This window comes from Mesorhizobium sp. M3A.F.Ca.ET.175.01.1.1 (genome assembly GCF_004791945.1).
GTDB lineage: Bacteria > Pseudomonadota > Alphaproteobacteria > Rhizobiales > Rhizobiaceae > Mesorhizobium.
Genome location: NZ_SRTP01000013.1, coordinates 1 through 55,213, shown reverse-complemented (window position 1 = coordinate 55,213; position 55,213 = coordinate 1). Strand labels below are relative to the sequence as shown.

The 55,213-nt window shown below is 63.8% G+C and carries 54 protein-coding genes, 1 tRNA gene and 1 pseudogene (1 of these 56 cut by a window edge); 31 read left to right on the top strand and 25 right to left on the bottom strand.

Annotation, left to right across the window (positions count from 1 at the left end):
* The 6 genes from EN818_RS24480 to EN818_RS24455 form a co-directional block, all read left to right on the top strand.
* On the top strand, window positions 1–79 hold the 3' portion of the coding sequence (locus tag EN818_RS24480) for a transglycosylase SLT domain-containing protein (RefSeq protein WP_095806916.1). Its footprint begins 899 nt before the window's first position; 79 of the gene's 978 nt are visible here — the last part of the coding sequence; its start codon lies off the left edge, out of view; the stop codon is at window positions 77–79.
* 57 nt (window positions 80–136) lie between these two features.
* Window positions 137–625, top strand: coding sequence for an N-acetyltransferase (locus EN818_RS24475; protein WP_095806915.1), 489 nt, complete (start codon window positions 137–139; stop codon window positions 623–625).
* A gap of 406 nt (window positions 626–1,031) precedes the next feature.
* The gene (locus EN818_RS24470; RefSeq protein WP_095806914.1) at window positions 1,032–2,300 is read left to right on the top strand and encodes an ABC transporter substrate-binding protein; all 1,269 of its coding nucleotides are present in this window, start codon (window positions 1,032–1,034) and stop codon (window positions 2,298–2,300) included.
* 122 nt (window positions 2,301–2,422) lie between these two features.
* The gene (locus tag EN818_RS24465; protein ID WP_095806913.1) at window positions 2,423–3,337 is read left to right on the top strand and encodes a sugar ABC transporter permease; all 915 of its coding nucleotides are present in this window, start codon (window positions 2,423–2,425) and stop codon (window positions 3,335–3,337) included.
* Between the two features lies 1 nt (window position 3,338).
* On the top strand, window positions 3,339–4,163 hold the full coding sequence (locus EN818_RS24460) for a carbohydrate ABC transporter permease (protein ID WP_095807036.1): 825 nt from the start codon (window positions 3,339–3,341) through the stop codon (window positions 4,161–4,163).
* 59 nt (window positions 4,164–4,222) lie between these two features.
* Window positions 4,223–4,780 carry a DUF4142 domain-containing protein gene (locus tag EN818_RS24455; RefSeq protein WP_095806912.1) on the top strand — a complete coding sequence of 186 codons (558 nt, stop codon included), beginning with the start codon at window positions 4,223–4,225 and terminating at the stop codon, window positions 4,778–4,780.
* A gap of 28 nt (window positions 4,781–4,808) precedes the next feature.
* On the opposite strand, the gene EN818_RS24450 is transcribed toward EN818_RS24455, so the two are convergent.
* Window positions 4,809–5,129, bottom strand: a complete 321-nt coding sequence (locus EN818_RS24450) for a DUF1476 domain-containing protein (RefSeq protein ID WP_095806911.1) — start codon at window positions 5,127–5,129, stop codon at window positions 4,809–4,811.
* Window positions 5,130–5,356: 227 nt separating this feature from the next.
* Here EN818_RS24450 and EN818_RS24445 point away from each other — a divergent pair, with 227 nt between their 5' ends.
* From EN818_RS24445 to EN818_RS24430, 3 genes are all read left to right on the top strand, one after another.
* Entirely contained in the window at window positions 5,357–5,743 is a 387-nt protein-coding gene (locus EN818_RS24445) for a DUF6152 family protein (RefSeq protein WP_095806910.1), read from the top strand.
* Entirely contained in the window at window positions 5,743–6,210 is a 468-nt protein-coding gene (locus EN818_RS24440; RefSeq protein WP_095806909.1) for a hypothetical protein, read from the top strand. Before EN818_RS24445 ends, EN818_RS24440 begins: the two co-directional genes overlap by 1 nt.
* A 500-nt stretch (window positions 6,211–6,710) precedes the next feature.
* On the top strand, window positions 6,711–7,175 hold the full coding sequence (locus tag EN818_RS24430; RefSeq protein WP_095806908.1) for a cupin domain-containing protein: 465 nt from the start codon (window positions 6,711–6,713) through the stop codon (window positions 7,173–7,175).
* Window positions 7,176–7,230: 55 nt separating this feature from the next.
* Here the strand turns inward: EN818_RS24430 and carB are convergent, their stop codons facing one another.
* From carB to EN818_RS24415, 3 genes are all read right to left on the bottom strand, one after another.
* Window positions 7,231–10,734, bottom strand: coding sequence for a carbamoyl-phosphate synthase large subunit (gene carB / locus EN818_RS24425; protein ID WP_095806907.1), 3,504 nt, complete (start codon window positions 10,732–10,734; stop codon window positions 7,231–7,233).
* Between the two features lie 265 nt (window positions 10,735–10,999).
* On the bottom strand, window positions 11,000–11,806 hold the full coding sequence (locus EN818_RS24420; protein ID WP_095806906.1) for an SH3 domain-containing protein: 807 nt from the start codon (window positions 11,804–11,806) through the stop codon (window positions 11,000–11,002).
* A 133-nt stretch (window positions 11,807–11,939) separates the two neighbouring features.
* Window positions 11,940–12,296: a helix-turn-helix transcriptional regulator gene (locus tag EN818_RS24415; protein ID WP_095806905.1), complete on the bottom strand. Its 357-nt coding sequence runs from the start codon at window positions 12,294–12,296 to the stop codon at window positions 11,940–11,942.
* Window positions 12,297–12,489: 193 nt separating this feature from the next.
* On the opposite strand from EN818_RS24415, the gene EN818_RS24410 reads away from it, so the two are divergent.
* A complete protein-coding gene (locus EN818_RS24410; RefSeq protein ID WP_095806904.1) occupies window positions 12,490–13,668 on the top strand; it encodes an MFS transporter in 1,179 nt (392 codons plus the stop codon).
* 48 nt (window positions 13,669–13,716) lie between these two features.
* Here the strand turns inward: EN818_RS24410 and EN818_RS24405 are convergent, their stop codons facing one another.
* On the bottom strand, window positions 13,717–14,316 hold the full coding sequence (locus tag EN818_RS24405; RefSeq protein WP_095806903.1) for a LysE family translocator: 600 nt from the start codon (window positions 14,314–14,316) through the stop codon (window positions 13,717–13,719).
* Between the two features lie 100 nt (window positions 14,317–14,416).
* On the opposite strand from EN818_RS24405, the gene EN818_RS24400 reads away from it, so the two are divergent.
* A complete protein-coding gene (locus EN818_RS24400; RefSeq protein WP_095806902.1) occupies window positions 14,417–15,283 on the top strand; it encodes a LysR substrate-binding domain-containing protein in 867 nt (288 codons plus the stop codon).
* Between the two features lie 56 nt (window positions 15,284–15,339).
* Here the strand turns inward: EN818_RS24400 and EN818_RS24395 are convergent, their stop codons facing one another.
* The 3 genes from EN818_RS24395 to EN818_RS24385 all read right to left on the bottom strand — a co-directional run bounded on the left by EN818_RS24395 (window position 15,340) and on the right by EN818_RS24385 (window position 18,342).
* Window positions 15,340–15,990, bottom strand: a complete 651-nt coding sequence (locus EN818_RS24395; RefSeq protein ID WP_095806901.1) for a dihydrofolate reductase family protein — start codon at window positions 15,988–15,990, stop codon at window positions 15,340–15,342.
* Window positions 15,991–16,078: 88 nt separating this feature from the next.
* Window positions 16,079–16,930, bottom strand: a complete 852-nt coding sequence (locus EN818_RS24390; protein WP_095806900.1) for a protein-L-isoaspartate O-methyltransferase — start codon at window positions 16,928–16,930, stop codon at window positions 16,079–16,081.
* Window positions 16,931–16,977: 47 nt separating this feature from the next.
* Complete coding sequence (locus EN818_RS24385) at window positions 16,978–18,342, bottom strand: Nramp family divalent metal transporter (RefSeq protein WP_129553844.1); 1,365 nt, start codon at window positions 18,340–18,342, stop codon at window positions 16,978–16,980.
* A gap of 230 nt (window positions 18,343–18,572) precedes the next feature.
* On the opposite strand from EN818_RS24385, the gene mntR reads away from it, so the two are divergent.
* The 4 genes from mntR (at window position 18,573) to EN818_RS24365 (ending at window position 21,770) form a co-directional block, all read left to right on the top strand.
* Window positions 18,573–19,025: a manganese-binding transcriptional regulator MntR gene (gene mntR, locus EN818_RS24380; RefSeq protein ID WP_165350005.1), complete on the top strand. Its 453-nt coding sequence runs from the start codon at window positions 18,573–18,575 to the stop codon at window positions 19,023–19,025.
* 88 nt (window positions 19,026–19,113) lie between these two features.
* On the top strand, window positions 19,114–19,296 hold the full coding sequence (locus EN818_RS24375; protein WP_095806897.1) for a hypothetical protein: 183 nt from the start codon (window positions 19,114–19,116) through the stop codon (window positions 19,294–19,296).
* Between the two features lie 134 nt (window positions 19,297–19,430).
* Window positions 19,431–20,348, top strand: coding sequence for a neutral zinc metallopeptidase (locus EN818_RS24370; protein WP_095806896.1), 918 nt, complete (start codon window positions 19,431–19,433; stop codon window positions 20,346–20,348).
* A 153-nt stretch (window positions 20,349–20,501) separates the two neighbouring features.
* Window positions 20,502–21,770 (top strand): TCR/Tet family MFS transporter, encoded by a 1,269-nt coding sequence (locus tag EN818_RS24365; RefSeq protein ID WP_095806895.1) that lies wholly within the window; start codon window positions 20,502–20,504, stop codon window positions 21,768–21,770.
* A gap of 162 nt (window positions 21,771–21,932) precedes the next feature.
* On the opposite strand, the gene carA is transcribed toward EN818_RS24365, so the two are convergent.
* Window positions 21,933–23,138: a glutamine-hydrolyzing carbamoyl-phosphate synthase small subunit gene (gene carA / locus EN818_RS24360; protein WP_135904605.1), complete on the bottom strand. Its 1,206-nt coding sequence runs from the start codon at window positions 23,136–23,138 to the stop codon at window positions 21,933–21,935.
* 270 nt (window positions 23,139–23,408) lie between these two features.
* Here carA and EN818_RS24355 point away from each other — a divergent pair, with 270 nt between their 5' ends.
* A complete protein-coding gene (locus EN818_RS24355; protein WP_095806893.1) occupies window positions 23,409–23,858 on the top strand; it encodes a GatB/YqeY domain-containing protein in 450 nt (149 codons plus the stop codon).
* A 54-nt stretch (window positions 23,859–23,912) separates the two neighbouring features.
* Here the strand turns inward: EN818_RS24355 and EN818_RS24350 are convergent, their stop codons facing one another.
* Window positions 23,913–24,917, bottom strand: coding sequence for a hypothetical protein (locus tag EN818_RS24350; RefSeq protein WP_095806892.1), 1,005 nt, complete (start codon window positions 24,915–24,917; stop codon window positions 23,913–23,915).
* Window positions 24,918–25,043: 126 nt separating this feature from the next.
* On the opposite strand from EN818_RS24350, the gene EN818_RS24345 reads away from it, so the two are divergent.
* Window positions 25,044–25,601, top strand: coding sequence for a GNAT family N-acetyltransferase (locus tag EN818_RS24345; protein ID WP_095806891.1), 558 nt, complete (start codon window positions 25,044–25,046; stop codon window positions 25,599–25,601).
* A 12-nt stretch (window positions 25,602–25,613) separates the two neighbouring features.
* Here EN818_RS24345 and EN818_RS24340 read toward each other — a convergent pair.
* From EN818_RS24340 to EN818_RS24330, 3 genes and pseudogenes are all read right to left on the bottom strand, one after another.
* Window positions 25,614–26,430 (bottom strand): annotated as a pseudogene (locus tag EN818_RS24340) (MFS transporter).
* Between the two features lie 128 nt (window positions 26,431–26,558).
* Window positions 26,559–26,768 carry a DUF2061 domain-containing protein gene (locus EN818_RS24335; RefSeq protein ID WP_095807034.1) on the bottom strand — a complete coding sequence of 70 codons (210 nt, stop codon included), beginning with the start codon at window positions 26,766–26,768 and terminating at the stop codon, window positions 26,559–26,561.
* Between the two features lie 113 nt (window positions 26,769–26,881).
* On the bottom strand, window positions 26,882–28,546 hold the full coding sequence (locus tag EN818_RS24330) for a Na/Pi cotransporter family protein (protein ID WP_135904603.1): 1,665 nt from the start codon (window positions 28,544–28,546) through the stop codon (window positions 26,882–26,884).
* A 362-nt stretch (window positions 28,547–28,908) separates the two neighbouring features.
* On the opposite strand from EN818_RS24330, the gene EN818_RS24325 reads away from it, so the two are divergent.
* The 7 genes from EN818_RS24325 (at window position 28,909) to EN818_RS24295 (ending at window position 35,943) form a co-directional block, all read left to right on the top strand.
* On the top strand, window positions 28,909–29,271 hold the full coding sequence (locus tag EN818_RS24325; RefSeq protein ID WP_095806889.1) for an RcnB family protein: 363 nt from the start codon (window positions 28,909–28,911) through the stop codon (window positions 29,269–29,271).
* Window positions 29,272–29,408: 137 nt separating this feature from the next.
* Window positions 29,409–31,352, top strand: coding sequence for a DNA primase (gene dnaG, locus EN818_RS24320; RefSeq protein WP_095806888.1), 1,944 nt, complete (start codon window positions 29,409–29,411; stop codon window positions 31,350–31,352).
* A 366-nt stretch (window positions 31,353–31,718) separates the two neighbouring features.
* Complete coding sequence (rpoD, locus tag EN818_RS24315) at window positions 31,719–33,746, top strand: RNA polymerase sigma factor RpoD (RefSeq protein ID WP_095806887.1); 2,028 nt, start codon at window positions 31,719–31,721, stop codon at window positions 33,744–33,746.
* 198 nt (window positions 33,747–33,944) lie between these two features.
* On the top strand, window positions 33,945–34,238 hold the full coding sequence (locus EN818_RS24310) for a GYD domain-containing protein (RefSeq protein WP_095807033.1): 294 nt from the start codon (window positions 33,945–33,947) through the stop codon (window positions 34,236–34,238).
* Window positions 34,239–34,304: 66 nt separating this feature from the next.
* A complete protein-coding gene (locus tag EN818_RS24305; RefSeq protein WP_176478390.1) occupies window positions 34,305–34,685 on the top strand; it encodes a DCC1-like thiol-disulfide oxidoreductase family protein in 381 nt (126 codons plus the stop codon).
* A gap of 131 nt (window positions 34,686–34,816) precedes the next feature.
* Window positions 34,817–35,494 carry a PadR family transcriptional regulator gene (locus tag EN818_RS24300; RefSeq protein WP_095806886.1) on the top strand — a complete coding sequence of 226 codons (678 nt, stop codon included), beginning with the start codon at window positions 34,817–34,819 and terminating at the stop codon, window positions 35,492–35,494.
* Between the two features lie 155 nt (window positions 35,495–35,649).
* Entirely contained in the window at window positions 35,650–35,943 is a 294-nt protein-coding gene (locus EN818_RS24295; RefSeq protein WP_095806885.1) for an HlyU family transcriptional regulator, read from the top strand.
* Window positions 35,944–35,949: 6 nt separating this feature from the next.
* On the opposite strand, the gene EN818_RS24290 is transcribed toward EN818_RS24295, so the two are convergent.
* The 3 genes from EN818_RS24290 to EN818_RS24280 form a co-directional block, all read right to left on the bottom strand.
* Complete coding sequence (locus tag EN818_RS24290; protein ID WP_095806884.1) at window positions 35,950–38,523, bottom strand: polynucleotide kinase-phosphatase; 2,574 nt, start codon at window positions 38,521–38,523, stop codon at window positions 35,950–35,952.
* Complete coding sequence (locus tag EN818_RS24285) at window positions 38,520–39,902, bottom strand: 3' terminal RNA ribose 2'-O-methyltransferase Hen1 (RefSeq protein WP_095806883.1); 1,383 nt, start codon at window positions 39,900–39,902, stop codon at window positions 38,520–38,522. The genes EN818_RS24290 and EN818_RS24285 overlap by 4 nt, the downstream gene beginning before the upstream one ends.
* A gap of 159 nt (window positions 39,903–40,061) precedes the next feature.
* A complete protein-coding gene (locus EN818_RS24280; protein ID WP_095806882.1) occupies window positions 40,062–40,703 on the bottom strand; it encodes an FMN-dependent NADH-azoreductase in 642 nt (213 codons plus the stop codon).
* A gap of 111 nt (window positions 40,704–40,814) precedes the next feature.
* Between EN818_RS24280 and EN818_RS24275 the strand changes: the two genes are divergently transcribed.
* The gene (locus tag EN818_RS24275; RefSeq protein WP_095806881.1) at window positions 40,815–41,768 is read left to right on the top strand and encodes a LysR family transcriptional regulator; all 954 of its coding nucleotides are present in this window, start codon (window positions 40,815–40,817) and stop codon (window positions 41,766–41,768) included.
* Between the two features lie 5 nt (window positions 41,769–41,773).
* Here the strand turns inward: EN818_RS24275 and EN818_RS24270 are convergent, their stop codons facing one another.
* Window positions 41,774–42,724, bottom strand: coding sequence for a trypsin-like peptidase domain-containing protein (locus EN818_RS24270; RefSeq protein ID WP_095806880.1), 951 nt, complete (start codon window positions 42,722–42,724; stop codon window positions 41,774–41,776).
* Between the two features lie 210 nt (window positions 42,725–42,934).
* On the opposite strand from EN818_RS24270, the gene EN818_RS24265 reads away from it, so the two are divergent.
* From EN818_RS24265 to EN818_RS24255, 3 genes are all read left to right on the top strand, one after another.
* Window positions 42,935–43,810 carry a S1C family serine protease gene (locus EN818_RS24265; protein ID WP_095806879.1) on the top strand — a complete coding sequence of 292 codons (876 nt, stop codon included), beginning with the start codon at window positions 42,935–42,937 and terminating at the stop codon, window positions 43,808–43,810.
* A 7-nt stretch (window positions 43,811–43,817) separates the two neighbouring features.
* Window positions 43,818–44,465 (top strand): LuxR C-terminal-related transcriptional regulator, encoded by a 648-nt coding sequence (locus tag EN818_RS24260; protein ID WP_095806878.1) that lies wholly within the window; start codon window positions 43,818–43,820, stop codon window positions 44,463–44,465.
* A gap of 110 nt (window positions 44,466–44,575) precedes the next feature.
* A complete protein-coding gene (locus EN818_RS24255; RefSeq protein ID WP_095806877.1) occupies window positions 44,576–45,442 on the top strand; it encodes an NAD(P)-dependent oxidoreductase in 867 nt (288 codons plus the stop codon).
* Here EN818_RS24255 and EN818_RS24250 read toward each other — a convergent pair.
* The 3 genes from EN818_RS24250 to EN818_RS24240 all read right to left on the bottom strand — a co-directional run bounded on the left by EN818_RS24250 (window position 45,439) and on the right by EN818_RS24240 (window position 48,641).
* On the bottom strand, window positions 45,439–45,732 hold the full coding sequence (locus EN818_RS24250) for a type II toxin-antitoxin system RelE/ParE family toxin (protein ID WP_095806876.1): 294 nt from the start codon (window positions 45,730–45,732) through the stop codon (window positions 45,439–45,441). The two genes, EN818_RS24255 and EN818_RS24250, sit on opposite strands and share 4 nt — an antisense overlap.
* Entirely contained in the window at window positions 45,729–45,965 is a 237-nt protein-coding gene (locus tag EN818_RS24245) for a type II toxin-antitoxin system ParD family antitoxin (protein ID WP_095806875.1), read from the bottom strand. The genes EN818_RS24250 and EN818_RS24245 overlap by 4 nt, the downstream gene beginning before the upstream one ends.
* Before the next feature lie 489 nt (window positions 45,966–46,454).
* Window positions 46,455–48,641 (bottom strand): OmpA family protein, encoded by a 2,187-nt coding sequence (locus tag EN818_RS24240; protein WP_095806874.1) that lies wholly within the window; start codon window positions 48,639–48,641, stop codon window positions 46,455–46,457.
* Between the two features lie 195 nt (window positions 48,642–48,836).
* Between EN818_RS24240 and EN818_RS24235 the strand changes: the two genes are divergently transcribed.
* Together EN818_RS24235 and EN818_RS24230 are read left to right on the top strand one after the other, a co-directional pair.
* Window positions 48,837–49,283, top strand: coding sequence for a YcgN family cysteine cluster protein (locus EN818_RS24235; protein WP_095807031.1), 447 nt, complete (start codon window positions 48,837–48,839; stop codon window positions 49,281–49,283).
* Between the two features lie 455 nt (window positions 49,284–49,738).
* Complete coding sequence (locus EN818_RS24230) at window positions 49,739–50,086, top strand: hypothetical protein (protein ID WP_095806873.1); 348 nt, start codon at window positions 49,739–49,741, stop codon at window positions 50,084–50,086.
* A gap of 230 nt (window positions 50,087–50,316) precedes the next feature.
* On the opposite strand, the gene EN818_RS24225 is transcribed toward EN818_RS24230, so the two are convergent.
* Complete coding sequence (locus EN818_RS24225; protein WP_095806872.1) at window positions 50,317–51,027, bottom strand: SIMPL domain-containing protein; 711 nt, start codon at window positions 51,025–51,027, stop codon at window positions 50,317–50,319.
* Between the two features lie 217 nt (window positions 51,028–51,244).
* Here EN818_RS24225 and EN818_RS24220 point away from each other — a divergent pair.
* A tRNA-Ile gene (locus EN818_RS24220) sits at window positions 51,245–51,320 on the top strand.
* A gap of 446 nt (window positions 51,321–51,766) precedes the next feature.
* Here the strand turns inward: EN818_RS24220 and EN818_RS24215 are convergent.
* From EN818_RS24215 to EN818_RS24200, 4 genes are all read right to left on the bottom strand, one after another.
* Window positions 51,767–53,455 carry a recombinase family protein gene (locus EN818_RS24215; protein ID WP_135904601.1) on the bottom strand — a complete coding sequence of 563 codons (1,689 nt, stop codon included), beginning with the start codon at window positions 53,453–53,455 and terminating at the stop codon, window positions 51,767–51,769.
* The gene (locus tag EN818_RS24210) at window positions 53,452–53,958 is read right to left on the bottom strand and encodes a DUF2924 domain-containing protein (RefSeq protein ID WP_135904599.1); all 507 of its coding nucleotides are present in this window, start codon (window positions 53,956–53,958) and stop codon (window positions 53,452–53,454) included. The genes EN818_RS24215 and EN818_RS24210 overlap by 4 nt, the downstream gene beginning before the upstream one ends.
* A gap of 19 nt (window positions 53,959–53,977) precedes the next feature.
* Complete coding sequence (locus tag EN818_RS24205; RefSeq protein ID WP_135904597.1) at window positions 53,978–54,334, bottom strand: hypothetical protein; 357 nt, start codon at window positions 54,332–54,334, stop codon at window positions 53,978–53,980.
* A gap of 292 nt (window positions 54,335–54,626) precedes the next feature.
* Entirely contained in the window at window positions 54,627–55,127 is a 501-nt protein-coding gene (locus tag EN818_RS24200; protein WP_245518823.1) for a peptidoglycan-binding protein, read from the bottom strand.
* Window positions 55,128–55,213 lie beyond the last annotated feature (86 nt).

Here is a 55,213-nt window from a genome sequence, read left to right as displayed (position 1 = left end):
CGCCAAGCGCAAGGGTCTGCTCGAAGCCACCGGCCTCGGCGTCGATCGCACGCGCCGCCGGCTGCCGCCCGACGCCTGAGCGCCGTGCCTTCGGCGGCTGACGCCCAAAAGCTGGAACGGCGCCTAGGCAACCGGTATGAAAAGTCCTAGCCCGCCAGCCCCGAACGACATCCGCATTCGCAAGATTCTCGACGATGCGCTGACCCCGCCGCATTGGCCGGACGGCTTCGTGATGCGTCCGTTCGAGCACAGGGACGCGCAGGCGCTGCACGCGCTGCTGGAAGAGGTGTTCGACGACGGCCCCGACGGACCGTTCGAGGACTGGTGGGGGCGTATTGCTGGCGATGCCGAGTTCGATCCACAACTCTGCTTTCTCGTCATCGACGCCAAGGGCCTGCTGGCGGGCGCCGCGCTTTGCTGGACATCCGGCTTCGTCAAGAATCTCGCCGTTCATCCCGAGGCCAGGGGACGCGGCATCGGCGAGGCGCTGATGCGGCAGGTCTTCCTGACCTTTCGCGACAAGGGCGCGGCTCATGTCGATCTCAAGAGCAATACGGTCAAGAACGCCGCCGCCTTCAGGCTCTATGAGCGGCTCGGCATGATCCCGGTCACCTGGGAAGGCTAGCCAATTTCCGGCACCTGCCGAGAGCTCCACGCCAAATCCACGGCGGCATTGTGAACCGCTTCACACAGCCTGACGTTAGAACATGCTAATTCGTCATGGCGCCGGGCGGCCGATCGGTGGATCGACGCAGGCAAGGCGTCGGAGGGGGCTGTGCCGGCATGTACAAGCCTCTCCAAGGCGGGCTCCGGGGCGGTGGGTTTCGGAGTCCGCCCGCTTTAGCGGATGGCGTAGGTCGCGTCGCACTTAGCCAACAGGAGCCGTTCGGCGGGGCACCGGTCCTGTCGCGTGTGTGGCGGCGCCGGGGAACCGAAAGGCACGTTCCGCATTCCGATGCGGGGTGGAGGGCCCGATGAGCTGGCGGCGTGTGGAGCTCCGCGCCACCGGTTCCACAGGGAGATCCACCGTCATGAAGCTCTTCCACGCATTTGTGGCGTTTGCGGCCGGCGCCCTGCTGTTGGCCGCTCCGGCGTGGGCCGTCGACCTGTCGATCGTCTCCGGCGACACCGGCAACGGCATCAAGGTGCTTCGCGAGATCCTCGACCGCTACGAGAAGCAGAGCGGCAACAAGGTGAACATCGTGGTCATGCCGTCGTCGACGACCGACCAGTTCGGCCAGTACAGGCTATGGCTCGCCGCCGGCAACACCGACATCGACGTCTACCAGACCGACGTCATCTGGGCGCCGCAACTGGCCAGCCAGCTGGTCGACCTGACTGCAGCGACAAAAGATGTCGTCGGCGCCCATTTCCCGTCGATCATCCAGTCGCAGACCGTCAACGGCAAGCTGGTGGCGCTGCCGATCTTCACCGATGCGCCGGCGCTCTATTACCGCAAGGATCTCCTCGACAAGTACGGCGCCAAGGTTCCGACCACCTGGAAGGAACTGGCAGACAGCGCCAGGCTCGTCATGGACAAGGAGCGGGCCGCCGGCAACAAGGACATCTGGGGCTTCGTCTTCCAGGGCAACGCCTATGAGGGGCTGACCTGCGACGCGCTCGAATGGGTGACGTCGAACGGCGGCGGCCAGATCATCGAGCCGGACGGTACCGTCTCAATCAACAATCCAAAGGCCGTGGCTGTGCTCGACATGGCCAAGGGGTGGATCGGCAGCATTTCGCCGCCGGGCGTGCTCGCCTACCAGGAAGAAGAATCGCGCGGCGTCTGGCAGACCGGCAATGCCGTCTTCATGCGCAATTGGCCCTATGCCTATGCGCTCGGCAATGGCGCGGACTCGCCGATCAAGGGCAAGTTCGACGTGGTGCCGCTGCCGGCAGGCACGGGCGAGGGCGCGCGGCCCGCGGCGACGCTCGGCGGCTGGAACCTTGCCGTCTCCAAATATTCGCAGCACCCGGATGCGGCGATCGACATGGTGAAGTTCATCGCCTCGCCCGAAATGCAGAAATACCGGACGCTGAAGACATCCAATCTGCCGACGATCGAGGCGCTCTATGAGGATGCCGACATCGCCAGGGAGCAGCCGATCATCCCACGCTGGAAGCAGGTGTTCCTCAATGCCGTGCCGCGCCCGTCGGCCGCGGTGAAGATCAAGTACAACGAGGCCTCGAGCCAGTTCTGGACAGCCGTGCACAAGACCTTGTCGGGTGAGGGAAATGCCGCCGACAACCTCGCCGATCTCGAAGCAAGGCTGACCAAGCTGAAGGGCAAAGGCTGGTGACCACAGAGCCGGCACGGTCCGGCCCAATTGTTCGCACCAGTGGAAACTGGGCCGGCGAAACGGCGATAGCGCGAGTGCCGCCAACGCCTGCGGTCGCCGCGCGGCCGCCGCCCTCGCGGCTGATGCGCCAGCGCGTGCGCTCGGCATGGCTGTTCCTTGCGCCAATGCTGCTGGTGCTTGCCGCCGTCGCCGGCTGGCCGCTGATCCGCACCATCTATTTCAGCTTCACCGATGCTTCGCTCGCCGATCTCGAGGCTCGGCAATGGGTCGGCTTCGACAACTATTTCTCGGTGCTCAGCATGCCAAGCGGCCGGGTGATCTATGACGGCCTGCTGGTCGACCCGGTCTGGTGGCGCGCCGTGTGGAACACCGTGCGCTTCACGGCCGTCTCGGTGACCTGCGAGACGATCCTCGGCATGATCGTCGCGCTGGTGCTGAACGCGGAATTCCGCGGCCGGGGCGTCGTCAGGGCGGCGATCCTCATCCCCTGGGCCATCCCGACGATCGTCTCGGCCAAGATGTGGCAGTGGATGCTCAACGACCAGTTCGGCATCATCAATGTCGTGCTGCTCAGTCTCGGCCTGATCCAGACCAAGATCGCCTGGACCGCGAGCGCCGACACGGCGATGGTCGCGGTGCTGATCGTCGACATCTGGAAGACGACGCCGTTCATGGCCCTCCTGATCCTGGCGGCGTTGCAGATGTTGCCGCGCGAGATCATCGACGTGGCAAGGCTCGACGGCGCCAGTCCCTGGCAGATCTTCTGGCGGGTGACCTTGCCGCTGATCCGCCCGGCGGTGATGGTGGCGGTGATCTTCCGCGGGCTCGACGCGCTGCGCATCTTCGACCTGATCTATGTGCTGACGCCCAACAATGTGCAGACCAAGTCGATGTCTGTGTTCGCGCGCGAGAACCTGTTCGAGTTCGACAAGTTCGCCTATGGCTCGGCAGCCTCGACGCTTCTGTTCCTGATCCTGGCGCTGCTCACCATCGCCTATATCCGCGTCGCCCGCATCAGCCTGGATGGAGGCCGCTGAGATGGCGATGCTGAAGCGCGCGGCCTTCTACCTGCTGGTGGCGGTGATCGTCTTCGTCGCGGTGTTTCCGTTCTACTATGCCATCGTCACCAGCCTAAAATCGGGTAGCGAGTTGTTCGAGGCGAATCTCTGGCCGAAGTCGCCCAGCCTCGCCAACTACGCCAATGTGCTCACCGAAGGCGCCTTCCTGCGCAACCTCGTCAACTCGCTGGTCGTGTCGGGCGCCGTGGTGCTGATCTCGCTGCTGCTCGGCGTCACCGCGGCCTATGCGCTGGCGCGTGTTCGCTTCCGCGGCCGCTCGGCGCTGATGCTCGCCATCCTGTCGGTGTCGATGTTTCCGCAAGTGGCGGTGCTGGCCGGCCTGTTCGAGATGGTCCGCTGGGCCGGTCTCTACAATTCGCTGGTGGCGCTGATCTTCTCCTACATGATCTTCACCCTGCCGTTCACGGTCTGGGTGCTCACCACCTTCGTGCGCGACCTGCCGGTCGAGGTCGAGGAAGCGGCGATCCTCGACGGCGCGACGCCATGGATCATCATCACCCGCATCTTCCTGCCGCTGATGTGGCCGGCGCTGGTCACCACCGGCCTGCTCGCCTTCATCGGCGCCTGGAACGAGTTCCTGTTCGCGCTCACCTTCACCTCCAACAACGCGCAGCGCACGGTGCCGGTGGCGATCGCGCTGCTGTCCGGCAACTCGCAATTCGAGATCCCCTGGGGCAACATCATGGCCGCTTCGGTCATCGTCACCGTGCCCCTGGTGGTGCTGGTGCTGATCTTCCAGCGCAAGATTGTGTCGGGGCTCACTGCCGGCGGGGTGAAGGGATAGGACGCAACCGGCAGCGCCATTTCGCGTTGGAAGTGGAAGGGGCTGATCGGAGATTCCAGATGAAAACGCTTCTGACCGCGACCGCCATCGCGCTCCTTGCCGGCACGCCGGCCGCCTTTGCCCAGTCGAACGACGGCAACGACGTCGCGCCAATGGCGGCAGACAACAAGGTCGACACGCAGACTTTCGTCACCACCGTGCCCAACGCCAACGAGTTCGAGATTCAGTCGAGCAGGCTGGCCGAGGAGAAGTCACCGTCGGACGACGTCAAGGCCTTTGCCGATGAGATGATCAAGGACCACACCAAGGCCGCCGAGGATTTCAAGGCGGCGATGAGCCAGGGCCAGACGACGGCCTCGATCAAGCCCGCAGGCCCCGCGCTGCAGCCGAAGGAGCAGCAGATGCTCGACGAGTTGAAGAGCGCGAGCGGCAAGGATTTCGACGCCAAATACATCAAGATGCAGACGGATGCGCACAGGGATGCTGTGGCGCTGTTCAGCACCTACGCCAATTCGGGCGACGACCCGGCGATGAAGGAATTCGCCAAGAAGACGCTGCCGGTGCTGAAGATGCACGAGAAGCATGTCAAGGAACTGGCGGTGGCGCACCAGGGGTGAGGGTGGTTCTGCCCGCCGCAACGGGTCCTCAGCTCGCCTTGATCTGCTCGATCGCCGTTGCCAGCAACTCGTCCATGGCCTGGCGAATCTGAGCATCCGACTGGGCGACGCCTGCCGCGTCGAAATCGGCACGGACCTTGCGTAACACGTCGTTGTCGCCCGCTTCCTCGAAATCCGCGCGCACCACCTCTTTCGCATAGGCGTCGGCATCCGCGCCGGATTTGCCGAGCTTTTCTGCGGCCCACAGGCCGAGCAGCTTGTTCCGGCGCGCCACGGCCTTGAACTTCGTCTCCTCGTCCATTGCGAATTTCTTTTCGAAACCTTCCTGACGGTCCCTCATGCTGCTCATGGTTTGCCTCGCTCACACGTGAGTTCGACCGCCTCCGATGCATGAGAAAGAGCGGCCAGGAGAAACGAAAGTGGGGAGCATGAAGGCCTGTAGCAAGGCCTGATCGTGCCGTGGACGCCGCGGAACCGAAATTCGTGCCATGCCGGGCTGAAGCTCCGATGTGATTTGACCTGGCCCTGCCGTGGCCTACTTTCGACCACTGGCAGGAGGAGTGGAGGAGACTGGCGATGCAGTCATCTTTCAACCGGATACGCGGCGTCGCGCTGGCGGCATCGCTGATGCTTGTCGCCGGGACGGCGTATGCCCATCACGGCTGGTCGTGGACGCAGGACGACTTCTTTCAGCTCAAGGGCAAGATCGCGGCGATCTATATCGGCAATCCGCATGCGACGCTGGACGTCGATGCGGAGGGCGAGGTCTGGCGGGTGGAGATGGCGCCGCCCGCCCGCACCATCGCCGCCGGCTTCACGGAGGAGGTCGCCAAGGTCGGCGACGAGGTGACCGCGATCGGCCACCGCTCCCGCGACGAGTCGGAAAAGCGCATGAAGGCGGTGCGCATCAGCGTCGGCGGCAAGAACTATGACGTCTATCCCGACCGTGTGCCGCCGGCCTGATGGCGGAGTTTCTGGCCGGCATCGAGCAGCTTGCCTTGGTGCGAGGGCTGAAAGCCTCCTTTGTCGCCTATCCGATCGTCAACGCGCTGCACATCCTGGCGGTCGGCGCGCTGCTGACCAGCGTCGCCCTGATGGATCTCAGGGTCTGCGGGATGTTCCGCGCGCTGCCCTACGCGGCGTTTACCGGCCTGCTGCGCCGCACGGCATTCGTCGCTTTCGCCGGCGCGCTTGTCACCGGCTCGCTGCTGTTTTCGGTGCGGGCCAGCGCCTATGCGGCGATGCCGATCTTCCTCGCCAAGATGACGCTGATCCTACTCGCCGGGATCAATTTTCTCGGCTTCCTGTGGCTCGGCCGCGGACGCGGCGGAGACGAGCCGGCGGGCGGTCTGGCGGCCATGCTGGCGGCGCTTTCGCTGGCGCTGTGGATAGGCGTGCTGCTGGCCGGACGGTTCATCGGGTTTCTGTAGCGAGCGGCGCGCAGAAGGCCGGTGCTGAGGTCTGAATCCGCCCTGAGGAGAAGTTGCAGTCGGACGACGTCAAGGCGACGACGTGCGGGCAGCGCAGGTCGATCTCGTCTTCGGGCATCTCGTCCATCGCAAGGTTTTAGCCCACGGGCAGAATGCCGGGAAGCGGGTGCGGTTCCAGCGTCGCTGTCCGGTGGTGCGCTGAGAAGACGGGGTCGGAAATCACTCTACGGCGCCCCCCTCTGTCCTGCCGGACATCTCCCCCACTTGTGGGGAGATTGGCGGCTTCGGCGCCTCGCCAATCCTGCAACGTCGACGATTGGCGAAAGCCGCGATGACGGCTGATCTCCCTCCTTGTGGGGGAGATGTCCGGCAGGACAGAGGGGGGCGCCGTAGAGCGCAGTCGCGGGCGGCATCGCTCCAATATCCTGGCAAATTCCGCAAGCTGGCTCTGTGGCTGCGCTCGCCGCGAACTAAATTGCGACATCATTCGGGAGTGTTCCGTGCCCAAGATCGACCTATCCGCTGTGCCCGTCCGCAAAGGCTCCGGCTATCCGCCACCCTTCGACCAGCCCTGCGCCGAGCGCACCCGCCGCCGCCTCGGCGATGCGGGCGGCCTGAAGGATTTCGGCGTCAACCTGATGACGCTGCCGCCCGGCGGCTGGTCGAGCCAGCGCCACTGGCACAGCCATGAGGACGAGCTCGTCTACGTGCTGGAGGGCGAACTGACGCTGGTCGAGGATGGCGGCGAAACGCTGCTCAAGGCCGGCGATAGTGCTGCCTTCGCCAAGAACAGCGGCAACGGCCACCACATGATCAACCGGTCATCGGTCACGGCGCGCTACCTGGAAGTCGGCTCGCGCAACCCGGACGATGTCATCACCTGCTCGGATATCGACATGATGAGCCCGAGTTCGGATGGACGGTTTCTGCACAAGGATGGGAGGGCGTATGAGGGGCAGGGGTGAGGTTCCGCTTTCTCCCTTGTGGGCTCCACAAGGGAGAAGGGAGGGGCTGGCAGCCTCACCCAAAATATTCTTGCAGCGGCCGCACTTCGAGGTTCCCAGCCCGCAGCGCCGCAATCGCCTCTGCCACGGCCGCCGCACCCGACAGCGTCGTGTAATAAGGCACCTTCTGCATCAGCGTTGCCCTGCGCAGCGACTTGGAGTCCGACACCGCCTTCTGGCCGTCGGTGGTGTTGAAGACGATCTGGACCTGGCGGTTGCGGATGGCGTCCTCGATGTGGGGTCGGCCTTCGAGCACCTTGTTGATCTTTTCCGCCACCACCCCGTTCTCGGCGAGGAAACGGGCGGTGCCGGAGGTGGCGAGCACCTTGAAGCCCTGGCCGGAGAGGCGCTTCACCGCCGGCAATATGCCCTTCTTGTCCTCGTCGCGCACCGAGACGAACAGGGTGCCGGAGCGCGGCAGGTCGACATTGGCGCCGAGCTGGCTCTTGGCGAAGGCAAGGGCGAAGTCGCGGTCGAGGCCCATCACCTCGCCGGTCGAACGCATTTCCGGCCCCAACAAGATGTCGACGCCGGGGAAGCGGGCGAAGGGGAAGACGGCTTCCTTGACCGCGATGTGGCCAGGATTGCGCGGGTCGGGCATGGCGCCGTAGTGGGCGAAGGCGTTTTCCAGCGTCTCGCCAGCCATGATGCGGGCGGCAATTTTCGCAATGGGACGGCCGATGGTCTTGGCGACGAAGGGCACGGTGCGCGAGGCGCGCGGGTTGACCTCCAGCACATAGACCGTGCCGTCCTTGATCGCGTACTGCACGTTCATCAGGCCGCCGACATTGAGCGCGCGAGCGAGTGCGGCGGTCTGGCGCTCCAACTCGTCGACGAGGTCGGACGGCAAAGCGTGGACCGGCAGCGAGCAGGCGCTGTCGCCGGAATGGATGCCGGCCTCCTCGATATGCTCCAGGATGCCGGAGACGAAGGTATCCTTGCCGTCGCAGAGGCAGTCGACATCGACTTCGATGGCGCCGGTCAGATAGGTGTCGAAGAGCAGCGGGTTCTTGCCGAGCAGCGTGTTGATCTGGCCGGTCTTGTCGTTGGGGTATTTCTGCTTGATGTCCTCCGGCACCAGGCCGGGCACGGTGTCGAGCAGGTAGGTCTGCAGCATGCCCTCGTCATGGATGATCTGCATGGCGCGGCCGCCGAGCACGTAGGACGGGCGCACCACCAGCGGGAAGCCGAGCTCGGCGGCGACGAGGCGGGCCTGCTCGACCGAATAGGCGATGCCGTTCTTCGGCTGGGTGAGGCCGAGCTTGTGCAGGAGCTTCTGGAAGCGGTCGCGGTCCTCCGCCAGATCGATCATGTCGGGCGAGGTGCCGAGGATCGGGATGCCGGCCTTCTCCAGCGCGTCGGCCAGCTTCAGCGGCGTCTGGCCGCCGAACTGGACGATGACGCCGACGAGCTCGCCGGAGGCCTGCTCGGCGCGCAGGATCTCCAGCACGTCCTCCGCCGTGAGCGGATCGAAATAGAGGCGGTCGGAGGTGTCGTAGTCGGTCGACACGGTCTCCGGGTTGCAGTTGACCATAATCGCTTCGTAGCCGGCATCGCGCAGCGCGAAGGCCGCATGGCAGCAGCAATAGTCGAACTCGATGCCTTGGCCGATGCGGTTGGGGCCGCCGCCGAGGATGACGACCTTCTTGCGCGACGAGACGCGCGCCTCGTTGGCGAGTTCGCCGGCGAAGGGCACCTCATAGGTCGAGTACATGTAGGCGGTCGGCGAGGCGAACTCGGCCGCGCAGGTGTCGATGCGCTTATAAACCGGATGAACGTCGAGCTTTTGTCGAGTCTTCTGAATCACTTCCAGGTCGGTCTTGGTCAGCGACGCGAGGCGGGCGTCGGAGAAGCCCATGGCTTTCAGCATGCGCAGATTGGTCGAGTCCTGCGGCAGGCCATGCTCGCGGATGCGCTCCTCCATGGCGATGATGCCGGCGATCTGCTCCAGGAACCACGGGTCGATCTTGCACATGGCGTGCACGTCTTCGAGCGACGTGCCCATGCGGATCGCCTGCGCCACCATGCGCAGCCGGTCGGGGGTCGGCGTGCCGAGCGCGGCGCGGATGGCGTTGCGGTCGTCGACGTGGCTGGCTGGCGCAGTCCCGTGGCCGATGCCGGGAATCTCGATCTCGTCGAGGCCCGTCAGTCCGGTCTCTAGACCACGCAGCGCCTTCTGCAGCGATTCCTGGAAGGTGCGGCCGATGGCCATCACTTCGCCGACAGACTTCATGGCGGTGGTCAGCACCGGCTCGGCGCCGGGGAATTTCTCGAAGGCGAAGCGCGGGATCTTCGTCACCACATAGTCGATCGACGGCTCGAAGGAAGCCGGCGTGGCGCCGCCGGTGATGTCGTTCTCCAACTCGTCCAGCGTGTAGCCGACGGCGAGCTTGGCGGCGACCTTGGCGATCGGGAAGCCGGTCGCCTTGGAGGCCAGCGCAGAGGAGCGCGAGACTCGCGGGTTCATCTCGATCACCACCAGGCGGCCGTCGGCCGGGTTGACGGCGAACTGCACGTTGGAGCCGCCGGTCTCGACGCCGATCTCGCGCAGCACCGCGATCGAGGCGTTGCGCATCATCTGGTATTCCTTGTCCGTCAGCGTCAGCGCCGGCGCGACGGTGATGGAATCGCCGGTGTGCACGCCCATCGGATCAAGGTTCTCGATCGAGCAGATGATGATGCAGTTGTCAGCCTTGTCGCGGACAACCTCCATCTCATACTCCTTCCAGCCGAGCACGCTCTCCTCGATCAGCACCTCGGTGGTCGGGGACGCGTCGAGGCCGGACTGGACGATGTCGTAGAATTCGGCGCGGTTATAGGCGATGCCGCCGCCGGTGCCGCCCATGGTGAAGGAAGGGCGGATGATGGCCGGCAGGCCGACATGGTCGAGCGCCTGGGCGGCGACCCCCATGGCATGGCCGATGTAGCGCTGCTTGCGGTCGCCTTCGCCGAGGTTCCAGCGCGTTTCGAGCGCGTCGAGCGCGGCATCGAGGTTTTCCGGGTTTTCGGCCTTGAGCGCGGCGCGCTCGGCCTCATGGATCTTGCGGTCGGCGTCCTTGACCTCGGTGGCGTTGGCCAGCATCGAGCGTGGCGTCTCCAGGCCGATCTTGCTCATCGCCTGGCGGAACAGGGCGCGGTCCTCGGCCTTGTCGATGGCATGCGCGTCGGCGCCGATCATCTCGACACTGTAGCGGTCGAGCACGCCCATGCGGCGCAGCGACAAGGCCGTGTTCAGCGCCGTCTGCCCGCCCATGGTCGGCAACAGCGCATCGGGGCGTTCCTTGGCGATGATCTTGGCCACCACTTCCGGCGTGATCGGCTCGATATAGGTGGCATCGGCCAGCTCCGGATCGGTCATGATGGTGGCCGGATTGGAGTTGACCAGGATGACGCGGAAGCCCTCTTCCTTCAGCGCCTTGCACGCCTGGGTGCCGGAATAGTCGAACTCGCATGCCTGGCCGATGACGATGGGGCCGGCCCCGATGATCAGGATCGACTTGATGTCGGTACGTCTTGGCATGTCTACAGGTTCCGTTCGGCGAGCGGCTTGCACGAAAAACCGGGCGGGGGGAGGACCCGGCCGGTTGTGCTTGCGATTCTGGTATCAGGCTAGGAGGGCCTTATAGGGAAGAGTTTTGGCGGATGTAACCCCGAAAATGAGGGAGTAGGGGAGTAAGGGAGTAGGGGAGTAGGGGAGTAGGGGAGTAGGGGAGTAGGGGAGTAGGGGAGTAGGGGAGTAGGGGAGGAGACAGGTTCAAGCGGGCTGCGAAACATACTTCCCTATTTCATTCCCCCAGCGCCAACGCATCCGTAATCTCAAACCGCTCGGAAACGCCGACGCGGATCATGTTGAGCGTGCCCTCGCGAGTGAAACGGAACTTGTCCGGCGAGTCCGAGCCGGACGGCTGGCCGTCGCGGAAGAGGATGAGCCGCGTGCCGCCGTCCGGCCAGGCCACGGTCACGTCGCTGTCGCCGCCTGCACGCGCGACCGAGACTTGGCAGCGCGTCATCGGCTGGCCGATGCGGCGCGCGCAGGGAATGCCGCCGGCGGCATCCGGGGCAGGAGCTTCGGAGCCCGAGGTTGCCGCTGACGCCGCGAAGGCGAGGCCATAGGCGTCCTGCATGGCGGTCCTGCCGATATCGGCAGCGGAGGGCGGCTCGGCCGGGTCGGCGCTGCCCAGGCGCGCGCTGATATCGGGCGGCGGCGCTTCGGCGGGCGAAGCGCTGACTTCGGTGACCGGGGCGGCGCTGTCGTCGGGCGCGGGTGCCGGATTGCCGGGGCTGAGATAGCGCGCCGGCGCCCAGCCGACGATCTTCGCGCCCTGGGTGTCCTCGATCTTGCACCATGGATAGCCGTTGACGACATTGCAGCCGAGATTCTTGACAGCCACTCCGTTTGGCAGCCGCGCCGTCACCTTTCCGCCCGCTGAAGCGGTGGCGCGAATGTTGAGGAGGTCGTCCGGCGCCAGGCCGCCGATGATGGAGATGACCGTCTCTGGCGCGTCCTGGGCGAAAGCCGGCAGGACGGCCACCAGCAGCTGAGCGGCGAACAGTATCTGCAGCGTCGATCGGAGCGTGACTGTGCGCCTCATCCTTCGGCCATGGGCAATGCACTGCAATTCACACGGCGCGACTCAAGGAGCGCCATCGCAAGCCGAGGCGTTTATAGGAGACGTTGCTGCGCGATGTCATCGGAAAAATCCGGGCCGAAGGGTCATGACCAATTCAGGCGTCGATCTCGGTCTCCGCTGTGCCAATCACCGGCAGCGCCTTGTCCTCACCGGCCGCCGTTATCACGCTGTCGAGCAGGCCGGGGAAGCGGGCATCGAGATCAGCACGGCGCAGCGTGATCAGACGGCTGGTGCCGACCACCTCGGCGCGGGTCACGCCAGCTTCGCGCAGCTTGGCGAGGTGGTAGCTGAGGTTGGTCTTGGAGGCGAGATCGAGGAACTTGCTGCAGCTCAGCGGCACGCCTTCCTTGCTGGCGAGATAGCGCACGATGGCAAGCCTGGTCGGGTCGCCGAGCACGGCGAGCACGATCGGCAGGCTGATCTGGTCAGCGTTGGGGTGGGGCAAGGTCATGGACCAGAATTAAGCACAAACACGGCCGAGTTCAACGCGTCTCCTCCTTCGGCGGACCCGGACGATCCGTTCATCCCGGCCTCGTGCTGACATAGAGCTGTCAGCAGGGTTCAGCTATTTTTCCCAGGGTCCGTTGACATAACGTGCTGCCATGTCCAATTGTTCAATGACTTTTGAACTAAGGACAGATCCCATGGATAAGCGGCTCTACTGGCTAGCGCTCGGATCGTTCACGATCTCGACCGAAGGCTTCGTCATTTCCAGCCTCCTGCCCGACATCGCCGCCGATGCCGGCATCTCCGTTCCGCTCGCCGGCTCCCTGATCACAGCCTTCGCGCTTGCCTATGCGATCGGCGCGCCGGTCCTGGCGACGCTGACCGGCGAGTGGGACCGGCGGCGCGTGATCCTGTGGACGCTGGTGTTCTTCGTCGTTGGCAATGTTGCTGCCGCGCTCAGCTCGTCCTTCGAGCTGCTGCTGATTGCCCGCATCGTCATGGCGCTTTCGTCAGGCCTGTTCGCCGCGACCGCCCAAGGGACAGCGGTAGCCCTGGTCGATGATCACCATCGCGCACGCGCCATCGCCGTCGTCGTCGGCGGCACCACGGTGGCGGTTGCGGTCGGCGCGCCGCTCGGCGCGCTGGTCGCGGCCATCGCCGGCTGGCGCGGCACCTTCTTCGCAGTCGCCGGCCTCGGCGCGCTTGCCGGCGCGATCCTGTGGTGGCGCTTGCCGCGCGGCATCATCGGCACCAGGCTGCCGCTCAAGGCGCGGGTGGCGGCGGCGCTCCGTCCCGGCATCATGCCGATCCTGGCGACGACGGTGCTGGCGCTGACCGGCGCCTTCACGGTGTTCGCCTTCATCGCGCCGTTGGCCATCGACGGTGTGGGCTTGAGCCCGCTGGCGCTGCCCGGAATGCTGCTCGCCTTCGGCATCGGCGCCGTCATCGGCAACATCGCCGGCGGCCAGGCGGCCGACCGCTTCGGCGCGACCCGCACCGTCGGCTGGTCGCTGGCGCTGAGTGCAGCGATGCTCGTCACCTTCTCGCTGATTCCGACCTTCCTGCCGCACACGATCGCCGGCCCGGCACTCTTGGTCATGATGGTGCCGTGGGGCATCGTCGGCTGGGCCTTCGCGCCGGCGCAGGCGAGCCGCATCATCAGGATCGCGCCTGATGCGGCGCCAATCGTGCTGTCGCTCAATGCTTCGGCGCTCTATTTCGGCGTCGCGCTCGGCGCGATCGTCGGCGCTGCCGTGCTGCGCCTCGGCGCGCCGGCGGATCTCGGCCTGATCGCGGCGCTGTTCCCTATCGCTGGATTGGGCGTCGTGCTTGCCGGTCGGGTGCTTGCCCGGCCAGTCGCCATGCCGGCGGAATAAGATCGGAACTGGTTGCCTTGCGCGACGCTACGTCGTGCGACGCCGCTCTCAAGCTGGCCGCCACATCTGCAGGATCGAGGCGGCCAGCAGCAGGCCAAGGACGATGTTGAGCGCGCGCCACTGCCGCTCGGTCTTGAGCAGCCGGGCGAGCAGCGTGCCCGCTACGCACCAGAGCGACAAAGAAAAGGCCGCGGCAAGGCCGAACACCGAACCGAGCAGTAGCGCAAGCTGGACGGGACTGTCGGCCAGTGCCGCGAAGGAGGCGGCAGCACCCAATCCCATCGCCCAGCCCTTCGGGTTCATCCACTGAATGCCGGCGCCGCCGAAAAAACTGTTCGGCCTGGCCATGCTGACATCGAGATTGGGCGGGCCACTGCGGCCGATCTTGAGCGCCAGCCAGATCAGGTAGATCGAGCCGGCGATCTTCATCGCGAGTTGCAGCGAAGGGACGGCGGTGAGCAGTCCGGCGAGGCCTGCCGCGCCGGCAGCCGCCACCGATGCCAATCCCGCCGCGCTGCCGGCCATCAGCGGCACCGACCGGCGAAAGCCGAACTGCGCGCCGGACGCCGTCGAAAGGGTTGTCGCGATCCCAGGCGTCGAGGTCGAGACCAGCGCGAACAGGACAAGAGGGATAACGGTCTCGGACATCTGGCTTCCCCGGTGGAAGGAGCGTCGGAATCTAGCCGTCCTGCATCATCAGTAAATGCAATGTTTGATATGGATTGAATTACAAAATATAATGCCATTTATGATCCGCGATCTCGACACGACCCTCATTCGCACCTTCGTGACCACAGCCGAGAAGGCGAGCATGACGGCCGCCGCCAACGCGCTTCATCTGACCCAAGGCGCGGTCAGCCAACACGTCAAGCGGCTGGAGGAGGTGCTTGGCCAGACATTGTTCGAGCGCGACCGGCGAGGCCTGAGGCTGACGCGCGCCGGCGAGCGGCTGCTCGACAACGGCAGGCGGCTGTTGCAGTTGAATGACGAGATCCTGGCAGAGATCCGGGGCAAGGTGGTTGCCGGACAGGTGCGGCTCGGCGTGCCATACGATCTTGTCGGCACGCTGCTCCAGCCGGTGCTGAAGGCCTATGCCGAAGCCTTTCCGCAGGTGGAGATCTCGCTGGTCTGCGCCTCCTCGCCCGAACTCGCGGCGGCACTTGCGGCAGGGACAATCGATCTTGCCATCATCGAGGAGCGGGCCGGGCGATCAAGCGGCGAATGCCTGCTCGTCGACCGGCTGGTCTGGGTCGGCGCGAGAGGCGGAACGGCACGGCTGAAACGACCGCTGCCGGTCTCGATCGTCGCCGACACCTGCGCGTTCCGACCGGCGGTGCTGGCCGCGCTCGGTGAGCATGGGCTCGACTGGCGCACCGTGTTCGAAAACGGCAATATCGACGCCACGACGGCGACGGTGCGTTCGGACCTTGCGGTGACCACGTGGCTTGCCTCGACGGTGCCTGTCGATCTCGACATCCTGTCCGATGCCGGCCTTCCGCCTCTGCCGGAGTTTTCCGTGAACCTGCATCTGCCGAAACACGCCGTCACACCGCCCGCGCAAGCCTTCGCGGATCATATCCGCAAAGGCTTGGCGCGCTACCGTCAGGCAGCGTGAGCGCGAGTTCCCCTCGCCCCTCCGCATTCGTGGAGGCGAGGAACGGATCGCCGGTTCTACTTCCAGGTGCGGCGCCGCTCGAGCTCAGCCTCGGAAGGCTCCTCCTGGGCGAACGAGCCGGTGCGGATCTCGCCGCTGCGTTCATAGTTCGCCATGATCACGCCGGTGCTCGAGGCCTGCGACCTGGTGAGCCTGAAGGCAGCCGGCATCGCGCCGTCGCCGAACAGTCGCTTGCCCTTGCCGAGCAACAACGGGAAGATCATCAGCCGGATCTCGTCGATCAGCCCGTTGGCGAGCAGAGTCTGGATCAAATTGCCTGATCCCTGAATGAGCAGGTCAGGTCCGTCTTCCTCTGTGAGCTGCCGGAGCCTTGCCACGACATCTGGCCCAAGCGAGTGGGTGTTCTCCCAAGTCAGGGAATCCGGGCGGTGCGTCGCCACATATTTGGTCGCGGGGTTGAAGGCATCTGCGATCTTATCTTTCTGATACGGCCAGTATGCGGCGAAGATGTCGTAGGTTCTGCGGCCGAGCAGCAGGGCAAAGGGTTTGGAGAATAATTCATCCAAAGCGGCGCCTGCCACCTCATCAAAGTAATGAAACGTCCAGCCGCCGAATTTGAAGCCGCCGACCGGATCCTCTTCCGGTCCGCCCGGCGCCTGCATGACGCCGTCGAGGCTGACGAATGTGGCGGCGATGATCTTTCGCATTTGTCTCTCCCTTATCGTTATCCGCGCCGTCATGGCAGGGCTGTCAGCCTAAGGACGAGCCGCAAGGCTCCGTTCCGACACGGGTCTGTCAATTTCTTTGGCGCTTGCTGTCGGCGCGAACGGCGCGTGACGAGAACCAGACATCCTCGAAGATGGCGGTGGCGGTGCGGTCCGGTGTCCTGTCGGCGGAAAGCCAGATCGAGCGGCTTCGCGCCGCCTTGTCCCGGTCGGGGATTTTCGCGGACGGACCAACGGCGGAAGCGCCGACGCAAGGGATGAACCAGGAGCCCATGAACGGCTCGCAGGAAAAGCCCGCCTGCGTTCTGGTGACGACAACCGCAAGGCCGATGCGTTCGGCCGGGCGCCATGGAAAGACCAGCCGGCCGCCAGGGTTCAGGGCCTTGAGCCAATTGAGGGGAGGGGCCGCGACCCCGGCATTGACATAGATGATGTCGGAGGGCGGCAGCGCGCTGGCGACCGCATCGCCATGGATGACCTGTACATTCGGATACGACGCGAGGTTCTGCCTGGCGCGCTCGGCAAGGTCAGCCTCCAGCTCGAAGGCGGCAACGGCCCCTCCGGGCTCGACGAGCTTTGCCAGCAGCGCGCTGTAGTAGCCGGTGCCGGCACCGATATGGACTACGGCTTCGCCGGGCTTTGGCGCGATCTTGCCCATCCACATGGCGTGCAGGATCGGCTCGCCATTGTTGATGCCCTTGTCGGCATCGAGCACAACCAGCACGTTCTGGTAGATGAAGCTTGGATCGTCACTCGGGGTTTCGATCCGGCCGTCGCCGGCGATGATCGTCCACGGCCCAGGGCCGAGAAATGCCTCGCGCGGCACCGAGGCGAATGCTTCTTCAAGGCGGGGGCCGGCGGATCGCGCCTGGGCGGCCATCAGTCTGGCATAGAATTTTCGAGCTTCGGCGGAACGCGTCATGTCCTACGAACATAGCGCAGCCAGCCGGTTTGTCGCCGGTCGTGATCTCAGCCGAAACCGGTGACCGTGTCGTAGAGCAGCTTGAAATTGAGCACCAGGATGATGGCGGCGACCACCCAGGCCAGCAACGCGACGGCACGCGGAATGGCGAACTTGCCCATCTTCTTCTTGTCCGACACGAACTGCACCAGAGGCACGACGGCAAAGGGCAGTTGCATCGACAGGATCACCTGACTGAAGACCAGCAACTGGGCGGTGCCTTTTTCGCCGTAAAGCGCAGTGACGATCACCACGGGGACGATGGCGATGCCGCGCGTCAGCAGGCGGCGCGCCCATTGCGGGATGCGCAGCCTAAGAAAGCCCTCCATCACGATCTGGCCGGCCAGCGTTGCCGTGACCGTCGAATTGAGGCCCGAAGCAAGCAGCGCCACCGCGAACAGCGTTGAGGCGATGCCCAGGCCGAGCAGCGGCGAGAGCAGTTCGAAGGCCTGGCCGATCTCGGCGACATCCTGATGGCCGGTGTTGTGGAAGGCCACGGCCGAGACGATGAGGATGGATGCGTTGACGAACAGCGCCAGGATCAGCGCAATGGTCGAATCCGTCGTGGCCCACTTGATCGCGTCGCGCCTGCCGGCGTCGTTGCGCTCATAGGCGCGGGTCTGCACGATCGAGGAATGCAGGTACAGATTATGCGGCATCACGGTCGCGCCGATGATGCCGATGGCGATGTAGAGCATTTCCGGGTTGGTGACGATCTGCGACGACGGCACGAACATGGAATGCAGTATCGAGCCGACCGGAGGGGCGGCGGCCACGATCTGCACGGCAAAGCAGCCGAAAATGATGATCAGAAGCGCGATGATGAAGGCTTCGAGGAAGCGGAAGCCCTTGTTCATCAGGAAGAGCAGCAGGAAAGCGTCGAGCGCTGTGATGATGGCGCCGCCGATCAGCGGAATGCCGAACAGCAGCTGCAGCGCGATCGCCGTGCCGATGACCTCGGCCAGGTCGCAGGCGATGATCGCCAGTTCGCAGGCGATCCAGAGCAGGAAGTTGACCGGGCGAGGATAGTAGGCGCGGCAGGCCTGGGCCAGGTCGCGGCCGGTGGCGATGCCGAGCCGCGCGGCCAGCGCCTGCAGCAGGATCGCCATCAGGTTGGACAGCATGATGATGAAGAGCAGCGTGTAGCCGAACTGGGCGCCACCGGCGAGGTCGGTCGCCCAGTTGCCGGGGTCCATGTAGCCGACCGAAACCATGTAGCCGGGTCCGATGAAGGCGAACAGGCGACGGAACCAGACCCCTGTCTGCGGCACCCTGATCGAGGCGTTGACCTCGCGCAGGCTCGGTGGCTCGTCGTCGACCCTGTCAAACCGCCAGGCGGATCGGGCTACGGCTGCTGCATCGGCGTCGGACATGAGGCATTCCGGTGAAGAGGGTAGGATTACCGCCTCTATTTACGCCATGGCTCAACATTATGCAATAGGCTATATTTCATTGATCGTGCTTTCGTGATATGCGCAAACAGCGCTTGGCCACCCGCCGCGAAGGCCGGTTGCGTCGGCGTGGGAATGCAAATAAACGGCCAGACTACGCCGGGTCCGTGCTATGAATGCGGAGCCGATTCAATCCCAAGGAGGGGCGCGTATTGGCGCTGAGGAACAGACCGGTTCGACGCGAAAACGCGCTCCCCGATGCCGAAATCCACTCGGAGGGCTTTCGGCAGACGCGGGAAGCGCGCCGCGGCGCGCTTGTCGAAGACTATGTCGAACTGATCGCCGATCTCATCGAAGACGGCAATGAGGCGCGTCAGGTCGATATCGCGGCAAGGCTCGGCGTCGCGCAGCCGACCGTGGCGAAGATGCTGACCAGGCTGTGCGCCGACGGGCTGGTCTCGAGAAAGCCCTATCGCGGCGTGTTCCTGACCGAGACAGGCCGCAAAGTCGCCGAAGAAAGCCGCATCCGACACCAGACGGTCGAGGCCTTCCTGCGCTCGCTGGGTGTCAGCGCCGAGACGGCGCGGATCGATGCCGAGGGCATCGAGCACCATGTCAGTGCCGAGACGCTGGAAGCTTTCCGCAGAGCGATGACCGCGCGCTGACCCCCTCGGTTTCCAGTCAAGCTGGAACCGCCAAGCATCCAGCGCGTTCGTCTCCAGTCCGCGATCATGGCGGCCAGGGAGGAATGCGATGGGCGTCGAACACGCACCGACCGAAAAAGGCAAGGAGGCGGCAAAGGGATTACGGCAGGCGGCAGCCTTGGACAAGCGCAAGACCGAGGCCGAAACCGGCCGCCCGCTGAAGAAAGGCGCAGCGCGGTCCGAGGAGCGCTCAAAAAGCTCCGACGGCAAAAGCGCCGGCACAAAGCAGTGAGGCTGAAAACGACGGGCTCCGGATCTCACCCTCCGCACAACCCAAAAAAGCTGTGCCTTGAAGTGACATTGGGCTAATTGTTACGAGGGGGCGGTCGCGGACCGGACCTGACATACGCATCGCGAGGAGTTGCCATGCTTTGGAGAGGCCGTCGTCAGAGCGACAATATTGAGGATCAGCGCGGTGACAGCGGTGGTTTCGGCGGCAGCCCTGGCCAGTTCCGCATCCCGATCGGTGGTGGTGCCGGCGGCGGACGGATGTCCATGTCGACCATTATCATCCTGGTGGTGCTCTATTTCGGCCTGAAGGCACTCGGAATCGATCCGCTGCAAGTGTTGAGCGACGGCGGCTCGCTGCCGGGTGGCGGCGGTCAGATCACCGAAGACAACAGTTCCCAGGGCGGCGCGCCGGCTTCCGACGAGATGAAGCAGTTCGTTGCCACGGTGCTGGCAGAAACCGAGGACACCTGGACGGGCATCTTCAAAGCGAACGGCTTAACCTATGAAGATCCGAAGCTGGTGCTGTTCAGCAGCCAGATCCGCTCGGCCTGCGGGTTCGCCTCGTCGGCGGCGGGGCCGTTCTACTGCCCGAACGACCACAAGGTCTATCTCGACATGACGTTCTTCCAGCAGTTGGATCAGCAGTTCGGAGCTTCCGGCGAGTTTGCCAGGGCCTATGTGATCGCGCATGAGGTCGGCCACCACGTGCAGAACCTCACCGGAATCCTGCCGAAGTTCAACCAGATGCGGCAAGGGATGAGCGAAGCCGAGGCCAACCAATGGTCGGTGAAGGTCGAACTGCAGGCCGACTGCTTCGCCGGGGTGTGGGCGCACTACACCGGACAAAAGGGGATTTTGGAGCAGGGCGACATCGAAAGCGCGCTAAACGCGGCCAAGCAGATCGGCGACGACACCTTGCAGAAGAAGATGCAGGGCTATGTCGTTCCGGAAAGCTTCAACCATGGCACCTCGGCACAGCGGCAGACCTGGCTGGCCCGCGGCTACAAGAGCGGGAAGCTTTCGGACTGCGATACTTTCAACAACCCGGTCTGAGCGACACATTATCGTCAGGCGTTTGGCAGCGCTGCCGGCAACTCACTGCCAGAATGAGTATTTGCTATTGCTCGCTTGTTGTTCCAGGCAACAAGCTCGCCTATAAGGTGCTCCCGTCTTGGTCCGAGGGCGGCCGAGGAGCTTGACCCCATCATGATCGATCCCAAGACGGCCAAGCGGGGACTTGCCCTCGTTTTCACCACGCTGCTGCTCGACATCATCGGCTTCGGAATCATCATGCCGGTGCTGCCCGCCTATCTGCGGGAACTGACCGGAGTCGGCATCAGCGAGGCGGCGATCGAAGGCGGCTGGCTGTTCTTCGTCTACGCAGCCATGCAGTTCGTGTTTGCCCCTATCATCGGCGGCTTGAGCGATCGCTTCGGCCGACGGCCCGTCCTGCTTGCCTCGGTGCTCACCTTTTCCATCGACAATCTGATCTGCGCCGTCGCCTGGTCCTATCCGATGCTGTTCATCGGACGAGTGCTGGCCGGCATCTCCGGCGCCAGCCATTCGACGACCTCCGCCTTCATTGCCGACATCTCCACCGACGACAACCGGGCTAAGAACTTCGGCCTGCTCGGCATCGCCTTCGGCGTCGGCTTCATCATCGGCCCGGTGCTGGGCGGGCTGCTCGGCACCTTCGGGCCGCGCGTGCCGTTCTACTTCGCCGCGGGGCTCGCCTTCGTGAATTTCCTCATCGGGTTGTTCTTTCTGCCGGAGACGCTCGACGACAAGCACCGCCGCCGCTTCGAATGGAAGCGGGCCAACCCGGTCGGCACGCTCGTCCAGATGCGCAACTATCCGGGCATCGGCTGGATCGGCCTTGCCTTCTTCCTGATGACGCTCGGGCACATGATGTATCCGGCTGTATGGTCCTTCGTCTCCAATTACCGCTACGGCTGGAACGAGCAGCAGATCGGCCTTTCGCTCGGAGTCTTCGGCCTGTGCGGGGCGATCGTCATGGCGACGGTGCTGCCCAGGATCGTCCCGAAGCTCGGCGAATGGAAGACAGCGGCGATCGGCCTCACCTTCACCGCGCTCAGCGCCTTCGGCTATGCGTTGTCGACGCAAGGCTGGATGATCTATGCGGTGATCGTCGCCGGTTGCCTGGAGTCGCTCGCCGACCCGCCGCTCAGAAGCCTTGCCGCGGCCAAGGTGCCACCTTCGGCGCAGGGCGAACTGCAGGGCGCGATGACATCGATCTTCTCGATCACCTCGATCATCACGCCGCTGCTCTATACGGGGATATTTTCCTGGTTCACCGGTCCAAGCGCGCTAGTGGTGTTCGGCGGTGCGCCTTACGTGCTCGGCGCGATCTTCATGACGTTGGCGGCAATCGTCTTCGTGACGAAGGTGGCCAAGCCGACGCCAAAGGAAGTCGAGCGCATGCACGCCCAGGAAGCGGTGACCGACGCGGTTTGAGGGGTGTTGATATTCAGGTGATGCCGGCCTGCAAATGGCGGCTTCCTGCGCTTCCGGTGCTCACGTGTCTCAAGTACGCTCCGCTCCGATCTCGGAACCCGCCATTTTGGTCGCTTCGCGTCTTCGATTCGGCCTGACCTGAATCTCAACACCCTTAGGCCGCTAGGCCCGTTCGGCCAGCGCTTCTTCGCCGCGGCGCTGGCGGATAAGATTGACGAAGCGGCGGAAGAGGTAGTGCGAATCCTGCGGTCCCGGTGAAGCCTCGGGGTGATGCTGCACCGAGAACACCGGCCGGCCGGTCAGCGCGATGCCGCAGTTCGAGCCGTCGAACAGCGAGACATGGGTCTCCTCGACGCCGTCGGGCAGCGAGTCGGCATCCACGGCGAACCCATGGTTCATCGAGACGATCTCGACCTTGCCGGTGGTGTGGTCCTTGACCGGGTGGTTGGCGCCATGGTGGCCCTGGTGCATCTTCTCGGTCTTGCCGCCGAGCGCCAACGCCAGCATCTGATGGCCGAGGCAGATGCCGAACACCGGGATGTCGGTCTTGAGCAGGTCCTTGATGATCGGAACGGCATAGCCGCCGGTGGCTTCCGGGTCGCCGGGGCCGTTGGACAGGAAGATGCCGTCCGGCTGCATGGCAAGGATCTCTTCCGCATCGGTCTTGGCCGGCACGACGGTGACCTTGGCGCCGAGGCCGGCAAGCAGGCGCAGAATGTTGCGCTTGACGCCATAGTCGATGGCAACGACATGCATCGAGGGCTCGTCCTGCTCGCCGAAGCCTTCGTTCCAGATCCAAGGTGTCTCGCGCCAGACGGAGGACTGGCCAGAGGTGACTTCCTTGGCAAGATCGAGCCCGACCAGGCCCGACCAGGCAGCGGCGCGGCGCTTGAGATCGTCGATGTCGAAGTTGCCGTCGGGCGCATGCGCGACGACGGCATTCGGCGAGCCCTTCTCGCGGATCAGCACGGTGAGCGCACGTGTGTCGATGCCCGCAAGGGCAATGATGCCGCGCCGCTTCAGCCACTGGTCGAGATGTCCGGCTGCCCGGTAATTGGAGGGGTCGGTGACATTGGCCTTGAAGATTGCGCCGTCAGCGCCGGCGCGCGCCGCCGGATTGAGGTCCTCGATGTCCTCGTCGTTGGTGCCGATATTGCCGATATGCGGGAATGTGAAGGTGACGATCTGGCCGGCATAGGACGGGTCGGTGAGGATTTCCTCGTAGCCGGTGAGCGCGGTGTTGAAGCACACTTCCGCAACCGCCGATCCGGTGGCGCCGAGGCCGCGACCTTCGATCACCGTGCCGTCGGCAAGGACCAGAAGGGCGGTCGGCTTCTCCGTGACCCAGGGGGCAGTCGTGGCGGCCATGGCGGCACTCCTAAAGACTGCTTCCGGACCATCCCGTCCACGGGACGATCCGCGCAGCAAATAGCGCGCAGCGGCGAATTCGCGGGCCTGCGCGCAACCAAAGTTTCAGTTCATGCGAGGCTCAGTACATAGGGGAAGGCACCGAGGCGGTCAATGAGGCTGCCTCCGAACGGCATCGATTTATTTCGGCAAGCAAAATCAGATACTTGCCGGGATTTGCCTTGTCCGTTCGGCAAAGCTATTGTCCGCCGCGTTCGAAGGAGAAGCACGATGCGCGAGAAAATCGCCGAATCCATGAAGAGCGCGATGAAGGCGCAGGACAAGCACCGGTTGCCGACGCTGCGGCTGATCCAGGCCGCCATCCATGACCGCGACATCGCCAATCGCGGCGCCGGCAAGCCGGCGGCGAGCGAAGAAGAAATCCTGCAGATCATGGCCAAGATGGTGAAGCAGCGCGAGGAGTCGGCCAAGGCGTTCGAGGACGGCAAGCGGCCGGAACTGGCTGCCCAGGAGCGCGGCGAGATGGAGATCATCCGCGAGTTCCTGCCGCAACAGCTCGACGACGCGGCGATCACGGCGGCGGCGCGCGAAGCGATCGCTGCAATGGGTGCTGCCAGCCAGAAGGACATGGGCAAGGTGATCGGCGCGCTGAAACAGAAATATGCCGGACAGATGGACTTCGCCAAGGCAAGCGCCATCGTCAAAGGGCTGCTGCAGTAACGAAAGGCTGTTGCGTTGCTACGTGGCCGCCGCCGCTGGCGAGCGGCGACAGTCTCAAGGTCCCTTGCAGATCGGCACCGGCTGCGGCGGTGGTGCCGGATGGTCCTTCTTGTACTGCGCGATAATCGGCTCGAGCGTCTTCTTCGGCCAGAATTTCGGCGAGCCGATCTCGTTCAGGCAGGACGCGTTCCAATAGAGGCCAGCGCCTGACAGCGACTGGCCGGCGGCCTTGGCGCGGGCGATCGCCGCGATGTCGCGCGATTCAGGATAGATGTAGAGCGTCGTCGGGTTGTTCTTGACCAGCGGGATGATCTGCTCGGCATCGGCGGGCGACCAGCTGGTGCAGCCATTGCTGCGCCCGCCGGCGTAGTTCACCAATTTCCCAAACGGGACAAAACCGTCGTGGTCGGCGTAAGAGCTTTGCGGATTTTTGCGCATGCACATTCCCCGCAGCAGTGCCGCCGGATGGCCACCGATGACGCGCTGCCTAGCGTTTGCGGTCTCGCCTTCACCATCGAATTGGATGAAGGTGCGCATGAACACCGCATCCTGCTTTGCGCCGACGCGGTAGTAGCCCTTGAACGAAGTTTTCGCTTCGGCGGTCATGTAGGCGCCGCCGGCCGTCAGCTCCGAGTCCATCGCATTGCCGAAGTTTTTCGCGCAACGCCTGCCGTTGGAGAAATTGGCAACGCCTTTGAGGTTGCGGCCGCTGCCATGGCCGGACGAGACCGCGCGAAAGAGCTGCTTGGTTTCACAGATGATGTAGTAACGCTGGCCAAGCACACTGTTGCCCAGATCGCCTGGACGCGTCGCGTCCATGGCAAAGTAGCAGGGATTCGCGACCGAACCTTCGCTGACCTTCTTCTGGTAAAGCGCGCGCGCCCGCTCCAACACTATTTGCGAGATCTGCCCTTCGCCATCGCCGACATGGCGCTGCAGCCAGTCGGGAATGTCCGAGGCCCGCGACGCTGCGAAGGAGCGAGGTGTCATCGCCAGCGCGAAGGCGATGAGGACGCTGCAGATAGTGGCGACACCCAGCGGAACAAATTTCAACCGCACCAGCTCAATTCCCCCGTTCACAATTAACTTGCGGTGAATCACCCGAGAACGATCATAAGAGGTATCGCGCCAATCGGCGAAACACTTCTAGTTTAGGTGCAGCTTGCTGGAAATCCGCGATCGGTCATGATCGAAATCGTCAAACCTGCGCTCCAACATCTGCCGTCCTACAAGGCGGCGCTGGAGCGCGGCTGGTCGCCGGACAATGTGCGGCTGCTGGAAGCCACGCGCGAGCAGCTGGCGGCCATCGCGCAAGATCCTGTCGCCTTTCTCGCCAGTCTCGACGATCCCGAGGCGAAGGGGCCGCCGATCGCCTTGCCCGACGGCACCAAGGTGCCGCGCCTGCCGGGTTTTCGCCGCTGGATCTGGGATGGCGAAGCGGCCGGCTCGATTGGCCTTCGCTGGCAGAATGGCACATCCGAGCTGCCGCCGCATGTGCTTGGCCATATCGGCTATGCCGTGGTGCCGTGGAAGCGAGGCCGGGGCTATGCCACTCAGGCGCTGCGGCTGATGCTGGCGGAGGCGAGGGCGGTCGGTCTTGAGTATGTCGAGATCACCGCCAAGCCGGGCAACCCCGCCTCGCAGAAGGTGATAAGCGCGAATGGCGGCAGGCTGGTGGGGCGCTTCCTCGAGGATGCCGCCTATGGCGGTGCCGAGAGCTTGAGGTTCCGGATCGATCTTTGATCGGGCCCGGCTCTACTCAGCCGCTGCCGGCAGCGGCGGCGTCGCGCGGCTGCGCCATTCCCACGCCTGCGAGGCGACGGCCACAGTCACGGCCACCAGCATGGCGAGCACGCCTGCCAGGGGCAGGCTGCGATAGCCGTAGCCGGCATTAAGGATCGCCGCGCCGAGCGAGGCGGCGAGCGCGATGCCGACGTTGAAGCCGGACGGGATGAGCGAGGAGGCAAGGTTGGAGGCGTCGGCGGTCCAGGCGAGAATGCGGGTCTGGATCGGTGCGCCGATGGCGAAGTTGAGGCCGCCCCAGATGACGATCGCCACAACCATCGGCACCGGATAGGGGCTGACGGCATAGATCACCGCCAGCATCACGGCCTGCAGGCAAAGCATGGTGATCAAGGACGGCATCAGCTTCCAATCGGAGAGCTTGCCGCCGATGAAGACCCCGATCGTGGCGCCGACCCCGTTGAGCAGCAGCACCCAGGGGATCAAGTTCTCGTCGAGGCCGGTGACCTCGACCAGGGTCGGGGTGATGTAGGTGAAGAGGCCGAACTGGCCGATCATCAGCATCAGCATCAGGATAAGCGACGTCCAGACCTGCTGGCGTCCCAGCACACGCACTTCCCGCGCCAGGCCAGCCGGCCGGTTCGCGGCCCCGGCCGTGCGCGGCAGCAGGGCGAGCATGGCCAGGATCGCGACGAGGCCCAGCGCTCCCATGACCCAGAAGGTCGAGCGCCAACCCCCGCGCGACCTCCGGCAGCACGCCGGCAATGACGAATTCGGTGGTGCCGAAGGCGAAGGCGGCGATGAACAGGGCAATCAGCGCAAGCATGATTCAAAAACGCGTCGGACGGAATGCACCGCCTCAGATCATGCCGGAGCGCAGCCGGCAATGCAGAAATTGTCGACGCCGCTTTAGCTTTTCTTCAGCGGATCCCAAAACGGGTCTGCTCGGTTCAGGAACTAGGCGACCTTTCGGCGGCCGTAAGGGATCTTCAGCCAGGCCCGTTCGTGCAGATAATAGAGCAGCGATTTGGTGATGACTTCGGTCACGCCAATCGTGGCCGCGAGCTTTACGCTTCCGGTGACGACCAGTGAGATGATCATCGTGTCGATCGTGCCGGTGGCGCGCCAGGAAAGCGCTTTGGCGAAGCTGCGCGAATGGGTGTCTATCAACGCGGTCATCCTCCCAGACTAACTCGACCAACTTCTTAGCCGAGAGAAGCGAGGATGGGCAAAGCCTAATTTCTGCACCGCTGCGGACGAGCCTTGCCGCACGACTGTCGCTAGCCGGCCTTCAGCCGCGAGCCGCCGAGCAGTCCGCGCTCCTCGAGCACGGGATAGGCCATCGATGCGAGCAGCGAGTTGATCTGCTTGAGATCGCGGATGGTGTCGAGATGGATGGAGCTGGTCTCGACGCTCTTGGCGGTGCCGTCGCGCAGCCGCAGGAAATGGCTGGCGCTGGTTTCCTTCTCGCGCTCGCGCAGCAGATCCTTCTCCAGCACCAGCTGGCGCGCCGTCTCGGGATCGCGCGAGACCAGCACGTTGAAGGCCAGCCGCGCATTGGCCAGCACCGAGGCGTGGAAGGCGCAGAGCTCGCGCCACCCCTCGGGCGTGAACTCCAGCCCGCGCTCGAGCTTCTTCCGGACATGCACCAGCATGTTGCGCACGATGATGTCGCCGACCTGCTCCAGCTTGACGCAGGCGCCGATCAGTTCCTGGCAGCGCAGCGCCTCGTCCTCGGTCAGTGGGTTCCTGGTGACCTTGGCGAGATAGAGCTTGATCGCCGCATGCTTCTGGTCGACGCGGTCGTCGAGTGCCGCCAAGGCCTTGATCTTGCCGGCATCGGCGCTCTCGTAGAGCTCGATGATGCGCTTCAGCATGATCTCGACGATCTCGCAGACCCGCACGACCTCGCGGGTGGCGTTGGCCAGCGCCTGGCTCGGCGTGTCGAGCGCGCTCTCGTTGAGCGCCGACAATTCGACGACGTCGAGGCCGGCTGCCGGCTCGGCCTTGCCGCCAATCGCCACGATCTTCTCCGACGCGCGATACACCAGACCGGCGAGCGGCAGGCCGGCAAGCAGGATGATGACGTTGAACAGGATGTGGGCGTTGACGATCTGGTCCGAAGCGGTCGCGCCGAGGAAGGCGAACTGCGGCCTGAAGATCATGAACAGGATCAGCATGACGAGCGAGCCGAGCCCGCGCATCAAGAGGTTGCCGATCGGCACGACGCGGACTTCCGGCGCTGCCGAGCGGGTCAGCACCGGCGCGATGACCGACGAGCCGAGATTGACGCCGAGGATGAGGACCACGCCGAGCTCCGGAGTGATCACGCCGCGGCCCGCCAGCGTCGCCATCAGCAGGACAGCTGCGATGCTCGACTGGAACAGCCAGGTGATCAGCGCCGCCAGCAGGTAAGTGGTTATGGCGTCTCCGGAGAAATAGGTGATGATGACCGGCATGAGCTGGCTGTCGCGCAGCGGCTCGGAGGCCTGGCCGATCATCTCCAGCGACAGGATCAGCAGCCCGATGCCGACCAGGATGCGGCCGGACTGGCGCCAGTCGCGCCGCTCGGTGGCCATGAACATGACGGTCCCAGCGACCAGGCACAACGGCACCAGGAGCGACAGGTCGAAGGTGAGCAGTTTGGCGACCAGCGCAGAGCCGATCTCGGCGCCACGCACAGCGAGCTGCCCGGCGGCGCCCGACACGATGCCGGCGCCGGCGAAGGAGCCGACCAGCAGTGTGACGGCGGTGGAACTCTGCAGCGCGATGGCCAGGCCACAGCCGGCCAGCACCGCCATGATCGGATTGCGCATGGTGGCGCGCAGCCTGTGGCGCAGCATGTCGCCATAGGCGCGCTCGACGCCCGTCTTGACCAGGCGGGTGGCAAACAGCATCAGCGCCACTGCGCCGGCAAGGTGCAGCAGGACGACGGACCCGCTCATGCGCGGCCTCGCGGCGAGGCGGCAGGCAGGCGGAAAAGAGGCCGAATCATAAGCATTTCAGGAGCCGAAGTTACTCCAAACCGATTTTAGCCGGGTAATAAATTATGCACGAATTGGCCTGTGGCTGACAGGCGACGGCGCGTGTCGGAAATGGATGAAAGCACATTGGTTGCATGGGCAAGCCGGACGGCAGGTCCGATGGAGACCGGTCGGCGCAAGGAGTGTTGATTCCATTCGTGTGCATTGATGAGGGTGTTTATATAACCGTCGGAAATCATTACAGAATTGTAATGCAATCGTTCAGTTTCGGTTCATCCGGGCGCCGCTACTCCTTGCCTATCGACAACCAAGGAGTACCGATCATGAAGCGCCTCATCCTTTCCGCCGTCATGGCCTCCATGCTGGCCGCCTCGGCCTTTTCCGGCCAGGCCGCGCCGCTCAATCAGCCGAGCGCGATGCAGTCGAACGTCATCCAGGTCGACTGGCACAAGCCGGTCGTGGTGAAGAAGAAGGTGGTGGTGAAGAGGACGGTCGTGGTGAAGCGCAGCCACTGGCGCAACGGCCAGAGATATGCCGCATGGAAGCGTCACCAGGCGGTGCGCGACTGGAACCGCTACGGGCTGCGCCGCCCGGGTCCCGGCCAGGAATGGATCCGCGTCGGCAACGACTACCTGCTGGTCGGCATCGTGTCCGGTGTCATCTTCGGCGCCATCGCCGCGCACTGATCGGGCAATGTCCGCACCAAAAAGGGCGGTCCCGCGGCCGCCCTTCTTTTTGTCTGTGAAAAGCGGGTACGATGATTTTTTGCGAGTCGTCGCGCCCGGGCGGCTTGATTATATGGAGGGCAAACGAGCCTTTTCCGATGCGCTTTCCACCCGCCTTCCTCGACGAGATACGCGACCGCGTGCCGATATCATCGGTGATCAGCCAGCGCGTCGCCTGGGACAGGAAGAAGACGAACGCGTCGCGCGGCGACTACTGGGCCTGCTGCCCATTTCACGGCGAGAAGAGTCCGTCTTTCCACTGCGAGGACAAGAAGGGGCGTTATCACTGCTTCGGCTGCTCGGTGTCGGGCGATCATTTCAGGTTCCTGACCGAGCTCGACGGCCTTAGCTTTCCCGAAGCGGTCGAGAAGATCGCCGACATGGCCGGCGTGCCGATGCCGGTGCGCGACGCAGAGGAGGAACGGCGCGAGAAGGAACGCGCCAGCCTGACCGACGTCATGGAAATGGCGACCGTCTTCTTCCAGGAGCGGCTGCAGAGCGCCGACGGGGCGAAGGCGCGGGCCTATCTGCGGGATCGTGGACTGACGCCGGCAACGCAGCAGTCCTTCCGCCTCGGCTATGCGCCGGACAGCCGTAACGCGCTGAAGGAACATCTGGCCGCCAAGGGCGTGCCGAAAGCCGACATAGAGGCCTGCGGGCTGGTGCGGCACGGCGATGATGTGCCGGTTTCCTATGACTGGTTCCGCGACCGCATCATGTTCCCGATCCCGGATTCGCGCGGCAGGATCATCGCTTTCGGCGGGCGCGCTCTGGCGCCTGATGCTTTGGCCAAATACATGAACTCGCCCGATACCGAGCTCTTCCACAAGGGCAACGTGCTCTACAATTTTGCCCGCGCCCGCAGGGCGCTGGCCAAGGGCGGCACGGTGATCGCGGTCGAAGGCTATATGGACGTGATCGTCCTGGCGCAGGCCGGCTTCGAGAATGTCGTTGCCCCGCTCGGCACCGCGCTCACCGAAAACCAGTTGGAGCTTTTGTGGCGCATGGCCGGCGAGCCGGTGCTCTGCTTCGACGGCGACCAGGCCGGGCTGAAGGCGGCGTGGCGCGCCGCCGACCTTGCGCTGCCGGGGGTCCAGCCTGGACGATCGGCGCGCTTCGCGCTGCTGCCCGAAGGCAAGGATCCGGACGACCTGGTCAAGGCAGATGGACCGGACGCTTTCCGCGCGGTGCTGGCCGAGGCCCGGCCGCTCGCCGACCTGCTGTGGATGCGTGAGACGGCGGGCGGCGTCTTCGACACGCCGGAACGGCGCGCGGAGCTCGAAAAGACGCTGCGCGGGCTCGCCGGCCGCATCCGCGACGAAAGTACGCGCTACCACTACAGCCAAGAAATGCGCGAGCGGGTGCTGAGCTTCTTCGGCACGCAGCGTGGTGCGCGCCAACAGCGGCCGGACGGCCGGCCCGGTGAGCGCGGCAAGGGCCAGGCTGCCGGTGGTGCCTTCGGGCGAGGTCCGGCGGCCGGCGGGCGCACGGCGATCACCGAAAGCCTCGGACGCTCGGCGCTGATCAAGCGGGCCGGCGAGGGCATGTCGGTGCGCGAGGCGACGATCATCGTGGCGCTGATCAATCATCCTGCGCTGATCGACGAGAATTTCGCCCATGTCGAATTCCTCGACCTCGCCAATTCGGACCTGCGGCGGCTGCACGCTGCCATCCTCGACGCCATGGCGCATGACGCGGCCGACGATCGCGACGCCGTCATTGCCACCATCGAGCGCGCCGGCTGTGGTGCTATCTGGGAACGCGCGGTGGCGCTGATCAAGCGTGCGCGGCAGTGGCCGGCGCTCGAAACCGCGGCGCTCGACGACGCCCGCGACGCCTTCAACCAGGCGCTGCACTTGCAGCGCAGCGCGCGCACCTTACATAGAGAGCTGAAACAGGCGCAGGCGGCGCTCGATGCAGACCCTTCGGATGAAAACTTCCGGCATCTCGTCGAGATTCAAGCGCAATTCAATGATGTACAGGCAACGGAAGCGCTGATCGAAGGGTTCGGCGTTTCGTCGGGCAGAGCCGGGCGCGTTTAGGTCCTGGGCTGCCGCGAAATCGAAGTGGAAATGCACAGCGCGTCGAATCGACGCCCCTAAGTCGGGTAATTGATTCGCTTTTTTCAGGCGAATCATGCGAGAGGCGCTTGACCTTCAGGCAGATTGGCGGAATCAGGACGATTCGAAACGTTAACCGTGCCCCCGCGTCGGTGGGAAATTTTGAGCGATGTGAGGAACTGGTGACTGGACAGGCAAAAGGCCTGCCACAGATACCAGGGTTAATCTGGACTTAACGAGAGATGCGGTTACTGGCCCGGTAAGAAGCGTTCTGGCGCGAGCGCATCCGGTATGACCGGTCCGGCAGCTTACGCGGCTTCGATATCAGCCGCTTGGAGACGACAAAGAATGGCGACAAAGGAAAAGGAAGAGGTCGAGACCGAACGCGAAGGCGCCACCGATGGCCCTCTGCTCGACCTTTCCGACGATGCTGTCAAGAAGATGATCAAGGCCGCCAAGAAGCGCGGCTATGTCACACTCGACGAACTGAACGCGGTGCTGCCATCGGAAGAGACCGATCCGGATCGCATCGAAGACATCAATGCCATGCTCAACGACATGGGCATCAATGTCGTCGAGGATGACGAGGCCGGCGAGGAGAATGAGGCCGAGGCGGCCGGTGACAGCGAAGACGACGCCAACGAGCTCGCCGAGCAGACCGGCACCGCCGTCGCCACCACGACAACCAAGAAAGAGCCGACCGACCGCACCGACGATCCGGTGCGCATGTATCTGCGCGAAATGGGCTCGGTCGAGCTTCTGTCGCGCGAAGGCGAAATCGCGATCGCCAAGCGCATCGAGGCCGGCCGCGAGACGATGATCGCGGGCCTCTGCGAAAGCCCCCTGACCTTCCAGGCCATCATCATCTGGCGCGACGAGCTCAACGAATCGAAGATCCTTTTGCGCGAGATCATCGACCTCGAAGCGACCTATGCCGGCCCCGAGGCCAAGCAGGCGCCGGTGGTCGAACGGATCGAGGAAACGCCCAAGCCCGAAGAAAAGCCGCGCGGCCGCGCGGCCGCACGCGAAGAAGAAGACGACATCACCAATGTCGGCGGCGACACGCGCGGGCTGGAGGAAGAGGAAGACGACGAGGACGAGGCAAGCCTGTCGCTGGCCGCGATGGAAGCGGAACTGCGGCCGCAGGTGATGGAGACGCTCGACGTCATCGCCGACACCTACAAGAAGCTGCGCAAGCTGCAGGACCAGCAGGTCGAGAACCGTCTCGCCGCGGCCGGCACGCTTTCGCCCAGCCAGGACCGTCGCCTCAAGGAACTGAAGGACCAGCTGATCAAGGCGGTGAAATCGCTGTCGCTCAATGCGGCGCGCATCGAGGCGCTGGTCGAGCAGCTCTACGACATCAACAAGCGTCTGGTGCAGAACGAGGGCAAGCTGCTCAGGCTCGCCGAGAGCTATGGCGTGCGCCGTGAAGAGTTCCTCAGGGAATATCAGGGTTCGGAGCTCGATCCGAACTGGACGCGCTCGATCGCCAACCTCACCTCGCGCGGCTGGAAGGAATTCACCAAGAACGAGAAGGACGCGATCAAGGAACTGCGCGCCGAGATCCAGAACCTCGCCACCGAGACGGCGATCTCGATCCAGGAATTCCGCAAGATCGTCAACCAGGTGCAGAAGGGCGAGCGCGAGGCAGCGATCGCCAAGAAGGAGATGGTGGAGGCGAACCTTCGGCTCGTCATCTCGATCGCCAAGAAGTACACCAACCGCGGCCTGCAGTTCCTCGACCTGATCCAGGAAGGCAATATCGGCCTGATGAAGGCGGTCGACAAATTCGAGTACCGCCGGGGCTACAAGTTCTCGACCTATGCGACGTGGTGGATCCGGCAGGCGATCACCCGTTCGATCGCCGACCAGGCGCGCACCATCCGCATCCCGGTGCACATGATCGAGACGATCAACAAGATCGTGCGCACCTCGCGCCAAATGCTGCACGAGATCGGCCGCGAGCCGACGCCGGAGGAGCTGGCCGAAAAGCTGGCCATGCCGCTGGAAAAAGTGCGCAAGGTGCTGAAGATCGCCAAGGAGCCGATCTCGCTCGAAACGCCGGTCGGCGACGAGGAGGATTCGCATCTCGGCGACTTCATCGAGGACAAGATGGCGATCCTGCCGATCGACGCGGCCATCCAGGCCAATCTGCGCGAGACCACGACCCGCGTGCTGGCTTCGCTGACGCCGCGCGAGGAACGTGTTCTGCGCATGCGCTTCGGCATCGGCATGAACACCGACCATACGCTGGAAGAGGTCGGCCAGCAGTTCTCGGTGACGCGCGAGCGCATCCGCCAGATCGAGGCCAAGGCGCTGCGCAAGCTCAAGCACCCGAGCCGCTCGCGCAAGCTCAGGAGCTTCCTCGACAGCTGATAGCGACAATCAGACCAGGAATTCGAAAGGGCGTCCTCGTGGCGCCCTTTCCTTTGCCTGCGCCGCTCTTGCCGGGAGTGCCCGCCGGGAGGATAATTTCGGTGTCGGATGCATTTGTGGGCGACAAGCCGGATGCCCGCCCCGGCGCCGGTCGCAACGGCCAGGCGCCAGCTCCGTGGCGCCGGAGGGAGGTGTGCCGTGACAACCTACATCGTGCTTATCAACTGGACCGAGATGGGAGCCAAGAATGTGCGGGAGTCGCCGAAGCGGCTCGATGCTGCCAAGAAGCTGCTGGGGGACATGGGCGGATCGTTCAAGGCGTTCTATCTGACCATGGGCGAATGCGACATGGTCGCCGTGGTCGAAGCGCCTGACGATGCCGTGCTTGCCCGTTTCGCGCTGATGCTGTCATCGGGCGGCAATGTCAGGACGCGGACGATGAAGGCCTTTCCGGAATTCGCCTATCGCGAGATCATCAGTTCGCTCGGGTGAAGTCTGGCTCGGGCATGCACCGGCGCGGTGCTTGCGGGGCCGCGCCGCATCCCCGATAGTCGCGCCATGCCCACGCCTCTGCTGACCGTCTGGTACAATACACGCTGCCCGGTCTGCGACGCGGGCATCGTCCGGCAGAAGCGCCGGCTGATCGAGGCGGTCAAGGCCGGCCGCATCGAATTCCGCGACATAAATCTCGAGCCGGCCGCGCTCTCGGCATTCGGAGCCTCGCTGGAGGACATCCGCCGCCGGCTGCATGCGACCGATGCCGAAGGCAGGCTGCTTGCGGGCGCCGATGTCGCGATCGCAGTGTGGCGGTTGACGCCAGTCGAAAGCTGGCTGGCGGTGCTGTTCGGCAATCCTGCCGTGCTGCCCCTGACGCGCTTCGTCTACGACCGTTTCGCCGACCTTCTCTATGCCTGGAATCGGCGCAAGGGCCGCTGGTAGAGCGCCTGCGCTTAACCGTGCTGTCAACTGCCGCTGGGTGCATCTACGATACATCGTATGATATATCTTGAATCGGCAGGCGTGGCGCGTTATTTAAGATATATCGTAAGATAGAACTTGAGGAGCAATCCATGCACAAAGACGATCATTTTCGGCACAATCATTTCGGCGAGCGCATGTTCATGCACATGGCCGGCAAATTCGGCGGCCGCGGCGGCGGCTTCGGGCCGTTCGGGCAAGGCATGCGCGGTGGCGGCCGCGGTGGCCCCGGCGAGATGTTCCGCGCCGGGCGCATGCTTGCTGATGGCGACCTGAAGCTGATCACGCTGTCGCTTCTGGCCGAGGCGCCGCGCCACGGCTACGACATCATCAAGGCCCTGGAGGAGCGCACCAGCGGCATCTACAGCCCGAGCCCGGGCGTGGTCTATCCGACGCTGACTTTCCTCGAAGAAGCGGGCTATGCCGTCTCCTCGAGCGAAGGCAACAAGAAGGTGTTCTCGATCACCGAAGCGGGCAGGGCGCATCTCGAGGAAAACCGCGAGATGATCGACCACGTGCTCGACCATCTCGAGCGTTTTGGCCGCAAGATGGCCAAGGCGCGCGACTGGTTCGGCTGGGGCGACGAGGATGGCGGCTGGCGCGGTCGCCGTGAAAAGCGGGATGAGAAGCGCGACCGGTTCCGCGCGCTGCGTCACCGGCTGCGCGCCGCGCTCGGCGATATCGTCGACGCGCCGGAAGACAAGCAGGCCGAGGCGATCAGCATACTGGAAGACGCCGCGGCGGCACTCGAGGCGCTGTCGCGCCGCTGAGCCGGCGAGCCTGAGGCGGCCGTTGGCCGGCGAAACCCGAGGACAGCAAAGCATGACCGCGAAAACCGCCGCACAGTTTTCGGGATGCTCCTGTAGTGAAAATCGTCCTGCAACACGCTATGTGATGCAGGACGATTGCCGTTGGAGGATGCGCTATGTCATTTCTGAAACGCCTTTTCGGCGGAGGCGGTGGTGAGGCGAACGAGCCCGCAAGCGCAAAGCCGGCAAAACAGGTCGAGCACAAGGGATTCCTGATCAGCGCCACGCCCTACAAGGCGGAGGGCCAGTACCAGACCTGCGGCGTCGTCTCGAAGGAAATCGACGGCGTGGTGAAGGAGCACAGATTCATCCGGGCCGACCGTTTCGCCGGACTGGACGATGCCGTCGACATCTCGATCAAGAAGGGCATCCAACTGGTCGACGAACAGGGTGAGCGGATGTTCGGTTAGACATCTCTACAGTCGGGGGTCGATCGGTTCGCTCTCCAGGGCCAGCACACCGAACACGCACTCGTGTGTCCGCCGCAGCGGTTCCTTCGCCACAAACCGCTTCAGCGCCTCGTGACCGAGCGCGAACTCCCTGAGTGCCAGACTGCGCTTGCCACCCAGGCCACGCTCCCGCAGGCGAACGAGGTTGTCCGGCGCATCGTATTCGGGGCCGTAGATGATGCGCAGGTATTCCCGGCCACGCACTTTCAACGCCGGCTGGATGAGTCCTTTCTGGCCGCGGCTGACGAAGTCGCGCGGCTTGACCACCATGCCTTCGCCGCCCGAGCCCGTCAGCGCCTCCCACCACGCGATTGCTTCCGCACACGCGTCGGAGTCGGCAAGATCGACCGTGCGCCAGCGTGTGCTAGTCACGCCATCTTCGGCGGCCAGGCGGGCCGCAAGCGTCATGTGCCATACGTGATCCTTGTCGAAGCCGACATGTCCTTCGCTGGCGAGCAGGTGAAATGGCGCGACTTTGAGGTCGTCGATGCTTGAGACCGGCCATACGTAGGGCGCCCAGGCGGCGGCGTATTTGGTCGCGCGCGCAGCCCGGTCATCGAACCGCGCCCGCAGTCCGGCCGCATCGACGCCGCGCGCCATAGCCCGAGCCAACGCCTCGTGGCTGGCCTGGAAGCCGGCGGCCGAGGACGTCGCCACCGGCGCGTACTGGCTTTCGATCAGGCTGCCCGCCTTGGCTGACCAAGGCATTATCTCGGCATCCAGCAGCAGCCAATCGCTGCTCAGTTCGTTCCACAGATACGCTGCATCGACGCTGGTGCGAAGACGGGCAAGCAGGCCTTCCGTCACGGCGGCGTCCTTGAAGAAGGAGCGTCCCGTCCGGGTCCAGATCGCGCCGGTCTCGTTGCCCGACACGCCGAAGCGTTCGCGCGCCGTCCGCGCGTCCCGGCACAGCGCAATGACCGCCCGCGAACCCATATGCTTTTCCTCGCATACGACCTGAGCGACGCCACGTTCGCGAAAGTGAGCGAAGGCTTCCTCGGGGCGCTCGAGCCAGCCGCTTTGGCTGCTGGTCTCGGACGGCGACATCGTCGGTGGCAGATACACCAGCCATTGTGGCGCCAGTGCGAAGCGGCTCATCACCTCCAGCGCCGCCGACGCGTTCTCCTCGGCAACGACGATACGGCCCCTCAGTTCGGTCTCGATCCAGCGGCGACCGGAAACGTCCTGGTAGTCGAGGACGCCGTCGGCGTCGGCCTGGGCCGATTTGCCGAGATCGGCTCCCCCCAATGGACGTATCGGTTCGGACCAGACCTGGAGTGCCGGCACCTCGACAAGCTCGCGCTCCGGCCAGCGCAAGGCCGTCAGCTTGCCGCCGAACACGCAGCCGGTGTCGATGCACAGGGTGTTGTTGACCCATTCGGCCGACAGCATCGGCGTATGGCCATAGACGACGGCCGTCTTGCCGCGATAGGCCGTGGCCCAGTCGGCGCGGACTGGCATGCCGAATTCATCGATCTCGCCCGTGGTCTCGCCATAGAGAGCGAATTCGCGCACGGCGCCCGAACCACGTCCGATCATTTCCTCCTTCAGGCCGGCATGGGCAACGGCCAGGCGTCCACCGTCCAGCCAGACATGGCTGCGCAGACCGTCGAGGAAGGCCGGCAGGGCCTCTCGCAGGCCGCGATCTTGAGTCTCCAACTGGTCAATGGTTTGCTGCAGGCCGTGAGCAACCGTGACCTTGCGGCCTTCCAGCCAGCGGCCGAGCTTGCGTTCGTGGTTGCCCTGGACACAGTAGGCAGTGCCGGCCGCCACCATGCCCATGACGATGCGCAGGGCGTCGGGCGAGTTGGGACCACGATCGACGATGTCACCGACAAAGACGATCTTGCGGCTCTCTGGCGGAGTGACGACGACCGTTCGGTCACCGCGATCCTCGGACCAGGCGACGCCGTAGCCGAGTTGGCCGAGCAGGGTCTGAAGTTCATCGGCGCAGCCGTGGATGTCGCCAATGATGTCGAACGGTCCGGGGTCGTCCCGCTTGTCGGTCCAAAGCGGTTGGCGCGAGACCCTGGCAGCCTCGATGCTGGCCTCGCTGCCAAGCTTCCAGACCTGGCGGAAGCCCTCGCGTTGCAGGCCGCCGAGACCCTTGCGGATCTCGGTCGTCATGCGTTGGGCTACTCCCGCGCCGAACTGCCGGTCGGGTCGCGACGCAGTGCGCGCGACGCAGACGTCGACACCCGGATCGATGACGACGGCGACAGGCAGGGCGTGCCACTTGCGTGCCAATTCAATCCAGGCCCTGCGGTCGGCTGCCCGCACGTTGGTGGCATCGATGACCGCCAGCTTGCGGTGCTTGAGCCGCTTGCCAACAATCTCGCGCATCAATTCGAAGGCGTCCGCCGAAACGTCCTGATCGGTCTCGTCATCGCAAACGAGTGCGCGGCAGCGATCCGAGGAGATGACCTCGGTCGGCAGGAAGTGCCTGGCGGCGAAAGTCGATTTGCCCGATCCGGTCGAGCCGATCAGCACGACGAGCGCAAAATCAGGGATGGCAAGGTCGGTCTTGTCGGGCTCTCTCATCGCGTGAACACCGCCATCTGCGTGGGCGCTCCCAGGACGGTGTCGGCAGCCCCGATGCCGCTGAAGGCGGCGGCATAGCCATAGGTCTCGCCGATCTTGGCCGCCCAGACTTCGAACTGGGCGCGGCTCCATTCGAAGCGATGGTCGGGATGGCGAAAATTGCCCGCGCCCAGGTTCGGAAACAGTGCGTTATAGTCCGCATTCGGAGTGGTCACGATCACCGACTTCGGCGCCGTCTCGCCAAAAACGATGCGTTCGACCAAAGGCAGCCTGTCTTCGTCGAGGTGCTCGATGACCTCGACCATCACGGCGACGTCGGCTTCGGCCCAGCGGCTGTCCCGGTATGTCAGCGATCCATGCAACAGCGTGACCCGACCTTCGGGCGGTCCACCGAACTCATTCAGCTTGAGACGCTTCGCAGCCCACTCCAGTTCGCGAATTGCGGGATCAAGTCCGAACAGCTTGTGGACCCATCGCTCGCGCACGAGCCGATAGAGCAGCTTGCCCTCGCCGCATCCCAGATCCGCGATAACGTTTGCACCGGTTGCCCGAATGGCGTCGACCACCGCGTCCATGCGCAGGTCGTTCAGCCGAATAGGCATCTCCAGCGCCTCCTCGGGTGCGCTCCTGACTTCGGGACGCAGCGATTCTCCCACCGTCTCGGGAGCCAGCCGCTCCAGGGCGATGCGGGCCAACGGACCGCGATTGCGCAGATAGCGCCGCACGATCACGTCCTTGGCGGGATGGTTTTCCAGCCAACCCTCGCCCTTGGACAGCAGCTTGTCGATCTCGGCCTCGCCGACCCAGTAGTGCTTTGCGTCGTCAAGGACCGGGATCAGGACATAGAGGTGGTTCAGCAAGCCGCTCAGCCGGCCTTTCCCCGTCAGCTTCAGTTGGCCGTATTGCCGGTTGCCGGCTCCATGTCCGGCATTTTCGATCGGCGTCAGGTCGACGGTCCACCCCAGGGGTTCGAACAGCTCTCGGACTAGAGCCTCCCCACCAAGCATCGGCAGCGGGGTCAGCACGGCTTCAAGCGGCAGGTCGCTGTTGGCCAGGTCCTGGCGCTCCTTTGAAATGCCGGTCATCGCGGTCCGCAGCGTCTTGTTGAGCGCCACTGACAGGAAGGACGATGCCGCGTACGGCCGGTCATTTACATACTGGTCCAGCAGGCCTTCTGCCTGACCCTTGCCCCGTACGAGTCCGATCGGGTCGATGTCGAGGAGAAGCGCAGCCTCGCAACGCTGTTCGGTTGCCTCCGGATAGAACAGCCAAGCCTTGCCGAAGGCCAGGTCGGTCTCGTGCAGACGATCGGGATGCTTGTACAGCAAGAAACCGAGATCTGTGGCCGGACGATGCGTTGTAGCAACGGACAGGAACATGCGCGACCGATAGCGCAGACCGGCAGAATAACCAATGGCGTTGCACGGCTATCTGCTGGATCTCGGCTGGGCGCAATGCAACTGACCGAGTGCGCGCAAGCAAAAAGGCAGGCGCCGGGCCGGCGCCTGCCTTTTATTTCGGCCAAGGATGGCGTGCGTTTACGCCGCCGCCGCAACACGTTTGCCGGCGGTTCCAGCCGCGATCACATCGACCCTGGCGGTCGCCTTGGCGAGCGCGGCGGTGACCGCGTCGGCGCCCATGCCGACACCCTCGACCCGGATGACCTCGACATCGGTCATACCCAGGAAGCCGAGCACGCCGCGCAGATAGGGAATGGCGTGGTCCATCTGCACGGCGGCACCTTCGGAATAGATGCCGCCGGAAGCGAGCACGATATAGACCTTTTTGCCGGCGACGAGACCTTTCGGGCCGTTCGCGCCATAGGCGAAGGTCTTGCCCGAACGGGCGATGTGGTCGATCCACGACTTCAGCGTCGACGAGATGTTGAAGTTGATGAAGCCGGTGGCGAGAATGACAGTATCGGCCGCAAACAGCTCCTCGAGCACGGCGTCGGAGACGCCGACCACTTCGGCCTGGCGCTGACTGCGTGCCTCGACGGGCGTGTAGATGCCGGTCGCATAATCAGGGTCGATGTGGGGCAGCGGATTGGCGACGAGATCGCGCACGACCAGCTTGGCCGACGGATCGGCGGCAAGCAGCTTTTGCGCGAGATCGGTGGCGACGTGAGTCGAATGCGAAGCGGCGCCGCGCGGGCTGGACGTAACAAGCAGAATAGACATGGCGGTGTCCCTTTGGGGTTGGATTGAACTTTCCCCACCAATATGGGATTGCTGACCAATCTGAAAAACAGGTATAATTTGCATGTAACCCATCTAGAACATGGATCGATCATGCAGCCAAATCCGACTCTCGATCAGCTTCAGATCCTGGTCGCGGTGGCCGATACCGGCAGTTTCTCGGCCGCCGGCCGCAAGCTCAACCGGGCGCAGTCGGTGATCAGCTACGGCATCGCCAACCTAGAGGCTCAACTCGGGCTGAAATTGTTCGAGCGTGAAGGCGTTCGCGAACCGCAACTGACCGATGTCGGCAAGGCGATGCTGGAGGACGCAAGGCGCATGGTGGGCGTGCTGCAACGCATCCGCTCGCGCGCCGACGGCTACCGGCAAGGCCTGGAAGCGGAAGTGACTATATCGGTCGACGTGGCGCTGCCTTCGCCGGTGCTGGTTCGGGTACTGAGAGCGTTCGAGGCGCAATTTCCGACGGTGACCCTGCGACTGCATGTCGGGACGCTCGGCCTGATCGTCGACCAGGTTGTCGGCGGGCATGCCGATCTGGGAATCGGAGGCCTGCTCGGCGAAGCCGACGTGCATCTCTTGCGCATCGGCCATGTCTCGATCGTGCCGGCTGCGGCTCCCGGCCATCCGCTGACGCTGCTGCCGAAACCGATCGCGATCGAGGACCTGCGCGAGCACACTCAACTCGTTGTCTTCGATCAGTCGGAGCGGACGCGGGGGCGCGACTACGGCGTCTTCGCCTACCGCACCTGGCGACTGACCGACGTTCGCACCAAGCATGCGCTGATGCGCGAGGGGCTGGGCTGGGGCGGCCTGCCGCGTTGGCTGATGGCCGAAGATCTGGCCAGCGGCAGGCTGGTCGAACTCGACCTCGAACCCTACAGCGAGGCGCGTTCGCCCCTATATGCCATGCACCGAACCGATCGCAGCCCGAAACCGGCGGCGGCCTGGCTCATCGACCAGTTCAAACGACAACTAGGCTGCTTCCATGAGATGGAGCCGGGCGTGTGGACGGAGGAGGGGCTGGAGACGACCCATCAACAGGCATGACTTTCTCAGCCAGCCCTTGCCACCGGTATCACCCTCACCTGGCTGACGCCGGTGCGGCGCACGACAGTGCAGAGCGTCTCACGGCCGATCCGCTCGGCATCGAGCATGCGTACGAGATCGTCGACGCCGGTGACCGGCCGGCCGTCGATGGCGGCGATGATGTCGCCTTCCTTCAAACCGGCTTTCGCCGCTGGCCCGTTCTTCTCGACGCTGCGCAGCCGCACGGCCGTGTTGGTGGAAACCTGCGACAGCAGCGCCGCGCGGCGGGGCAGGTTGGTCGTATCGGCTGAAACGCCGATGAAGGCGCGCCGCACGCGGCCGAAGCGGATGATCTCGGAGATGACGAAATTGGCGGTGTTGGAGGCGACCGCGAAGGCGATGCCCTGCGCGCCATGGATCATCGCGGTGTTGACGCCGATCACCTCGCCCGCCGACGACACCAGCGGGCCGCCGGAATTGCCGGGGTTAAGCGCGGCATCGGTCTGGATGACGTCGTCGATCAACCGGCCGGTCGAGGCGCGCATCGAGCGCCCGAGCGCGGAGACGACGCCGGCGGTGACCGTCCATTCGAAGCCGAGCGGATTGCCGATGGCGATCGCGATCTGGCCGCGGCGGAGACGCTTGGAATCGCCGAGCGGCGCGACATCGGCGAAACTGCCGTCGGCGCGGACCAGCGCGATGTCGGTGTCGGGATCGCGGCCGAGCACGCGGCCGTCGCGCACGGCGCCATCCGGCATCGTGACCCGCACGGCGCGCGCGTCGCCGACGACATGGAAGTTGGTGACCACCAGTCCGTCCTGCGCGATGACGAAGCCTGAACCGTGGCCGCCGGCGTCACCGGTGCGCTCGATGCGGCAGACGGCCGGACCGATCCGGTCGACCGCATCCGCGACGGTCGCCGAATAGGCATCGAGCAAGACGTCATCGGCTTGGAATTTCTCGGCGGCGAAGGCCATGGCGGTGCTCCGTGTCTTGCGGCAATGCGATGGATGCCGTTTCCAAAACCGCGCGGTACTTTTGAGCGGCACGCACTATATGTGCGGAGCGGCCGCAGCTGCCGCGACCTGACCATATGGGCAGTGGGCGGCCAGACTAGCCGTCAGGCGAGTACCGCAGGACGTGCCGCTGAGCGATATCTGGGTCATCGAACCCAGGAGATGATTGCCATGAGCGCTTTCGACCTTGCAGCCTTTTCCGACGCCATTGCCGATGCTGCGGCGGCCGCCGCGCCGGCGCTGGCGAGCTTTGCCACGCATCACCACCGCAGCGCGAGCGCCTTCCACTGGCGCGACGGCTTCTTTGTCACCGCCGAGGAAGCGGTTGAGGCCGGCGAAGAGATCGAGCTGACGCTGGCGTCGGGCGAAACCGCCAAGGCGGAGATGGTCGGCCGCGATCCTTCGACGGGCGTTGCGCTTCTCAAGCCGGCTGCGGCAACAGCAGACCTGCCGCAGCTGGCTCAGGCTGGTCCTGTGCGCGCCGGCAATATCGCGATCGCCGTCGGCAACAGTGAAGGCACCGGGCTTGCGGTCTTCGGCACTGTCGGCGAGGTCGGTCCTGCCTGGCGTTCGATGCGCGGCGGCACCATCGACCGGCGCATCAACCTCGCCATCAACACCGGGAGCCGGTTCGAGGGCGGCCCGGTGCTCGATGCCAAAGGCGGGCTGATCGGCATGCTGCTCTTCGGACCGCGCCGCCGGGTGCTGGTGATGCCTTACGAGACGATCGAACGCGCGGCTACGACGCTGCGCGAGAAGGGCCACGTCGCGCGCGGCTATCTAGGCGCCGGGCTGCACCCGATCCGAAACGGCGACACGCATGGCGCCATGGTCATGAGCCTCGACGACAGTGGCCCGGCAAAGGCCGCCGGCCTGCATGTCGGCGACATCATCGTGGCCTGGAACGGCGAAGCCGTGCATGGGCCGCGCGAACTGATCCGCAGGCTCGGCCCAGACAGCGCCGGCGCGACGGTGACGCTCGGCGTGTCGAGTGGTGGCGCTCGGCGCGACGTCTCAATCACCATCGGCGAAAAACCGTTGAGCTGAGAGGAAAATGGCCGTCAGCGCAGCCCAAACGATCGCAAGACCGGATCGCGCTACCCACCGGCTGACCGTGCTGATCGCGCTCGGCGACGCGGCGCGCGCCGAGCAACTGGCCGACGCGCTTGCGGCCAGCGACGATCTGCTGCCGGCGCTCGCAGCAAGCAATATGAGCCAGGTCGCCGATGTCGCGCTAATGGACGAGGCCGCATTGGAAAGCCGGGCCGCCGGTTCGACCATGCCGATGGTTCTGCTTTCGCGACGCGCCGTCCGCGATGGGCTCAATGGCAACGTCCTGGCAGTGCTGCCGCCCTCAGCCGACGGCCTGCTGATTGCCGCCGCCTTGCGACTGGCAGCGTCCGGTTATCGGATCAGCAGGGCCGGACCGTCGGCGGTGGCCGCTCATGGCGACTTCCACACAGAACCGTCCGAGGACGAGGGACTCGACGACGACCAGGTTCGCCCGGCATTGTCGCCGCGCGAGGCGGAAGTGCTGGCGCTGCTGGCGGAAGGCGCGCCGAACAAGGTGATCGCGCGGCGACTCAACATTTCGGTCCACACGGCGAAGTTCCACGTCGCTGCGATCCTGGTCAAGCTCGGCGCTTCCAACCGCACCGATGCCATCGCCATTGCGATGCGGCAGGGGCTGGTGCTGGTCTGAAGCGGGCGACGCTTCCCCGTTGCCGCACGACGCAGCGTAATCTTCTTGGGCCTTGCACCGAGCCTGTCGGCCGCGCAAGTTGCCTCGCGAAATCGCAGAGGGAGACAAGCATGTCGCTCAAGGGAAAGACGCTGTTCATCTCGGGTGGATCGCGCGGCATCGGGCTGGCGATCGCCCTGCGCGCAGCGCGCGACGGCGCCAATGTGACGATCGCCGCCAAGACCGCCGAACCGCATCCGAAGCTGCCGGGCACGATCTACAGTGCGGCCGAGGAGATCGAGCAGGCCGGCGGCAAGGCGCTGCCGGTGCTCTGCGACATCCGCGAGGAAGCCCAGGTCGCCGAGGCAGTGAGCAAGACCGTGGAACGGTTCGGCGGCATCGACATCTGCGTCAACAATGCCAGCGCCATCCAGCTCACCGGCACGCTGGAAACCAACATGAAGCGCTATGACCTGATGCATCAGATCAACACGCGCGGCACCTTCCTGGTCTCGAAAATGTGCATTCCGCACCTGAAGTTGGCCGAAAATCCTCACATCCTGAATCTGGCGCCGCCGCTCGACATGAAGGCCAAGTGGTTCAAGAACCATGTCGCCTACACCATGGCCAAGTTCGGCATGTCGATGTGCACGCTGGGCATGAGCGCCGAGTTTGCCAGAGACGATATCGCGGTCAATTCGCTATGGCCGATCTCGACCATCGACACGGCCGCGGTGCGCAACCTTCTGGGTGGCGCGACCGTAGCGGCGATGAGCCGCTCGCCCGACATCATGGCCGATGCCGCGCATGCGATCTTCCTGCGGCCGTCGCGCGATGCGACGGGCAATTTCTACATCGACGAAGAGGTGCTGCGCGCCGAAGGCGTCACCGATTTTTCGATCTATGCGCCCGGCGCCAAGGGGGCGCTGGCCGGCGATTTCTTCGTGCCGGACGAGGTGTTCGCCAAATCGGAAACGAGGATAACGCGAACCTTCTAAAGGTGCCTGGGGTAGTCCATCTGTTGATGCAAAATGCGCACAATATCGATGGATTGGTGATTCATTCGCAGATACACCACGTGAGAACCGACAGCATATTTGAGCAGGCCAGGCCTGACGTCCGAGGCATTCCGCGCTATTGCTGGAAACTGGTCCATCAACGTGACCACGGAGTGGATTGAGCGGATGTAGGCTTCTGCCCGCTCAGCGCCCCACTGATTCAGCGAATAATCCCAGATACCATCGAGGTCCCGCTTCGCTCGCGGCGAAATCCGGACCGTTCTTTTCATCGGCGCTTCTTCGCATTGAGAAACGCCTCAATGTCGAATGGCTCGAGGCTGCCCGACATGTCTCCTTCGTCGATAGCGGCACGAAGCTGCTCGAGCTTCAATTCCTGTTCTTCGAGGAGGCGAAGACCTGCGCGGACTGTTTCACTCGCCGAGCCGAAGCGGCCCTTTGCTATCTGCCGCTGGATAAATGCGTCGTACTGATCGCCAAGGGTCACGGAGGTGTTTTTGGACATCCTGCATCTCCAATACCAATAGATGGTATCAAGGTATGCTCAAGTTGGCAAGGTTGCCGCTTGTTCTCTAAGAGCGCGTCGCGTTCAAACAAATCCAGGCGACGCGCTTTAGGTCTTTGCTTTTACGTCGTTTTAGCAAAACCGCTGCACACTTTTGCGCGACATGCAGTAGCCCTCTTTACCCTTGCTAAGTTGACGAGGCTGAAGGCCGAGAAGACGAAGGCGTTGCGGCAGCTGAGATTTGTTTCAAAGACAAAAGCCCCGCCGGAGAGGGGACCGACGGGGCCTATGTGTCCCGCTGGAGTCGGGACAGGGCAGGGAACGCCCTGATTTGAATTTGGGTGTCGCAATGCGGCGATTCAATGAACGCGGCGACTAAAGGGACAATTCTTCTTTCGCTTCAACGAAAAGGCCCGTCCGGGTGGACGGGCCTTCATCCTTTCGTGCTGATTCCGGAAATCGGATCAGGAGCTTGAAATCAAACGCGCTTTACTGCTCGTTGCTCGCCACCGGCGCCACCAGCGAGGTGATGCGGCGGATCGCGACGCGGCGGTTCTCGCGGTTCGGGCCGGACGTATCCACCTTGAGGTACTCCTCGCCATAGCCCTGCGTCGTGAGGTTCTCGGCCGGAATGCCGAACGCGTTGGTCAGTGCTTCGGCAACCGCCTCGGCGCGCCGGTCCGACAGCGCCAGGTTCGCATCGGGCGTGCCGACCGCGTCCGTATGGCCCTCGATGAGGAAGGTTTCGGCCGGGTTCTTCTTCAGAAGTTTGTCCATGGCGGTGGCCACGCCTTCAAGCTTCTGCACCTCTTCATCGGAGATCGTCGCCGAGCCGAAGTCGAAGTTCAGCGTGTCCAGGTCGATACGGCGGGCGATGTCGCGAATGCGGGCCGAGCGCTTGACCTCGTCGACCGAGTAGAGGCGCTGCACTCTCTCCACGGGCGGCTGCTCGAGGAAGGTGTAGTACTCGTCCGGATCCTCGACATCCTCCGAATCCAGGATGTAGTCCCGGCGCGAAATGTCGAGCCGCAACGGCGGCAGGTCCTCGCCCGGATCGCGCCAATCGTCGACATCCTGGTAATACCGCTCGTCGACATAGGTCAGGATATATTCCTGGCCATCCGGCATGATGCGCGAACGCTGGATGACGTCACCATTGCGGTTGCGAATGGTGACGATCCTGATGCCATTGTCGCGCAGCACGGTTTCGCGGGTGCGGCCACGCGGCAGATCCTCGTAGTAGACATCCTTGGCGCCGCGCGTGATGCGAGGAGCCTCGTTGCTTTCCACGATCGTCTGGTTGTTGAACTGAAGGATCACACGGTCGCCGAACTGCTTCACCACGTCCGCGCCCTCAGGCCGCCGGCGCTCGCGGACAACCTGCTCGGGCGTAAGCTCGATCCGCTTGCCCTGTTCCTCGGTAACAGGAACGATCTTCTCAGGCTTGATCTCCTGCTGCGCCGCCTTGTCGTCGGTGGGCGGCGGGCCCTGATCGACCGGCGCCAGTTTCTGGACCTGCTTTGCGCCCTGCTGCTCAGCCTGGCCTTGAGCATTCTGGTCTTCGCCGGTGCCTGCGCCTTGGGCGTTGCGCCCCTTATGCCGGCGCAGCACGTCCTTTTGGCTGTCCAGAAGCGGAGCTTCACCTTGCTTGGCGGTGGTGGCTTCGCCCTGGGCCGGGGCTTCGCCCTGCGCCGGCGCGGCCTGCTCGCCGGTCGCCGGCTGTTCGCCGGACGGGGGCTGTTCTCCGGTCACCGGCTGCTCGGCAGCCGGTTGCTGCTGGCCGAGCGCCTTGCGCCTCTTCAGCTTGTTTGTCGGCTCTTCGCCTTGGGCGGGAGCTGCCTGCTGCTCTTCCGGCGCCGGTTCAGCATTCTGGGTTGGAGCCTGCTCGGCGGGAGCCGTCTCGGTCTGCTGCTGCTGATCCCGCTTCTTCTTGCGTTTCAATTGCTGATCGGTGGTGGCCGGCGCAGCCTGTTCGCTCGGAGCGGCCTCTTCGGCAGGAGCCGCCTCGATCTGCTGCTGCTTCTTCTTTCGCGGCTTGAGCTGCTGGTTGTCGTTCGCAGGCGCAGGCTGAGCCTGCTCGGCCGGTGCCGATTCGAGCTGCTGCTGGAGATCGCGCTTCTTCTTGCGCGGCTGGATCTGCTGCTCGTCCGTCGTGGCCTGGCCGCCCTGATCGGCGGGAGCCGTCTCGGTCTGCTGCTGCTGGTCACGCTTCTTGCGCGGTTTGAGCTGCTGTTCTTCGGTTGCGGGCTGGCCGCCCTGATCGGCCGGCGCAGCCTCGATCTGCTGCTGCTGGTCGCGCTTCTTGCGCGGCTTGAACTGCTGCTCTGCAGGCGCTGCTTCCCCGGCCTGGCCGGTGTCCATCTGCTGCTGCTGGTCCTGCCGCTTCTTGCGCGGCTTCTGCTCCGGCTCGGCGGGCTGCTCGGCCGGGGCCGATTCGGTCTGTTGTTGCTGCTCGCGCTTCTTCTTCTTCGGCTGCTGGGCTTCCCCTTGCTGACCACCTTGCGCGCATTCCTCGGCCGATTGGCCTTCGGCGCAGCTCGATTGCGCCAGAATCAGTGGCGCTCCGCGCGGGGTGTCGAAAGCGGCACTTCCCTGCAGCGGGAACGCGCCCAACGGCGCGGATGCCATCAGCAGGCCGATTGCCGTGCCTGCCAGAATCCGTGGTTGGCGTTTCATCTCAATTCTCCTTTTGGGGTCCCATCCCTGCCCAAACTTTCATCAACCGCAATTGGTTCCAGTTCAAGGCATTGGCCCCAACCAAGGTTGCTCGGCGGGCGTTTTGAAGGCAATTCCATGTTTTTCTAATGTTGATATTGGGCCGCGCTCACTGCGATGCTTGACCAAAAGGCCCGGCAGCGCCAAATCCCCGGCATGGATGCGCCTTTCTGGAAGACCAAGCCGCTCGAGGCGATGACCCCAGCCGAGTGGGAATCGCTCTGTGACGGCTGCGGCAAATGCTGCCTGTCGAAGCTCGAGGATGAAGATACGGGCGACATCTATTGGACGAGCGTCGGTTGCCGGCTGTTCGATGCAGAAACCTGTCGTTGTGCGGACTACGCCAACCGGTTGGCGCGCGTGCCTGATTGCGTCGGGCTGACCCCGCAAAATGTGCGTACCATCAGCTGGCTGCCCAAGACATGCGCCTACCGGCTGATCGCCGAAGGCCATGATCTCTACTGGTGGCACCGGCTGGTTTCCGGAAGCGGGGAGACCGTGCATCAGGCGGGAATTTCGATCCGCGGCCGGGTGAGGGCCAAGGAAACCGATCTGGCCGAGCCGGACGACTATTTCGATTACATGCTGGAGGACGAACCCTGACGAGTTCGCCTGTTGAGGACGAACCCTGACGAGTTCGCCTATTGAGGACGAACCCTGACGGGTTCGCCTGTTGAGGACGAACCCTGACGGGTTCGCCTGTTGAGGACGAACCCTGACGGGTTCGCCTGTTGAGGACGAACCCTGACGAGTTCGCCTATTGAGGACGAACCCTGACGGTTCGCCCGTTGAGGACGAACCTGACCGGTCTGCCTTTGACAAGCCGTAAGACGGTTTTGACGGGAACCGGCGGCGCGACGACGCGTTTGGGCGGCAGGTTTCAGAGTGAAGGGGCGATGGCAGCGGGAGAATTCCCTTTTCCTGCCACATGAACCGGACATGAACGCCCGGTTCGCAAATGGTTCAGACAGGAAGGGGCATTCTGCAGTCATCGGTTTGCCAAACACCAGTTCGCCAACCACCGACTGGGCGAGAGCCCTCAACAAGGAGAGAAGACGATGTTCAACACCATCAAGACGGCAGCCCTTTCGGCCCTTGTCGGCCTTGGCACGCTAGGCGCCATTCCGGCGCATGCGGACAGCCTCTATCTCGGCTTCGGCAACAACCATGATCCGCGCTTCGGCGTCTACACAGGCGATGACGATGACGGATATTACCGTCGCGAATGGCGTCGCGACCGCTGCTCGCCGGACCGCGCCCTCGACAAGGCTGAGCGCATGGGCCTGCATCGCGTCCGGATCGTCGACGTCAGCCGCCGCACGGTGAAGGTGGCCGGTCGTCAGTATGGCGATCGCGTGGTCGTTGTGTTCGCCAACGTGCGCGGTTGCCCGGTGATCTACCGCTGAGGCTTCATCGGCGGGGAGCGGCATGAAGCACGCTCCTCGCCGATCCCCTCTATGCATGATCTTCTTCGAAGATCCGGAGGGATGGCCTTCGGAGGGTCGGTCAAGGTCAACATGAGGGTCAGTCTTTGGTAGCGGAGCCCCTTCGGCATGTCCGAAGCGCGCGGCTCGAAAAAACCCCGGAGGATCGGTTCCCTCCGGGGTTTTTTGTTCATTGATCAGGTCGGACTTGGCTATTTCAGCTCGAATGTGACGGTCACCTGGACGGTGTAGGCGTTTTCACCGGCCTGCACAGGCACGGCGGCGCGCGCGGCATCAAAGGCTTTTGCGTTCATCGGCATCGGCACCGGCACGACGTTCTGGTCGGTGATCTCCAGCACCCGCCCGAGACTGGCGCCGGCCGCCGAGGCGAGCGTCTTGGCCTTGGCGATCGCGTCGGCGACGGCCTCCTTACGCGCCTCGGTGATGGTGGCCTTGGGATCGTCGTTGGTGAAGGCGATGCCGCCCCCCTGGTTGACGCCGAGCGACACCGCCTTGTCGAGAATGTCACCGGTCTTGTCGATGTCGCGCACACGCACAGAGAGTGTGTTGGTCACCTGATAGGCGACAAGCTCGGCCTCCTGGCTGCCGTCGGGCTTGTTGGTGTAGTTGTAGCGCGGGTTGATCTGGATGCCGCCGGTCTGCAAGTCGCGATCGGCGATGCCGGCGGATTTCATCGCGGCGATCACCGCCGCCATGGCATCGTTGTTGGCATCGAGCGCGGCGCGCGCGGTCTTGGCCTCGCGCATGACGCTGAGCGTCAGGATCGCCATGTCGGGCGCGACCGTCGCTTCGCCTTCGCCCGACACGACAATGCGTGGAGGGGTCGGCGAATCGGCGGCACTCGCCAGCGCCGGAAAAGCGACCGCAGCAGCGAGCGCAAAGGTCAGAAGACGTCTGGTCATGAAACCTCCTCGATATGGTTGGGCCATTCCTTGCCGGCACGGACTCGGCTCGAAAAAGCCTGGATTCGTCGCACTGCCTGCAATACCCGGAACCTGTTCACGCCCGAATGGGCGCAAGCCGATCTATCGCCGGAATATGGGCCGATTTTAGCATTCCCCGCCAGCGCTTTCGAAAGCCTTGTGCCGCGAGCCGAAAAACACTAAGCCAGCCCGCGTGGGGCCTGTAGCTCAATGGTTAGAGCCGGCGGCTCATAACCGCTTGGTTGGGGGTTCGAGTCCCTCCGGGCCCACCAAAAACCATTTAATATCAAGTTCTTAGCATATATTTTTGCTTCGCGCATCACCAAACGATCGCTGGGATGCACCTCGATGCGGCGTGAATCGCCACTGTCAAAATGGCCACCATTTTCGCCCGAAACTGCGATGTCCGACACTTCCCTGGAAATAAGCCTGAATAGCGTCGACACTTCCGTGACTTAGTTTTCGCTTCCGGTTGGCTGCATCGGATCATTCGGGGCACCATCGCGTGCCCCCTATTTCGAAAGTTTTTCAGCTGTTTCGAGATAGTTCCGACATTTCCATTTTGTCAGCGCCGCGCGGTCGGAACGCTTGGCTGAGACGCGCCAGTGAGCGCCCAAAATGCCCAGATTTTTGGCCGTCGTCTCTGACGAGGGAATTCCGTAGCCAAGCGTTTTGGAAAGTGATGGTCGGCCGATCAGGGAGATGCTTGGTCGTTGGTTCAGAAACCGAGCAGTGCCGCTTGGTCGGTCCAGACAATCGGGAGTTCAGGCAGGCGAGGAAGCCGATGCGCGGTCAGTTCGGCAGGCTGGTCGCCAGCGACAATGCCGGACGCGATTTTGGGGGCAAGGAAGGCGAGGGGCAGGAGGCGGCTCACCTCGGATGTATCGGTGCCATTCAGTAAGGCAACGTCGGTGAGGCTGCGGTTGGCGCCATCCGTCAGCTGGTTGAGATACAAATGAGCGCGGCGAAGAAGGCTAACAAGAGCCGCATCCGGTTCTCGGACGACGCTAGATCCATCGGTAAGCACAAGCCGCGTTTCGACACCGCGACGCCTCATCCCAAACGGACATTCGAGTAACGTCGTTTCGGCGCCACCATCAGTGGGGAGGACCCTGGCTAGCAACAGTTCCGAGACTGGCCGGATGACGAGTTCGATGGTCAATGATCCCGGCTTGATCGTGATCCGACGAACGATTTTCTGGAGCAGCGATCGCTTCGCGTAGACGTTTCCGGACGCCCAAGATGATCGCACTTCATCAGCGCGAGTGAGCGCGGATTGGATTTCGCCGGAATCCGCCCATCGCCGAAGCCAATCAGACAATTGGGCATGATCGCTGAGAATCCGATTCAGACGATGCTCAACAACGGATTCAACGGCCTGGGCGGGAAGACGCCAACCGTCTGATCCATTTCGCCGCTGATCAACGAACTGCTTTGAGACGTAGTACCGATAGCGAACGTCTCGTCTCTTGGCATGAACGGATCGCAGCTTCTTGCCGTCTTCATCGAAGAGCAGGCCGGTTAGCAAATGAGCTTGCGTGACGTTCAACTGACTTCGTCGCCTGGGTGCCTGTGAGTTGAGAAGCTGCTGGGCCTCGTCGAATTGGGCAGCCGAGAGAATGGCCTCGTGCTCGCCGTCGTAGATGTGCTTCTTGTGCCTAATTTTGCCGATGTAGATCGGGTTCGAAAGAAGGTGGTAAAGGTTGCCGCGGCCGAACGGTGACGTGACGACAACAGAACCGTCCTTTTGTTGGCGTGACCGTGCTGAAAGGCCGTCCCGCCTGGCCTCACTGACAAGTTCACGAACTGACTTCAGGACGAGATAGCGAGCGAACAGGTGCTGAACGATCTTCGCTTCGGCTTCATCAACCACGAGCTTGCGGTTCTCGGCGCGATAGCCCAGTGGCACAACGCCGCCCATCCACATGCCCTTCTTTTTCGAGGCCGCGATCTTGTCGCGGATGCGTTCAGCGGTGACCTCTCGTTCGAACTGGGCGAAGGACAGAAGCACATTGAGTGTCAGCCTTCCCATCGATGTGGTGGTGTTGAACTGTTGGGTGACCGAGACGAACGAGACGGAATTGGCATCAAAGATCTCCACGATCTTTGAGAAATCCATCAGCGATCGGGTGAGGCGATCGATCTTATAGACGATAACGACGTCAATCTTCTTGCGCTGGATTTCCTGTAGGAGACGCTGGAGGGCAGGGCGCTCCATCGTGCCACCGGAGATGCCCCCATCGTCGTAATGGTCCGGCATGAGCCTCCAGCCTAACCCTGCCTGAGAGGCAATGAACGCAGCGCACGCCTCGCGTTGGGCATCAAGCGAATTGAATTCCTGCTCCAACCCCTCCTCGGTGGATTTGCGAGTGTAGATTGCACAGTTGAGACGAGGGGATGTTGTCATAGTCCAAAAAACCTTGGGCCGGACCAATGCGTGCCCGTGATGCGGCGAGCAACGGCCGTCAGCGATCGGAAGGTCTTGCCATCGAGCACGAAGCCACCGTGGACAACTTCAACAATATGCATCCGACCGTTCCACTCCCGCATCAGACGAGACCCGACCTTGGGCGGGACCGATCCCGGCTTCCTCGCCACGACTGGGGCAGATGATGCAAGCTCGGTTGGTGCCGTTCCATTGTTGCTCGATGGCGCCGCATTGGCCGCGGGGAGCAAGCATAAGCCAGTCGGACGCACATCAATCGACCCGAGGGCTTTTCTAGTGCTCGACGGCAGGCCGCCCAACCTTTTCGCCTGCAGATGCCAGGCAGCAGAGCGTTCGAGTAACTCGCGCTTGACACCTTTGGGCGGCGGGCAGCCATAGGTCTTCATCCATGCTGCCACGAGTTGGTCTCGCGCCAAATCGCGGACTGCAGCAATCTCAGTGTTGATATCCAGTCGCTTGCGCATCGAGACTGCTCAGCCATCTCTACTTCGGCGACGCAGCGGCGCCGTTTGCTGCTCTTTCCAGCTTCGCTGAGCAGCTCGTGGCCGCGGTTTTCTTGACGATGCCGGAGAGGAAGGTCCGCCCCGGTGGCTGCCATCCAGTAGCATCGATCAACGACTGGACCGTGACGCTGTTGGTCGAGCTCTGGGTCCTTCGGACGTTGTTAGTCTTGGCCTGCGCTAGGGGCGAAGTGCCCTTGCCTTTCTCAACGGTCACCGAGACGGCTGCATCGGACTGCTCGCATAGGGAAGGCGGGGGGAGGGCCTGGTAGAAGTCGGATGCCGTGGCCCGCATTTCGACATTGTCGGCTTTGGCTTCGATGTAATTGAGGATTGCCATCTTGAATCTTCGTCAGTTCGGCGCCCGGGTCATCCCGGCGCTTGCACTGACTGAAGCCCGCCGCTCGCGGGCTGGAGCCTAAGCTCTTCTAGTGCCGAGTTCCTCGGCGGCGCTTACCCAACCAATGCTTCCTTTGGCGGTGAAGTCCAGCGGAAAGTCGCTATTTGCGGACGATCTGGCGTGCCTTCCGGGAGTTGGGCTAGAGGATCCAGACGCTGGAGAGAGCTGCCCACGATGAAGGGATTGATCTGCTCAACGGCTTGAGTGCGAGGGCTACAAGATCGCTTGAGAGTTATTTGGCCACGATTTTCAACGCCGTGAGCGTTTCGGGGGTAATCGTCCCAGTGATCTTGAGGTTGTAATCGGCCTGGAGGCGCGTGAGACCGTCCCGCATCTCGGGGCTCATTTGGCCGTTTAGCTCGCCGTTGTAGTAGCCGTAGGCCAGCATGGCGAACTGCACCTGAAGGACGATGTCTTTGAACTTATTGGAATTGCCGGGCAGCGTCGCCAAAGGGGCCGGTGCGGCGGGCGCGGGCTGCTGGTAAGTTGTCGATGGCGCATCGTACAGCGGGGCTGGTGACGCCGGAGGAACATAGTATGTACCGCCGGATGACGACCGATGGCTGCTGTGCGAGCTGTGACTGCTATGTGAGCTGTGGCCGGCCAGGGTGTATTTGTGGTCAAGCCTGAAGATGTCGAAAAGGGACTTCGCCTTGCCGCCGTCGGCCGGTGGTATGGAGGGCAAAGCCACGGGGACTGTCAGGAATTCTGTGCGCGAGGCCGGTTTCGTCACTGGCCGACGAACCTTTCGCCGAAGACGACGGCGAACTGGGTCTTGGCCTCGAACCACTCGCGCGGCGGTCGTTTCCATTCCTCGGC

Excerpts from the sequence above, each read along its gene's own strand:
- EN818_RS24475 (WP_095806915.1), top strand. The coding sequence starts at position 137 with ATGAAAAGTCCTAGCCCGCCAGCCCCGAACGACATCCGCATTCGCAAG.
- EN818_RS24470 (WP_095806914.1), top strand. The coding sequence starts at position 1,032 with ATGAAGCTCTTCCACGCATTTGTGGCGTTTGCGGCCGGCGCCCTGCTG.
- EN818_RS24465 (WP_095806913.1), top strand. The coding sequence starts at position 2,423 with ATGCGCCAGCGCGTGCGCTCGGCATGGCTGTTCCTTGCGCCAATGCTG.
- EN818_RS24460 (WP_095807036.1), top strand. The coding sequence starts at position 3,339 with ATGGCGATGCTGAAGCGCGCGGCCTTCTACCTGCTGGTGGCGGTGATC.
- EN818_RS24455 (WP_095806912.1), top strand. The coding sequence starts at position 4,223 with ATGAAAACGCTTCTGACCGCGACCGCCATCGCGCTCCTTGCCGGCACG.
- EN818_RS24450 (WP_095806911.1), bottom strand. The coding sequence starts at position 5,129 with ATGAGCAGCATGAGGGACCGTCAGGAAGGTTTCGAAAAGAAATTCGCA.
- EN818_RS24445 (WP_095806910.1), top strand. The coding sequence starts at position 5,357 with ATGCAGTCATCTTTCAACCGGATACGCGGCGTCGCGCTGGCGGCATCG.
- EN818_RS24440 (WP_095806909.1), top strand. The coding sequence starts at position 5,743 with ATGGCGGAGTTTCTGGCCGGCATCGAGCAGCTTGCCTTGGTGCGAGGG.
- carB (WP_095806907.1), bottom strand. The coding sequence starts at position 10,734 with ATGCCAAGACGTACCGACATCAAGTCGATCCTGATCATCGGGGCCGGC.
- EN818_RS24420 (WP_095806906.1), bottom strand. The coding sequence starts at position 11,806 with ATGAGGCGCACAGTCACGCTCCGATCGACGCTGCAGATACTGTTCGCC.
- EN818_RS24415 (WP_095806905.1), bottom strand. The coding sequence starts at position 12,296 with ATGACCTTGCCCCACCCCAACGCTGACCAGATCAGCCTGCCGATCGTG.
- EN818_RS24410 (WP_095806904.1), top strand. The coding sequence starts at position 12,490 with ATGGATAAGCGGCTCTACTGGCTAGCGCTCGGATCGTTCACGATCTCG.
- EN818_RS24405 (WP_095806903.1), bottom strand. The coding sequence starts at position 14,316 with ATGTCCGAGACCGTTATCCCTCTTGTCCTGTTCGCGCTGGTCTCGACC.
- EN818_RS24400 (WP_095806902.1), top strand. The coding sequence starts at position 14,417 with ATGATCCGCGATCTCGACACGACCCTCATTCGCACCTTCGTGACCACA.
- EN818_RS24395 (WP_095806901.1), bottom strand. The coding sequence starts at position 15,990 with ATGCGAAAGATCATCGCCGCCACATTCGTCAGCCTCGACGGCGTCATG.
- EN818_RS24390 (WP_095806900.1), bottom strand. The coding sequence starts at position 16,930 with ATGACGCGTTCCGCCGAAGCTCGAAAATTCTATGCCAGACTGATGGCC.
- EN818_RS24385 (WP_129553844.1), bottom strand. The coding sequence starts at position 18,342 with ATGTCCGACGCCGATGCAGCAGCCGTAGCCCGATCCGCCTGGCGGTTT.
- EN818_RS24375 (WP_095806897.1), top strand. The coding sequence starts at position 19,114 with ATGGGCGTCGAACACGCACCGACCGAAAAAGGCAAGGAGGCGGCAAAG.
- EN818_RS24370 (WP_095806896.1), top strand. The coding sequence starts at position 19,431 with ATGCTTTGGAGAGGCCGTCGTCAGAGCGACAATATTGAGGATCAGCGC.
- EN818_RS24365 (WP_095806895.1), top strand. The coding sequence starts at position 20,502 with ATGATCGATCCCAAGACGGCCAAGCGGGGACTTGCCCTCGTTTTCACC.
- carA (WP_135904605.1), bottom strand. The coding sequence starts at position 23,138 with ATGGCCGCCACGACTGCCCCCTGGGTCACGGAGAAGCCGACCGCCCTT.
- EN818_RS24355 (WP_095806893.1), top strand. The coding sequence starts at position 23,409 with ATGCGCGAGAAAATCGCCGAATCCATGAAGAGCGCGATGAAGGCGCAG.
- EN818_RS24345 (WP_095806891.1), top strand. The coding sequence starts at position 25,044 with ATGATCGAAATCGTCAAACCTGCGCTCCAACATCTGCCGTCCTACAAG.
- EN818_RS24330 (WP_135904603.1), bottom strand. The coding sequence starts at position 28,546 with ATGAGCGGGTCCGTCGTCCTGCTGCACCTTGCCGGCGCAGTGGCGCTG.
- EN818_RS24325 (WP_095806889.1), top strand. The coding sequence starts at position 28,909 with ATGAAGCGCCTCATCCTTTCCGCCGTCATGGCCTCCATGCTGGCCGCC.
- dnaG (WP_095806888.1), top strand. The coding sequence starts at position 29,409 with ATGCGCTTTCCACCCGCCTTCCTCGACGAGATACGCGACCGCGTGCCG.
- rpoD (WP_095806887.1), top strand. The coding sequence starts at position 31,719 with ATGGCGACAAAGGAAAAGGAAGAGGTCGAGACCGAACGCGAAGGCGCC.
- EN818_RS24305 (WP_176478390.1), top strand. The coding sequence starts at position 34,305 with ATGCCCACGCCTCTGCTGACCGTCTGGTACAATACACGCTGCCCGGTC.
- EN818_RS24300 (WP_095806886.1), top strand. The coding sequence starts at position 34,817 with ATGCACAAAGACGATCATTTTCGGCACAATCATTTCGGCGAGCGCATG.
- EN818_RS24295 (WP_095806885.1), top strand. The coding sequence starts at position 35,650 with ATGTCATTTCTGAAACGCCTTTTCGGCGGAGGCGGTGGTGAGGCGAAC.
- EN818_RS24290 (WP_095806884.1), bottom strand. The coding sequence starts at position 38,523 with ATGAGAGAGCCCGACAAGACCGACCTTGCCATCCCTGATTTTGCGCTC.
- EN818_RS24285 (WP_095806883.1), bottom strand. The coding sequence starts at position 39,902 with ATGTTCCTGTCCGTTGCTACAACGCATCGTCCGGCCACAGATCTCGGT.
- EN818_RS24280 (WP_095806882.1), bottom strand. The coding sequence starts at position 40,703 with ATGTCTATTCTGCTTGTTACGTCCAGCCCGCGCGGCGCCGCTTCGCAT.
- EN818_RS24275 (WP_095806881.1), top strand. The coding sequence starts at position 40,815 with ATGCAGCCAAATCCGACTCTCGATCAGCTTCAGATCCTGGTCGCGGTG.
- EN818_RS24270 (WP_095806880.1), bottom strand. The coding sequence starts at position 42,724 with ATGGCCTTCGCCGCCGAGAAATTCCAAGCCGATGACGTCTTGCTCGAT.
- EN818_RS24265 (WP_095806879.1), top strand. The coding sequence starts at position 42,935 with ATGAGCGCTTTCGACCTTGCAGCCTTTTCCGACGCCATTGCCGATGCT.
- EN818_RS24260 (WP_095806878.1), top strand. The coding sequence starts at position 43,818 with ATGGCCGTCAGCGCAGCCCAAACGATCGCAAGACCGGATCGCGCTACC.
- EN818_RS24255 (WP_095806877.1), top strand. The coding sequence starts at position 44,576 with ATGTCGCTCAAGGGAAAGACGCTGTTCATCTCGGGTGGATCGCGCGGC.
- EN818_RS24250 (WP_095806876.1), bottom strand. The coding sequence starts at position 45,732 with ATGAAAAGAACGGTCCGGATTTCGCCGCGAGCGAAGCGGGACCTCGAT.
- EN818_RS24245 (WP_095806875.1), bottom strand. The coding sequence starts at position 45,965 with ATGTCCAAAAACACCTCCGTGACCCTTGGCGATCAGTACGACGCATTT.
- EN818_RS24240 (WP_095806874.1), bottom strand. The coding sequence starts at position 48,641 with ATGAAACGCCAACCACGGATTCTGGCAGGCACGGCAATCGGCCTGCTG.
- EN818_RS24235 (WP_095807031.1), top strand. The coding sequence starts at position 48,837 with ATGGATGCGCCTTTCTGGAAGACCAAGCCGCTCGAGGCGATGACCCCA.
- EN818_RS24230 (WP_095806873.1), top strand. The coding sequence starts at position 49,739 with ATGTTCAACACCATCAAGACGGCAGCCCTTTCGGCCCTTGTCGGCCTT.
- EN818_RS24225 (WP_095806872.1), bottom strand. The coding sequence starts at position 51,027 with ATGACCAGACGTCTTCTGACCTTTGCGCTCGCTGCTGCGGTCGCTTTT.
- EN818_RS24215 (WP_135904601.1), bottom strand. The coding sequence starts at position 53,455 with ATGACAACATCCCCTCGTCTCAACTGTGCAATCTACACTCGCAAATCC.
- EN818_RS24210 (WP_135904599.1), bottom strand. The coding sequence starts at position 53,958 with ATGCGCAAGCGACTGGATATCAACACTGAGATTGCTGCAGTCCGCGAT.
- EN818_RS24205 (WP_135904597.1), bottom strand. The coding sequence starts at position 54,334 with ATGGCAATCCTCAATTACATCGAAGCCAAAGCCGACAATGTCGAAATG.